The organism is Caballeronia sp. LZ028 (assembly GCF_031451415.1).
Lineage (GTDB): Bacteria > Pseudomonadota > Gammaproteobacteria > Burkholderiales > Burkholderiaceae > Caballeronia > Caballeronia zhejiangensis.
In genome coordinates, this window is the sequence record NZ_JARUXN010000003.1 from 1056177 (window position 1) to 1112503 (window position 56327).

Below are 56327 nucleotides of genomic sequence, written 5' to 3' on the forward strand. Positions count from 1 at the left end.
TCCCTAACGGTGGCGTGTGTCGACGGACTGCTTCCTTCGCCTTGTTTGTCGCTGCCTGTCATTGCGATTCCTCTTTGGTTCAAGAGCGTTTCTGCTCTTCGGTGAAACGAGTATGGGTTTCCGAGACATGCTTGAATATTGCTTTTTTTCGCGAAACCCTTTACCTTCAGGTAAAGGCTCGGAGCATTCGCAAAATGTCATATGTTGAAGTAAGTGGCTGTTTTTGATGCTCTTTTCCAAGCCCAATTTGAGTTGATGGCCAATGCCGTAGGCCAGTGTCCCTAGGGAACACCCCAACGAACTCATGAGCTACAACCTCCATCAATTGCATGCTTTTACGACCATCGTGTCGTCCGGCAGCCTCGGAAGGGCCGCAGCATCGCTCAATGTGACTCAGCCAGCACTCAGTCGAACGATCAAGCGTCTGGAGGAAGATGTGGGCGCGCCGCTCTTTGAGCGGCACGTCAAAGGCATGCAGTTGACGGATATTGGCGCTGCTTTGCTGCCGCATGCTCAACTTCTATTGCGCGAGGCAGAAAATGCGCGCGAAGAGATCGACGCGATGCGCGGACTCGCCAAAGGAACGATCAAGGTGGGAGCGGTTGGCAGTCTCGCTGCCCACTTCCTTCCTTTGGCGGTCGATCGTGTCTTGGAGAAATGGGGCAACTTGCACGTCGAAATCATCGAAGGCGTGTGGGACCGCCTTGCCGAGGGGCTCATCAACTACGAGATCGACCTCGCTCTAAGCACGGCCACTAATGACAGCGACGAGATCGTGGCCGTACCTGACTGCCGATGGGAGGACAACAGCTTCGTCGTAGCAGCTTTCAGCCATCCATTGCGCAAGAAACCCAAGCTCGCTCTCGCCGACACATTGACCGCGCGGTGGGCCATCCCGCCCAAAGGTACAGCCCCTTATGAACACATGCGAGAGACGTTTCTCTCTCGCAACCTCGACATGCCGGATATTGCCGTCCGGACGCGCTCGGTGACCGTGCTTAAAAGTCTGGTAGCCGAATGCTCGTTTCTGAGTTGGATGCCGGAACCGATGTACGACTCCGAAAGCAAGGCAGGGATCATGGGGACTCTGCCTATTCCGGGCGTTCGCGCCGCCAGAACATTGACAGCGTTTCAGCGCCGCGACGGGATACTGCCGCGTCCAGCCGCGCGTCTGCTCGACGAACTCAGAAGCCTGACCGAGGGCGGCATGGCGTTGCGGACCACCCGATAAGCCAAAGATTGCCATCGAGTTCGGAATCTCGGGAACTGCGTTAGGAAATAATCTAAATCCTCCGCCTGATTCGATTTAGTCTGCGCAAGCGCCCAGCGGCCGGGCCAAAATCAGTTTCAAATACCAAGTTAGAAATAGTTCTAAATGCGGCTTTAGAATTATTTCTAACTACTGCTTTAAGGCATTTATTAACGGATAATTATTTAGGATTTCCAGACTTTCTATTTTCATTTGGAACCCTTAATATCCGTTTCCAGCATTTGGCCTGGGATCGCAGGATTCGAGAAGGCACGTTATCCCCAGATAACCCACCTTTACGACTCTCGTCCAGTGCAAGTTCGTTGCATCAGTATGAATCCAACGTCTTTAACGATCCGGAATTCCGGAGGCCCCTCCACGGCCATATGCTGAAACCAAACATTCCTGGGAGCATTGCTTTATGAAGTCTTTCGCTATTTCCACTTTGATGGCCGCTATTTTGGGAGCTACTGCAGGTAGCGCTCTCGCAGCTGATGGAACGATCACGTTCAATGGAGCCTTGACGGCTTCGACATGTGAAATCAATGGTAATGACACGTCGTCCAAAGACTTTACGGTCAATCTTCCGACGCTGTCCACGAATGCCTTGACGAAATCGGGCGATACGGCAGGCGCCACTTCCTACCATATCGCGTTGTCCAAATGCACGCCGGTAACGTCGACCAGCAAGGCTTCGGTCTTCTATGAGGCGGGCGCCACCGTCGATCCGGTCGATGGACGTCTTATCGTCGCGCCAGGCGGCGCTCAAAACGTCAAGCTGCAAATCAACAACAGCGACGGTTCCCAGATCAAGGCCGGCTTTTCGACCGATCTGCAGAACTCCAAAGCGGCCGATATCTCGAGCGGCGCAGCGACGCTGTACTACCAGGCTGAATACTACGCAACGGGCGCCACGACTGCCGGCGCGGCCAATTCGTCTGTCGTGTACAGCATCGATTATCAATAAGTCGATAAGCACCAGGACCTCTCAGTTGTCAGGGAGGTCGGGAAGCGGGGCGGCTGCCCCGCTTTTCCAATCGAATGTGGCATTGAATTTCTTCGCGCAATGAAACTGATCCGCAAGACACTTACCTTCGCAACGATCTGCCTGTCGATCGCTGCATTCGCCCCGACCGCCATTGCATCCGTGGTGATTGCCGGTACGCGAATCGTTTATAACCAGAACGATTCCGAAGTTACCGTCAAATTAACAAACAACGGAAAGCTCCCGGGGTTGACGAAGGTATGGATCGACCGGGGCGATCCGAACGCGAAGCCCGACAGCATCGAGGTGCCTTTTACCATCATGCCGCCCATCATGCGGATCGATCCGGGTAAATCGCAAACCTTGCGGATCATGAGTACCGGTGAGGAGCTTCCTGCCGACAAGGAATCCCTCTTCTATCTGAATGTGCTCGAAGTGCCGCCGAAGCCAACCGGGGATGAAGCAAGCCCCAATCAACTGCAACTGGCTTTCCGTACGCGCATTAAGTTCTTCTTCCGGCCTAACGGGCTCAAAGGACAAGTCACGGATGCGCCTGCTCAGGTGATCTGGCATTTGAAACACGATGGCGATCAAAACATGATCGAGGCGACTAACCCTACGCCTTATCACATCTCATTCGATCGAATCCAGTTCGGTCGAGGCAGTAATGTGGCCGCCTTCGACCAAGGTGGAATGGTGGGGCCAGGCGAAACAAAGAAGTTTCCCTTGAAAGGGACGTTTCCCAGTCAGGGATCGAAGGTGAACTATACCGCCATCAATGACTATGGCGGGCCGCAAAACGGCGAAGCCGACGTTGCGCCCTGAGCCACTTAAGTTCGTATGGTTCTGCTTCAACAGATCAAGACGCATTCCTAAGTCTTTATACGTTTCATCCTGGAAAGTATCTCCGCGTGCGTAGTGCGATGACGTGTGTGAGACACGCTGTCATACGTTTGGCTGATCGAATCGAAAATGAAAGACCGCCGCAATTTCCCGTCGGTTCACAAGTTGAATCCGATGTACTTCGTCACTCTGCAAGCTCTCGCAGCCATGAGTGCCAGCTCGCATGCGTACGCCGACGCCGCAAAGAAGTATTCTGCCGTCGAATTCAACGAACAGTTTCTCGAATCGGGAAGCGGCGAAAAGGTGGATATATCCCGCTTCAACAAAGGGCAGGAAATCCTGCCCGGCACCTATCGTGCCGACACTTATGTGAACAACGAGTGGAAAGGCAAACTCGGCATCGAGATTCGTGGACCCCAAAACGGCGACGGCGTCGTGCGCCCCTGCATGACGTCCGATCTTTTGACGCAATTCGGCGTCGACATCCGGAAATTGACTCCCGAAGCATTGGCCGCACTCGATGACGCGGATAAAACGTGTCCGTCGCTCGCTGATCTGATACCTTCGCAAGCATTTTCGTTTTTGGCGCGTTGAGCGAATACGTGCAGAAGTACCTCACCGAATTGATCTTCAATCTGGTCCAAATCAACTCGACGGAAGGACTCATCGGGCATCTTCTGCGCAATCCGATGCCATGGTTCGAGAAGCGGCACGTCGGCGATGTATTCGCGCGCGTGAAGGCGCAGGACGAGATCACCGGCTACGCGACGCGCTCCATCGTCTCGTTGTGCATCGACGTGGCGGTAGGAACGCTCGCGCTCATACTCATGCTGATCCAAAGCCGGCAACTGACGCTCATTGCACTCGTGGTATTCGCCGCGTACGTGGCGCTGGCGTTGAGCATGTATCCCGCGATGCGCGACAATCACGCGCTGGTCACGGAAACGTCGGCCCGTTGCGATGACGCGCTGATCGAGACCATCCGCGCGGCGTCGCTGCTCAAGCTTGCACAGGGCGAGACTCGACGCACGTCGATCTACATGACGATCTTCAAGGCGTATGCCGTGGCAGCGCTCGCGAAGAGCCGATTGAACTGCACGCGCGACAGCCTGCTCAAACTCGTCAACTACGCGGACACGGTGGTTATCACATACATGGCGGCACGGCTCATGCTCGGCGGCGTCGTTTCGGTCGGCGTGTTCTATTCGTTCCTGATCTACAAGTCGTTGATGTCGGAGCGTTTTGCCAACGCCATCAACGCGATGTTTCAGTACTTCATGTTGAGCGTGCCGGTCGCGCGGGTCGACGATATCGTCGAAGCACAGACCGAAACTTACACGCCATTGAGCGCGAGCGAACGGGCGACGGAGATACGCGATTTCTCGAGTATCGAAATGCGTAACGTGACGTTCAGCTACGGCGTATCCGATAAACCCGTGCTGGCCGATCTCAATCTTTCGATTCGCAAAGGCGACAAGATCGTCATCACCGGTCCTTCGGGGAGCGGCAAGTCCACGGTATTCAAGCTCTTATCGGCGGCCGAGCCGCTGCGGGAAGGGCATATCGAACTCAACGGAATCGCGTGGCCGAATCTTGCCGTCGATGAAATTCGGCGCCACATGGCTCATATGCGCCAGGGCGACATCATCCTTCACGGCTCGATTGCCGACAATATCACCTTGTTTGCGGCGAATCCCGACGACGACCGTATACACAGGCTGCTTTCCGACGTGGGCCTTCTCGACGATGTCATGCGTCTGCCGATGCGCACGCGAACCGTCATCAGCGACACGATTGCCAACATCTCTGCGGGGCAGCGTCAACGTCTTTTGCTGGCGCGCGCGCTCTATCAACAACGCGAGATACTGATGCTCGATGAGCCTACTTCGAATCTTGATCCCGCATCCGTGAAGCACATTGCGCAACTGCTTCGCAGTCTGAAGCAAACGGTGGTGGTCATCACCCACGATATGGCTTTGGCATCGGCATTCGACATGCGCTATGCATTCGCCAATGGCGGGCTCGTGCCTGAACACGTCGTGCAAGCATCTGATCCGGTGCTGGTGGACGCATGAAGAAGCCGGGATTCTCAGCAGTCTTGGTTGCGGTCTGCATGACGCTGGCTAATCAGACATGCGCGAGCGATCTGCTCGATATGGTGAATGCGTCGCTCTCACAGGATGCCGATCTCGCGCAGGCACGCGCCGCCTATGAGGCGTCGAAGCAGGCCATTCCCATTGCGCGAGCTGCCTTGCTGCCGCAGATAAGCGGAGGATGGGGCCGTGCGTATAACGAAATCAAAACGGACGGTTTTCCGCGTCAGAGCTATTGGCAAAACGGATGGACTTTTCAGGCCGCGCAGCCCCTCTTCGACTGGGCCAAATGGACGACCTATCAGCAGGCCGATCTGGTCGTCGCTCAAGGCGCGGTGCAATTCGCGGCCGCGCAGCAAGCGGCGATGCTCAAGGCGGTTCGCGCCTATTTCGATGCGCTCGCGGCGGAGGACGAACTCGAACGTACGAGCGAATATCTCGCCGCCATCGATGAACAGCACAGGCAAACGCGCCGTAAGCGCGCCGCCGGCGAAGCGACTGTCATAGACGAGCGCGATATCGATGTCGCTCTCGCCCAGGCGCGGATTCAAAACGCCGACGCGCGTCAGGACATGGAGGTGAAGCGTCGCGTTCTACAGCAGATGAGCGGCAAGCCATTCTCGCCGCTTTCGGGTCTTGCAGCGGGCACGAAGCTGCCGCGTATCGAGCCGGAAGATCCGGATGTCTGGGCCGGTCAGGCGAGTTCGAGCGGCTACGATGTGCAATCGAAACAGCTCGAGCTCGAAATCGCGAAGATGGATTCGAAAAAGGCGCGTGCGGCGCACTATCCGGTCGTCTCGCTTACCGGCACCTACACGCCGGCTGGCGCAGCGTCGGGCTATGCGCGCCCGACCACCACGACCACAGCCATGCTCCAGGTGATGATGCCGCTCTTCTCCGGCGGAGAGATACAGGCGCGATTGAAGCAAAGCCTGGCGCAGCAGGACAAAGCGCAGGACGCGATCGAATCCGCGTCCTTCACGGCCGAGAAGGATGCGCGTGAAAACTACGCTGCATATCTAAAGGCGCGCGTTCGGAGTATCTCACTCGAACAGCTATTGCAGACATCAAAGGAAGCATTGGCCGCAACCGAAACGGGCTTCAAGGTCGGCAGCCGGACGCAGGTCGACGTTCTGCGTGCGCTCGACTCGTACTTTACGGTTCGCCGCGATCTCATGCGTTCTCGATACGAGGTTATCGTTTCCTCGTTGCAATTGAAGGCGAACGTTGCGTCCCTGACCATCGACGATATTTCCTACGCAAACACGCTGTTGTGCTGCGCGAAAACATCGGACAACGGACCATCCTTACGCTGACTGTGCAAGAGTGCATTGACGTGCCGAATACCTTGAGTTCGTTCACGTAACCCTTCTGGCTTTGCCAGAGCAGTTCGCTCTAATACGCTTGAAACGCGCATCGGGAATTTCCCATTGCGCGTTTTTTGTTGCCTAAAAGGATCGACATGAGTTATTTGCATGCCGTCTCGCAGGCATCTATCAAATCTCAAAAAAGATTTGCTCCAAAAATAGGATGAGTCTTATTATGTTCTTAAGCTGATTATGTTCCCGCAGCGCGCAGATAAGGAATCCCGAGCACAAGAAGTTTCATTACAGGGGCCGAGATGAGAAAAGCGAAGTGGTTGACTATTGCCCGGCACGCGCTGCGCTGCGCCGTCGTGAGTTCCCTTGCCGGGCTTTGCGTGCCGGCTTTCGCGACGCTCGTTCCGGGCGGCACGATCACGTTCAGAGGTGCATTGGTTGCGCCGCCGTTTGACATCGCTGCCAGATCTGCTTCCATGCTCGGAACCAGTGGATTCCAGAACGATTCCGCTGATGTGAAAGGCGTACGTTCCTCCGCCGTTGTCACCTATTACGCGCCACCGCACAATGCGCCGAGCGCGGAGGTTTCGTTGGTCGTAGTGGGCGATCGTGCCGCTGCGGTGAGCTCGCATTTCATCGACGGCGCGGGACAGCGCGTCGGGCCGTCCCTGGGCCGCTCATATCACGTAGGCCCGGCAGGCGGCGCGCTTCTGATACGGCGATCCGAAAACGCGCGCGCCGAATCGACGACGCTCGTGACCGTCGTCACCGAATACAACTAGCGCATTCAACGCGATGCATATCGCTGCAATCCCGCGATGCTTTCCCGCAGTTCGTCTTGCAGCCGCGCCATCAATTCGGCGGCGGGCAACTCGCGCGCGAGCGCGGCGGCTTGCCCTGCCCATTGCGCGCCGTAGCCGAATTCGCTCTTTGCTTTCGCCGCTGCGTGCAATGCCTTGCCTGCATCGTAGGTAATCGGATACGCGGGAATGGCAGGCGCTCCTTCGGCGCGCCCGAGTTCGGTGAACTTGTTGACGAGGCCGCGCGCCTTGCGCCCCGAAATCGCCGATGTGAACGTCGTGCGTTCGGCCGCATCGGTCAAGATCGCGCGACGGTAGCCCGCATCGATCGACGTCTCCGTGCAAGGCACGAACGCCGTGCCCAATTGCGCGGCCTGTGCGCCCAGCGCAAGCGCCGCCGCAATGCCCGCGCCGTCCATGATGCCGCCCGCCGCGATCACGGGCACATCGAACTTGCTGGCGAGAAGACGCGTCAGCGCCAACGTGCCGAGGTTGTCGTCGTCGGCTTGCGGATCGAAGATGCCGCGATGTCCGCCCGCTTCGATGCCCTGCGCGACGATCGCATCCATGCCCGCCGCGACGACCTGCTCCGCCTCACGCAAATTGGTTGCGGACGCAATCAGTTTGATGCCCGCGTTGCGCAACGCATCGATGTATTCCTTCGACGGCAAGCCGAAGTGAAAACTCACGATCGCGGGCTTCTCTTCGACGAAGACCCGGAGCATGGCATCATCGACGACGAAGCTCGTATAAATCTCGCTCAGCTTCGCGGGCGGCGTCGCGCCGTATTGCGCGAACACCGGCGCGAGCCAGTTCGTCCATGCCTGCTCGATAGCGGCGTCGGCGCGGGCCGGCTCATGACAGAACACGTTGATGTTGAACGGCTTGCTCGTCAGCTCGCGCGTCTCGCGAATCACCTTGCGCGCGCCTTCCGCGTTCATCGCGCCGACGCCGAGCGAGCCGAGCCCGCCCGCATTCGATACGGCCGCCGCGAGCGCGGGCGTGCTGACGCCGGCCATCGGCGCCTGAATGATCGGCACGTCGATGCCGAGTAGCGATGTCAATGCGTTCTTGCTCATGAATGTGCATCCTCTGAACGTTGATTCAACGCGTGCCGAGCTTCTCGACGACGAAGTCGACAAAAGCCCGCACGCGCGACGACAAATGTCTGCCGTGCGGATACAGCAGGATGAACGGCCTGCTGCATCCGCCGTAATCGCGCAGCACCTCGACAAGCGTGCCCGCGCGCAATTCTTCCTCGACGGTGAAGCGATAAATCTGGAACAGACCCGCGCCGTGACGCGCGAGCGGAATGCCCGCGAGCGCATCGCCGGACGTGCCGTAGCCGCCTTGCGTCGTGATTTCCACGAGTTCGCCGTTCTGCATGAAGAGCCACGGCACGGGCCGTCCGGTACTTGGCATCTCGAACTGGATGCATTCGTGCGCGAGCAGATCTTCGATTGTTTTCGGCACGCCCGCGCGCTTCAGATAAGCCGGCGACGCCACCGTGACCAACTCCGCATCTTCGAGCTTGCGCGCGATCAGACCGGAATCGCGGGGTGCGCGTCCGCGTATCGCGAGGTCGAAACCTTCATCGGCGAAGTCGATGTTGCGGTTGCTCAGATGCGCTTCGACCGTGACATCGGGATAACGCTCTCTGAACTCCGCAAGCAACGGCAGCATGCGGTAATGCCCGTAAGGCGTCGGCATGCTGATGCGCAACACGCCCTTCGGCGTCGTCTGCTGGCCGGTGGCTTCGCGCTCCGCTTCCGCGAGACGATTGAGCGCATCGCGACATTGCTCGAAGTAGCGACGTCCTGCATCGGTCAGTCGAATCTGGCGCGTCGTACGCACGAAAAGCCGCACGGCGAGGCGCTTTTCGAGTCGCGCGACCGAGCGGCTCACGGCCGCCGGCGTGACGCTCGCAGCGGTCGCCGCGAGCGTGAAGCTGCCGAGTTCGGCTGCAAGGCAGAAGAGTTCGATGCTGCCGAGAAGAAGGTCGTCGAATTGCCGCTGCATGTCGATTGGCTTCGCGTCGCTGTCGTTTTTGCTGCATCTTCGCCGCTTGCACATGAACGGTCAACCGACGGCGTTTCATACGGTTCGGCGCGCCGGGGCACAAAAACGAACGCCCGCTTCTTCCACACGGAAAAAGCGGGCGATTAGTTGCAAGCGTAACGATCGATTACTTCGCGGTCGGCATCACGAATTCCGCGCCCTTCTCCGTGCTCTCGGGCCAGCGCTGCATGATCGACTTCTGCTTCGTGTAGAAGCGCACGCCTTCTTCGCCATACGCGTGCATGTCGCCGAAAAGGCTGCGCTTCCAGCCGCCGAATCCGTGCCACGCCATCGGCACCGGAATCGGCACGTTGATGCCGACCATGCCCACTTCGATGCGACGGCCGAATTCGCGCGCGATATGACCATCGCTCGTATAGCAGGCGACGCCGTTGCCGAATTCGTGCTCGTTGACGAGATCGACCGCTTCGCTGAAGTCCTTCACGCGCACGCACGCGAGTACCGGGCCGAAGATTTCTTCCTTGTAGATGCGCATGTCCGGCGTGACATGATCGAACAGCGTGCCGCCCGTGAAGAAGCCGTCTTCGTGGCCCGGCACCTTGAAGCCGCGGCCATCGACGACGAGTTTCGCGCCTTCTTCCACGCCCAGCGCGATATAACCTTCGATGCGTTCGAGTGCCTGGCGGGTGACGATCGGACCCATTTCCGCGTCGTCTTCCATGCCGTTCTTGATCTTGAGTTGCTGCGCGCGCTCTGCGAGACGCGGCACGATCTTGTCGGCGACATCGCCCACGAGCACCGCGACCGAGATCGCCATGCAGCGCTCGCCGGCCGAGCCGTAGCCCGCGCCGATCAACGCATCGACGGCCTGATCGATGTTCGCATCGGGCATCACGACCATGTGATTCTTCGCGCCGCCGAGCGCCTGCACGCGCTTGCCGTGCTTCGCGCCGGTCTCGTAGATGTAGTTCGCGATCGGCGTGGAGCCGACGAAGCTGATCGCCTTCACTTGCGGATGCGCGAGCAGCGCATCGACGACGACCTTGTCGCCCTGCACGACGTTGAAGATGCCATCGGGCAAACCGGCTTCCTTGAGCAGATCGGCCATGAACAGCGACGCCGACGGATCGCGCTCGCTCGGCTTCAGAATGAACGCGTTGCCCGCCGCGATCGCGACCGGGAACATCCAGCACGGCACCATGCACGGAAAGTTGAACGGCGTGATGCCCGCGACGATGCCGAGCGGCTGGCGCGTCGTCCAGTTGTCCATGCCCGTCGAGACCTGTTCGGTGTAGTCGCCCTTCAGCAGTTGCGGAATGCCGCATGCGAATTCGATCACGTCGATGCCGCGCGACACTTCACCCTGCGCATCCGAGAAGACCTTGCCGTGCTCGGCGGTGATGATCGCGGCGAGTTCGTCGCGATGCTTGTTCATCAGTTCGAGGAACTTCAGCATGACGCGCGCGCGGCGGATCGGCGGCGTGTCGCGCCAGGCCGGGAACGCGGCTTTCGCGCTCGCGACGGCTGCATCGACATCGGCGGCTTCACCGAGCACGAGCTTGCGCGGACGCTCGCCCGTCGCGGGATTGAACACCGGCTGCGTGCGCGTGGCCGAGCCATGCGTGCGCTCGCCGTGAATGTAATGAACGACGTCGGCGGTATCGTTGAACGCTTGCATGCTGTCTCCTCTCACGGACTGGTTTGGCAATTGACACAGTGTAGGAAGCGATGCGCCCCTTGCAAAGACGCTATGATTGAACTCATTGTTTATATTGGCAAACAATCGGTTGATGGACGAGCAAAAGATCGAAGGTCTGTGGACCCATTTGCACTGGCTCACCGTGCTTGCGGAACAAGGCAGCTACACGGCCGCCGCCGCGCGGCTGAACGTATCGAAAGCGGCGATGAGCCAGCGCATCGCCGAACTGGAGCGCGCGGCGGGCGTGCCGCTCGTCACGCGCACGACGCGCAGCGTGCGTTTCACCGAAGCGGGCCGCAGGCTCGTCGACGATACGCGCGAGCAGTACGAGCGCATCGCATCGAGCTTCATGAGCGTCAAGGAGATGGCGGGCGTCGCGCGCGGGCTCATACGCGTAACCGCGCCGATGGCCTTTTCGCGGCAGCAGCTCGTGCCGCGCATGGCCGGATTTCTGCACGCGCACCCCGATGTGCGGGTGCAACTGGAGGCATCGGACCGGTTGAGTTCGATCGCGACCGAAGGCTTCGATCTCGCGCTGCGGCACAGCGCGCAGGTGCCGGATACGCACGTCGCGTGGAAGCTGTGCGATACCCGTTCGGTGATCGTCGCGACACGCGCCTATCTGAAGCGGCGCGGCACGCCGGCGACGCCCAACGATCTCGTCACGCACGATTGCCTTGTCTATCCGCGGCCGCAAGCATCGAGCATCTGGTCGTTCGAAAGGAAAGGCGGGCGCAAGACTTCGACCGGGCCTCATACGCTCGCGGTGAGCGGTCCTTTCGCGGCGAACAACAGCGAAGTGCTGCGCGATGCAGCGCTCGACGATCTCGGCATCGCGCTCTTGCCGGATTTCACCGCGCAGGCCGCCGTGCAAGCGGGAAAGCTCGTCGTGCTGTTGCCGGAGTGGCGTCCGGTCGGCGCGTTCGCGGATCAGCTATTCGTGGTGCGGCCTTATGCGCCGCATGTGCCACGCGCGGTCGCGCTTTTCATCGGATATTTGCGCGAGACTTTCGCAGGCGGCTTTCCGCTCTAGAACGAAAAAACGCGCCGGTCCGAGACCAGCGCGTTTCGTGATGCGGCTTGCGGCTTGCTGCTTGCTGCTCAGTGATGCGCGAACGTCGGGAAAACGTCGGCTTGAACCGCATTGACGCGAGCGCCCGATTGCGCTGAACCATCCGCCACACCGCCATATCCGTTTTGCGCGGCGACGCGCGCTTCGGCAGCTTGAACGTCGGCGGGATACTTCGAATCGCTGATGACGTTCGGGTTATATCCGGCCTTTTCCAATTGCACGATTTGCTCGCGGACTTCGGCGCGCGTCAAAGGCTGATTCGACTGCGCGAACGATGCGACCGGCGCGGCAAAAGCAAGAGCGACCGCTGCGGTACCGATGAACTTGTTCATGATGCTTTCCTCCATCCATAAGTTTTGAGTTGCCGCTCACGCTGCCTTGTTTGCTTCGTGCGCGACCGTTGAACAGAGTTTAGGTATCGCACGCCCTAGGGTAAATACCTAAACGGCGAAATCACTTTTGGCGAAAACCCGACTAATACGGGCACGCGCGATGAGAACCAACGCCTTGCGAATCGCCTATAACCAAGAACGGAGCGCCGTTCTACGCGACGCATAGCACGAACGATCGTTTAATCAGGGGAATGGCCTTGAAACGAATCCTTGTGATTGGCGCGGGTTTCGCCGGTCTGTGGAGCGCGCTGTCGGCGGCGCGCAAGCTGGACGAACTCGGGCACGCCGACGAAGCGGAAGTCGCCATCGTCAATCCGGTGCCTTTTCATAGCGTGCGGGTGCGCAACTACGAACAGCCGCTCGACCCGACGCTCGTGCAACTCGATACCGTGCTCGGGCCCGCGGGCGTGCACCTGATTCAGGCGAAGGCGACGAGCCTCGACAGCGCGAATCGCCGTGTGACGATCGAACGCGACGGAGCATCGGAGACGCTCGACTACGACCGGATGATCCTCGCGGCAGGCAGCGTGCTCGTGCGTCCGCCGATTCCGGGCCTCGATCGCTATTCATTCGATGTCGACACCTACGCGGGCGCGTGCAAGCTGCAGGCGCATCTGCTGACCTTGCCCGCGCTGCCCGACACGCCCGGCCGCTATACGGCGGTCGTGGTCGGCGCGGGACTGACGGGCATCGAGTTGGCGGCGGAATTGCCCGCGCGCCTGCGCGAGATCGTCGCGGAAAAGGATCGCGGCAAGGTGCGCGTCGTGCTCGCGGATCGTTCGGCGCGGATCGCGCAATCGATGGGCGGCGCGCAGCATGTCATCGAAGGCGCGTTGCAGACGCTCGAAGTCGAGATGCGGCCAGGCGTGACGCTCGAATCGGTCGATGGCCAAGGTCTCACGCTCCACGATGGCGCGGCGAGCGAGCGCATCGAAGCGGCGACGGTCGTCTGGTGCGGCGGCATGCACGCGAACGCGCTCGCGGCGCAATTGCCGGTCACGCTGGACCCGCTCGGACGCGTGCCCGTCGATACGTTTCTGCGCGCGGAAGGCGTGCCGGGCGTGTTCGCGGCGGGCGATTGCGCGCGCATATTGATCGACGGCACGCGGCCATCGGTGATGTCGTGCCAGCATGGCCGGCCGATGGGACGTTACGCGGGCAACAACGCCGTCTGCGATCTATTCGGGCTGGAGATGCTGCCGCTGTCGATCGACTGGTACACGACCATCTGCGATCTCGGGCCGTGGGGCGCGGTGTATACGGAAGGATGGGACAGAAAGCTCGTCTCGGAAGGAGAGACGGCGAAGGCGACGAAGCGCACGATCAACGGCGAGCGCATCTATCCGCCGAAAAGCGGCACGCGCGAGGACATTTTTCGGGCGGCGGCGCCCGTCGTGCAAACGCCGCCGCCTACCGAACGCGCCAACAAGTAACGAAGCGTCAGACCTTCTTCACGGACGCTTCGTAGATCTCGTCGATCGACTGCTCGAGCGTCTTGTCGAACTCGCTGTCGCTCATGTCCTTCTTCAGCTCGTTGATGAGCGCGCGCGAGAAGCTCGCGATCATGCCGTGGTTCTGCGCGAGCTTCTTGCACGCGTCGCTGCGCGTATAGCCGCCCGACAGCGCGACGACACGCACGACACGCGGATGCTCGATCAGCGGACGATAGAAATCCGCCTCGTCGGGGATGGTCAGCTTGATCATCACGTTGCTCGATTCCGGCAGCGCGTCGAGGCCCTTCAGCAATTCGTCGCGCAGAATCTTTTCCGCGCCTTTCTTGTCCGGGCTCTTGATCGAGACTTCGGGTTCGAGAATCGGCACGAGACCGTGCTTGATGATCTGCGCGCCCACTTCGAACTGCTGCTTCGCCACGGCGGCGATGCCCTTTTCGTCGGCTTGATGGATCACCGAGCGCATCTTCGTGCCGAAGATGCCGAGCTTCACGGCGCGCGCCAGAAGATCGTCGAGACCGGGGATCGGCTTCATGATCTGCACGCCGTCGGCTTCGGCTTCGAGACCCTTGTCGACCTTCAGGAACGGCACGACGCCGCGGTCTTCCCACAGGAACGTGGGAACGGGCTTGCCTTCCGCTTCGCCGTCCATCGTGCGCTCGAACAGAATCGCGCCGATCACCTTCTTGCCCGTGAACGAAGGCGCCGTGATGATACGCACGCGCATTTCATGCATCAGCTTGAACATTTCGGCGTCGCCGTTGTAGGCGTCGTCCGGAATTCCGTATTGCCGCAGCGCGCCGGGCGTCGATCCGCCGCTCTGATCCAGAGCAGCGATGAAACCATCCTTCTCAGCCATTTGCGCGAGCATCTTTTCGTTAGCCACGAACATTTCCTCCTCGAAGTTCAAACACCGGACTTGTGCGCGCACAGTCCGGGCTTATGGTTCAGCTTCTGCAAGTGTAAAGGTTTTGACGGGCGCTCAAGTCGTGCAAATCCGCCATTTGCGCGCAAATGGGGTGATGTCGTGCGCTGGCGCACGGCCCGCGACAAGAAAACTTCAGGAAGGAGCGGAATTGAGGCCGCCCGCGTTGCCGGATCGCCAGACGATGCCGAGGGCGCGCTTGAAGAGCGATGGCGCGCGCGTGAAGTCGCCGGCTTGTGGCAGTTGCGCATGATCGTTCGATGCTTCCGATGCAGCTTCGATCGCCTCCGGTTCGGGAACGGGCTCCGGAACCGGCGCGAGCTTTTCGCGCGCGTCGCCGCAACGCTGGTTCAGCACGCGGCGCATGTCGGGGTCGTCGATCAGCGCTTGCGCGGTCGCCATGCCGCGCTCGAATTGCAGCGCATAGGCGATATCGGTGAAATCTTCGTAGCGGCCGCTATCGGCCAGCTCGTACGCCAGTTCGAGCGTGCGCCGGCGTTTCCATGCATCGAGATCGTCGTGGGCCGTGCTCAAGGTGTCCTCTTCTTCGCGATGAGGTGCCGAAGATGTTAGCCCGCGCCAAACTTTTTTCCGTTGTCGCGTCACAACAAGCAGACGAAAAGCATTCGCGATTTCAAACAAAAAGCGCTTGCCTGAAGCACTGGATTCGCGATAGTCCTCGCTTGACAAGGCTCGTGTAAGGTATTTAATTCACTCACCCGCCTCGCTGCGAAATGATGGGCGGCCGCCGACATGTCCTGTCTGCGCTGTGAAGCAGTCCCGACGTATGGATGTTCGCTCCGGTGCGGAGCGCGATGTGCCTTTATCGGAGCCGCGTCATGAACCCGCTTTCAGGAAGTCCGGCACGCGTGGCCGCTCTCGCTCTCGGCTGCGCGCTCGTCACGTCCGTAACCGGATGCGGCGGCTCCGATTCCACCGATACGTCCGTCCCCGACGCCATCACGCAGATCATGAAAAAGCCCATGTATCAGGGCGCGACGTGGGCATTGCGCGTCGTCGATCTGAACTCGGGCGATCTCGTCTACGACATGAATTCGAACGCGCAGGTGTATGTGGCGTCGGTGCGCAAGGTGTTTTCGCTCGGCGCGGCGCTCGATCAATACGGCGCGCAGCATCAGTTTCAGACGCCGGTGTATCGCACGGGAACCGTCGATGCGGCCGGCACGCTCAACGGCAATCTCGTGCTCGTCGCGAGCGGCGATCTCTCGATGGGCGGCCGCACGAACGCCGACGGCACGCTCGCCTGGACCAACTTCGACCACAACGAAGCGAACAATCTCGGCAATGCGCAGATCACCGCGCCCGATCCGCTCGCGGGCTACGACGCGCTCGCGGCGCAGGTGGCGGCAGCGGGCATCAAGAATGTCAACGGCGAAGTCGTCATCGACGATCGGCTTTTCGAACCCTCCGACTTTCGCGGCGAATTTCAATTGCGGTCGATCTTCGTGAATGACGATGTCGTCGATACGATCATCTCGCAGGGCAGCGCCGGCTCGGCGACGCCGGTGGACTATCGGCCGAAATCATCGGCGTTCACGGTGCAATCCACGTTGATGACAGCGGCGGCGGGCACCGAGGCGAAAATCACCGTCACGCCGACGGACCCGACCTGCTTCGGCTCGCTTGCCTGCACCGGCACGATCGGCGGTTCGATTCCGGCGAATTACGTGCCGCCGATCGTGCCGAATTTCCCGGTCATCCGCACGTTCCGCATCACCGCGCCGCAGAACTATGCGCGCACGGTGCTCATCGAGGCGCTCGCGCGCGCCGGCGTGAGGGTCACGGCGCCGGTTGTCGAAAACAACCCGACGCAACTTCTGCCCGCGAAGAATTCATATTCCGCCGATACGCGCGTCGCGCAGCTCACATCGCAGCCGTACAGCGAATATTCGAAGTGGATTCTGAAGGTCAGCTACAACATCGGCGCGGACACGAGCCTCATGCTATTCGGCGTCGCGAACAACGGTTCGACCACGCTTCAGTCGGCGCTCGCGGCGGAGAACGCGAAGCTATCCGCCGCGCCGTTCAACGTGCCGATGAGCCAGACGCATTTCATCGACGGCAGCGGTGGCGGCGAAACGACGGCGACGCCGGTCGCGGTCATCGCGATGTTGCGCGCGATGAACGGCCGTCCGGCGTTCCCGGCGTATCTGGATTCGATGCCTTTTCTCGGCGTCGACGGCTCGCTCGCGAGCACGACCGACTTCGAAGCCGATCCGACGCTCGCGGGCGCGAAAGGCAAGGTGTACGCGAAGACGGGAACGTACGTGACCGGCACCGAAAATCCCGACGGCACCGCGACGACCACGCTCAAAGGTCAGGCGCTCGCGGGTTATATCGACGCGAAAAGCGGACGAAGGCTCGCGTTCGCGCTGATCGTGAACAACGTGCCGATCAGCGACGTGCCCGACATCATCAACGTGTTCAACGACGAAGGCACGATCGCGGCGAACATCTGGAAGCTGCAGTGAGCCGCTTTCGGCTCACCATGCGCCGGCGAACGCCAGCACCGCGCGATTGAACGCGCCGGGACTCGCGACGTTCATGCCGTGCGATGCGCGCGCGATCGTCTGACGCTCCGCGAACTCGATCCACTCTTCGAGCTTCTCGACGTTGTTGCGGAACATGCGCGGGCTTTTCTCGCCGTCGATCAGCAGCGTGCGGCACTTGATGTCGCGCGCCGCTTCGCGCGTGTATGCGGGCAGCGGATCGCGGAATTGCTTCGGCAGCGTGAGCGCGTTATCCAGCGCCATGCGACGGAAGCTCTCCGTGCTCCTCTTCCAAAAGCCCGGCATGCTGACCGAATCCACGAACATTTCGAGGCCGCGGTCGAATTCGCCCTGTTCGATCAGCTCGGCCACGCGCGTGCGCAGCGCGTTGGTCGCGGGCGGCAGCGTGGCGGGCGTGGCCTGCGGCGAGGTTTGCAGCGGACCGCCCGGATCGGCGAGCGTGAGCGTCTTCACGAGCCGTGGATACTCGCGCGCCAGATGAAACGCGACGCAGCCGCCGCGCGAATGCCCGACGAGATGCACAGGCGCGAGATCGAGCGCCTCGATGAACTCCGCCATTTCCGCGACATGCGCTTCCCAGCCGAATTCGCCTTGCACGAAAGCATCGACGGCGGGCCAGTAATGCGACAGGCTCGGCGCGATCACGCGGAAATGCTTCGCGAGCGGCAGAATCTGCGCGTCCCAGTAGCGGTAATCGCACAGCGAGCCATGCACGAGAACGAGCGGCTCGCCCTCGCCGCACTCGATATACGGCACGGAAATGCCCGATTTCGTCGTGGCAAACGACGGTTCAGGCAGACCTTGCACGGCAGTGAGGACGGAGAGATCGGTTCGCGCGTTCATGAGTTAGCTCCTTGGATGCGACTATGCGCCGCGGCGAAGCAAAAGAAAAACGCATAATTTTGATAGAATCGTTCAGAATTTCTGATAGCAACCGGTCGCTCACCATGAAAGCGCTCGATCTGGACGTCCTTTCGATGATCATCGCGGTCGCGGATACCGGCAACATCAGCCGCGCGGCGGAGCTCGTGCATCGCTCGCAGTCGGCGGTCAGCATGCAGATCAAGACGCTGGAAACCGCGCTGGGCAAGGCGCTGTTCGTGCGCAAGCCGCGCAGCGTGGTGCCGACGCAGGACGGCGAAGTGCTCCTCACCTACGCGCGGCGCATGATCGCGCTGCGCGACGAGGCATGGGCGGCGGTCGTGCGGCCGGACGTGACGGGACGCGTGGTGATCGGCGTGCCGGACGATTACGCGTCGTCGCTTTTTCCGCCGATCCTCAAGAAATTCTCGGCGACGTATCCGAAAGTCGAGATTCAGGTGGTCGGCCTGCCGAGCGTCGCGCTCGCGCCGATGGTGAAAGACGGCTCGGTCGATCTTGTCTGCGCGACGCGCGTGAAGGGTTTGTCGGGCGAATTTCTCCGCCACGAGCCGATGGTCTGGGCCGCCGCGCCCGGCACCGAGATCTGGAAGGAGCGGCCCTTGCCCATCGCCGTGTTTTTGCCGGGCAGCGTCGCGCGCGAAAACGCGATCCGCAGCCTGGAGCGCGCGCGCATCGGCTATCGCACGTCGTATGAAAGTCCGAGCCTGCTCGGTCTGCTGACGATGGCCGAAGCCGGTCTCGCCGTGACGCCGCTCGCGAAATGCGCGGTGCCGGCGCATTTCACGCTGCTCGGGCCGGCGCAAGGCCTGCCCGATATTGGCACGCTCGAAGTGGTTCTGGCGCGCAGCGCGGCGTCGAAACGGCCGCCGTGCGACTTTCTCGCCGAACGCATCATGGCCGAGTTGCGGCGCTGATTTCGGCTTCTATCGCCTGAACGCGGCGCGCGGTCCACGCGCGCAACATGCCGTTCGATACGACCATCGGCAACGACGCCGCCATGATCCGGTACACGTCGTTGCGGCGCACCTTCGAGACCTTCCGCGGATCGAGCCACGCTTCGTTGCGCGCGAGCAGGACGAGCGTATCGAGGCCGATCATGATCGGCCAGAGACACGCGAGACGCAGACGGATCGCGCTCGCCGGAATCGCGAGCGTGTAATCGACGGCGTCTTGAAACAGCGCGAGCGACGTGCGCAGCAATTCGAAAAGCACGGGCCGCGCGCGCGCCGACGTTTCGGGCCGCAACACATTTTGCGGCGTGAGGCCATGCCGCGCGAGCATCGATTCGGGCAGATAGCATCGGCCGATGCGCAAATCCTTCGCGCAGTCGCGCAGCACGTTGGTCATCTGCAGCGCCTTGCCGAAGCGCACGCCGAGCGCGAGCATCGTGTCGGGCGCGGCTTTCAGCGTGCCGGGCATATGCGCGTACGTCATCTTCGTCCAGAATTCGCCGACGCAACCCGCGACGAGATACGTATAGCGATCCAGTTCGCCGAATTCCCGCAACGCGACGATCTCGCCCGATGTTTCGTCGGGAAACGTGCGCAGATCGAACTCCATGCCGGTGGAAAGCGTCGTGACGATGTCGCGCACGGCGGCCCGGTCGTCGGCGTTCAATTGCGGCAGGATCGCGAGCGCCGCATCGAGCGATTCGAGCAGCGCGCGTTCGTCCGGCTGCGCCTGCTGCCCCGCGACCTCACCCGCGATGCGCGCGAGCGCGCCGTCGTCGGGCGCACCGTTGATTTGCGCGCGCAGCGAGAGCAGCAATTCCAGCCGACGCTGCGGCGAAATCAGCGATGTATCCGCGATCGTATCGGCGGCGCGCGCAAGCAGATACGCGAGCCCGATGGGATCGCGCATGCCCGCCGGCAAAATGCGCAGCGTGAGATAAAACGACCGCGACACGCTCTTGAGAAGCGGGCCCAGCAGGAAGGCCCGGGGCGAATTGTTCATGACTTGGATCGGATGACTCGGCCGGAAGCGCGTTGGAAAGCGCGCCGCGGCATTGTATCCGTCCTCGTCGATTTCCTCCGGCAGCGACCGGCTCAGTCACGCGGCCCGTAATCCAGCTTCGGATACCAGTTCGTCCCGCGTCCCTCGGGCGTCATGTCGAGCACGGTCCAGAGCGGCATCGGATCGGGCGCGCCGCGCGGATCCTCGCCCGGATCGGCGGTCGAAAAATCCATCTCGCCGCTCCAGAAATGACGGATCACGCCGTCACGCCGCGTGAAGACGTTGAGCGCGGGATCGTCGCCGCCTTCCTTCGATATCGCGTGATAGTCGCGGCTGAAGTTGCCGTTCGTATCGGAGAAAAGCCGCAGGTCGCGCCAGCCGCGCTCCTTCTTGAACGCGACGAGTTTCGCGAGCGGCGAACGCGCGATCACCGCGAGCGCCACGCGCTGCTCGATATCGCGCGCCTCGCCGTCCCACGCCGACAAGAGCGACGTGCACATCGGACACGGCCGCTCGCGCTGCGGCCCGAACATGTAGCTATACGTGACGAGCGTGTCCTTGTCGCCGAAGAGCCCGGCGAAATCAACCGCGCCACGCTCGCCGTCGAATCGATAATCGCCCGTCACTTCGCCGCCGGGCGGCAACGCGCGACGCATCTGCGCGACGCGCTCGATATGCCGGCGCAAGTCGATTTCCTCGGCCAGCAACGCGGTGCGCGCCCGGCGATATTCGGCGCTTTCGTTGGGAAATCTCATCGTCGCGCGCTGCGCGAGTTCATCGGCGGGAATGTAGTTCGTGGTCGTGCTCATATCCGATCTCCTTTCAGAATGGGCGATTCAGTCGCGATCCGGCGCGCCGAGCGGAAACAGCGACCGGTAAGGCCGCGCTTCGTCGACGGCGCGCGCGAACGACGGCCGCGCGAGCAGCCGCTTGCGATACGCGATCACGTTCGAATACCGCTCCGCGATGCGATGACACCAGTCCGCATAGAACAGGAACGGCGCGGCGCCGCAATCCGCGAGGCTGAACGCGTCGCCCGCCGCCCATTCGCGCGCGGACATCTTGCGATCGAGAAACGCGTACGACGTGTCGAGCATCGCGCGGGCATCGGCGACGCCGCGCGCGTCGCGCTCGTGCGGATCGCGCATCGCGTCGAAAACGATCTTCTGCTGCGGCGTGGACACGTAGTTGTCGAAGAAACGATCCATCCAGCGCGTTTCGAGCGCGGCGCGCGGATCGTCGGGAACGAGGCGCACCGGGCCGGCGTGATACAGCCCGAGATATTCGATGATGACCGTGGATTCGATCACCGGGCTGCCGTCGTCGACGAGCACGGGAAAGCGCTTCATCGGCCAGATTTCGGCGAGTTCGGCCATCGAATGCGGCGTTTCGGGTGTCAGCGCGCGCCATTCGAACGGCGTGCCGTTCTCGTACAGCGCCACCAGAACTTTCTGACAGTAAGACGAAAACGGATGTGCATAGAGTTGCAGGCTCATCGGGCTGTCTCCAGATAGTCGAGCGGATTGCGGACGCGGCGCAGCGATCGCGACATTTGCAGCGCCGGCTACTTCCACGACGAACGGCAGCGCTACGGATCGACCATGAATCGAGAAATTTTGTTGTGCGCCGCAGCGTGAACGCTGCCGATTTGCTAACGTGCGCGCTCGAAGAAATTCCAACCCGGACATCGTGTGCATTGTCCGTCGAGGCCGGTCTAAAAGAATGAAGCGCAAAAGCAAAATCGAGATCGTCTTTGCCGACGATCGCCCCGTCGTTTTATATGGGCTGCAAAGCTGGTTCGAGTCGAGTGACCGGTTTCGGGTGTCGGCGTGCGTCAGGAACGCCGATAAATTGCTCGCGAGGCTGAAGACGACGAGCTACGACGTAATCGTGCTGAGTTGCGGCATGGAAGGCTCGCCGGCTGACGACTTCGCGTTTTTGCGGGAGCTGCGCGCGGCGTGTCCGGATACGCCGGTCGTCGTTTTCACCGACGGAACCAACGCCCACGCGCTCGCCGAGACGCAGCGCGCAGGCGCGGCGGGCCTCGTGAGCATGCGCGAGGGCGCGGGCGAGTTCGAACGCGTATGCGAGCGCGTGCTTTCCGGCGCGACAGGGATCGTCTCGGCGCGCATCGCCGCTTATCGCGACGCCGCCGTTTCTTCCGATGCCGCGCCCGACTATTGCGGCGAAAGCATGAGCGTCACGCAGTTGACCGTGCGGGTCTGACTGCGGCGACGTTATCCGCCGGTACTTTGGCGATTTCGTGCGGATTCTTGCTCTTCGGGAATCCGACGTCTCGCCCGTCTTCGAATCCCTTTTCGTATGCGCGCTGATCGAGCGACTTGAATAGCGGCTCGATTTCGTCGACGTGCATGCGGATCAGTTCCATGAGCGGCTTGACGAGCGCGGCGCTGTCCTCGGTTTCTTTTGCATGGCTGACGACTTGCACCATTGCGCGCAGCGTTTTTGCTCGTTGAGCGCAGTGAAAGCCACACTTTAGACGCGTCCGCCCGATGCGGACACTAGAGAATTCGGATTCGTGCGGGAGCGCCGCTCTTTCTTATCGACCGGGTCTTTGATGGATCGGCTTATGCGCGTAGTGGCTTATGGTGAGACAGCAAAGCGGAAAAGAGCGCGAGCTCGATGCAGTGGTGCGGATCGCTCAAGTGCTGCAAACCAGCGTGGATTCGCTCGTCGGACTTGAGCCGCCCGCTGAACCGCGCATTCACAACCCGCGGCTGCATGAGCTTTACGAACAGATGGATTTACCTTCGGACGAGGATCAGCAAGCGCTGATCGTTTTGATGGACAGTCTCGTCAAACGCTCGCAGATGTCGAAACTTATGGCGAGATAGCAAGGCAGTAAAAGCGCGAGCCGCAAGGGCGGCAACCCATGCGGCTCGCTGACCACCACCAACTCAAGCAAGGAGTTGATCATGGCTAATGCCAATGTTAAAGCACGTCCACCTGTCACGGAACGCTTCGTGACTATTCAGCAGTCACGGCGCGAGAACCACAACACTAACTGGTGGGGCAAGCCCCATGTCAAACGCACCGAGCCGCCGCTTTATCCGTGGCTCAAACTCGCCGGGCGGTGAATCGAACACGCAGGCTTCGAAGCAGGCCAGCGCGTGAGAATTAACGTTGAACATGGGCGGCTGACCATCACTGCCGAATAACGTTCGGGTGGCCGCGTCAGCGGCCACCCGAACCAGCATCATGATCAGAACTGGCGTCTATCAGAAAAATATTATTCAAAGTCGACTGCATTGCATCTCGATCTTCTTTATCTATTTCAATCGAAACTTTCCTACTATTATTCCAGTGAAAGCAGTCCTCTGAGTCCGGCAGGAAATACAAATCCAATGCCGAGTCATAAAGCGAGTACTTTAGATTTTTAGTTTTTTTGCCATAAATTTGATCTTGCGCTTCTACATATACAAATTTTGGCTCCTCAAACGCATCACGAGAAATAGAAATATACCGTGGCGGCTCCGAATCAACCCAGAGCGTCACTGCATAAAGCCCGTCGTCTTCGAAATCCTTGTCAATCAGAACTTTTAAAGCCTTCATCTGAAATCCCTCCGTCAGCATGCCCCGCTATTGTTCTTGAAACCCTTTCCACCGTTACGAACTTTATTAAAATCGTCTCCCGAGAATTTATAAATTTTTCCCGTGGCTTTTTCATGAATAGTGAGTTCATCAAGTCCTAAGTGCTGCGCCATATTCTTTAGGCTTCGCTTGCGATTCGCGGAACACGCTCAGTTGGGTTCACCCCCGTAAAAACCCTTCCCGCCATTTCGAAAATGGCATCAACAGTCGCAAGCCCCCACGGATCAATCCACCCGATCGGGTTAGGCGCATACTGATAAACTTTTTACCCTGACATGCGCTCCTCCCGCGCGGGCCGCTCTCCCTTAGCCTGCAAGGCTTTCAGCCATTCAATCCCGCTGATCAGGGGAATTTTTCCCAGACGCGAGTTTAGCTGCCCATCAACCAGACGATCCACACGATTCATCCGATTCCTGTGCCTCATCAAGCCGCCGTGGCTGACGGCGGCCGCAGGCCGACGACCGAAGGAAGACGGCAGACGCGGCGGAACCCCGAGCACATGCAGTCCAGCCACGCCAAACCCGTCAAGGCCGCGCAGCGCCCGCCAGGGCTTGGCCTTGACGGCCAGCGGTTCTCCACGCTCGGACATGCGGTGCAAGACGGGTTTTCGGCTTGCACCGCATGCCAAACCGCGCCTTTTCGTTGCTGTTGATTTCGCCGCGCAGCGGCGCACATTGGGGAGCCCCTTGGGGGCGGACGGGAGGCGCGGCTGCGAGCACGGCGCGTAAGCCCGCAGGGCTGAAGCCCGAGCGCAGCAGACGCACCGGGCGGGCGGGGCCGTTCTCCACCGACACCATCGTGTAAATCTGCGTCGTCGCCAATGACGCGTGCCCGAGCATCGCCTGGATGAAGCGCGTACTGTTCCAGCACCTTCACCGTCAAGTGCTGCGGCCCGTCGATCGCCCGCAACGCACACCAGCGCACGAAGTCCACCAGCGCACGATGACCGGTTGTCACCGTGCTCTCCGAATACGCCATCATCCGCAACCATTCAGCATGCGCGTGCAAATACGCCAGCCAGTCCGGCAGCACATCGGCCTCCAGTTTCTGCGGCATCTTGCGGCGGCTGTACGCCGCCATCTTGCGGCCCTTGATCCGCTTGTTCGGGCGCACCGGCTGATAGGCCATTTACATGCACTCCTGCGGGTACGATACGACGCACTCAGGATTTTTTTCTCGATAGACGTGCATTTTTGCGCCGTTCACTTGTTCATTCGCGCTCGGCCTTATGCCATACGCCTCAGAGGAATTTTGCGCAGCGTGCGAACGGAGTGTTTTGACGGTGTTTTGGGGGTGCGTTGAGGGTGCGAACTCACCCTCCGAGGGGTGCGAACTTTGAATCGTAGCCGTATCAATTAGCCCCGCAAGGTGCAAGGCATCGCCGCCGTCACCGTCGAGCGCGCCACGCCCGCCGCCTTGATCATTCCTTTAGCCGCTAAAGCAGGCATCCCCTCGCGCAGCAACTCCACCGCGTGCCGAAACGAAACGCCCCTTGCTTTCATCACCCAGTCCACCGGACCGCCGCCCACGCCGCAGCCAAAGCAGTTCCACAGGTTCTTTGCAGGGCTCACCACCAGCGAGGGCGTCGAATCCTCATGGAACGGACACCGCCCCCGCCAATCCTTACCCGACTTCGACAACGCCACGCCCTGCGCGCGCACCAGTTGCTCCACCGATACCTCGGCCTTTATCCGAAGCGCCGCGTCACTGTGCCGGCACTATCCGTAACCGAATCCAGGTAACCGTTCGCATCGTAACCGTAGCGGACCAGCATCCTTGGCGCACTGCCTGCAACCAATTCCACACTACTCAAACGACCGCGCACGTCGTCGTGATGCAAGCGCAAACGATAGCCACCGTGAGCCGTAATCTGCTCCAGCTCTCCCGCCCGATTCCAATCCAGAGCGATATGCTCGCCTTCCGGCCCCTCCATGAGCACAAGTCGCGCGCACTCGTCCGTGTCGAACTCTCCGAAAACGAAGTAGTGCCGTGTCAGCGTATGGACGATGTAACGGCCATCAAGCGCACGCGAGAAATAGATCTGCTCCTCGGTGTCGAACAACTGCTGTCCAGCTTCGAGCAGTGGAAAGTGAATCGGTCGACCTTGCGGACCTCGATATATCAGCTCATCATTTGTACGGTGAAGCGATGTTTCCCAATCCAGCCGCCAGCCTAGACCCAACAACCCCGGTTCACTCAATGTGCTTGAATAAAACCGGGAACAGACCGCGGGGAAGCGACCCGGAAGCGCAAAATCGACTTCCGGCAGAATGACCTTTCGTCCAGAGGTCACATCGACTGGATGCCCCACCAAGCCATTAATCGCCGGGCCAATGACATACCTCCCAACGGCTTCGCTGGCAAGGACACCGACCACCTGTCCCGCAACGAATTTTCCGGCGCACTTCAGCCCGAACGGTGTGCCTGCTTTCAGCGCCTGCCGTGCAGCGCCCGCAAGACCTCCCACTATGCCCGCAACCACGAACGCTACGTTGACTGCGGTGCGCAGACTGTCAGGAATTTCAGGGGCGATTTCAAGGTACTGTTTGCGGTCGCCGCCGAAGAAGACATTGTTCGATCCATCATCGACCGTTGCGTCGCATTCGGTGCGATCATCCTTACGCGCCGCGGCCTGGTCATTAATGAAGATATTGGTCGAGCCCTCGGCAATGCGCTTGACCGGAGGATGTTTGTCGCAGGCGACCGAGCTGAACTCCACCCGTGCGGCCTGACGATCGTTCACGTACACATTGGTGGAACCTGTTGCAATCACAAACGCCGCCACCGCCAAGGCACACGCGCAACACAGCGACTTCGCGCAACTGCTCGAACAGGAATTCCGGCCCAAGACGGATCAGGCACGCGAATCCGTCGAACTCGCCGTGCAAACGCTCGCGGAACAGGCACTTCAACAGTCGATCGTCGTCAGTGACGACGCGTATAAGAGTATCGAGGCGATCATCGCGCAGATAGACCACAAGCTATCCGAGCAGATCAATCTGATACTGCATCACGCGGACTTTCAGAAGCTGGAATCGGCGTGGCGTGGTCTGCATCATCTGGTGTCGAACACGGAGACCGACGAGCGCCTGAAGATTCGCTTCATGGACGTCGCGAAGGACGAACTGCGGCGCACGATGAAGCGCTACAAGGGCATCGCGTGGGATCAAAGTCCGCTCTTCAAGCAGATCTATGAAGAAGAGTACGGTCAACTGGGCGGCGAACCGTATGGTTGTCTCGTGGCCGACTACTATTTTGACCACACGCCACCCGATGTCGATCTGCTCGGATCGATCGCTAAAGTTGCGGCGGCGGCGCACACACCGTTCATCTCTGGTGCGTCGCCGTCCGTGTTGCAGATGGAGTCGTGGCAAGAACTCGCCAATCCGCGCGACCTGACCAAGATCTTTGCGCAAAACCTGGAATATGCGCCGTGGAATTCACTGCGCAGCACCGAGGACGCGCGTTACATCGGCCTGGCGATGCCGCGTTTTCTCTCGCGCCTGCCTTATGGCGCGATCACCAATCCGGTCGATGAATTCGATTTCGAGGAAGAGACCGACGGCGCGGATCATCGCAATTATGCGTGGGCCAATGCTGCGTACGCGATGGGCGTCAACATCAACCGGTCGTTCAAGCAATACGGCTGGTGTTCGTTGATCCGCGGCGTGGAATCGGGCGGCACGGTAGAAAACCTGCCCTGCCATACCTTCCCAACCGACGACGGCGGCATCGACATGAAGTGCCCGACGGAGATCGCGATTTCCGATCGACGCGAAGCTGAACTGTCGAAAAACGGTTTCATTCCGCTGATTCATCGCAAGAACACGGATCACGCGACTTTCATCGGCGCGCAATCGTTGCAGCGGCCCGCGGAGTATTACGACGCGGACGCGACGGCCAATGCGAATCTCTCGGCACGTCTGCCGTACTTGTTCGCCTGCTCGCGCTTTGCGCACTACCTGAAGTGCATCGTGCGAGACAAGATCGGCAGCTTCCGTGAGCGCGAAGAGATGCAGCAGTGGTTGAACGGATGGATCATGAATTACGTCGATGCCGACCCCGCGAACTCGTCGCAGGACACCAAGGCGAGCCGGCCGCTGGCCGCGGCAGAGGTTGTGGTCGAGGAAATCGAAGGCAATCCCGGCTATTACTCGGCCAAGTTCTTCCTGCGTCCGCACTTCCAGCTCGAGGGCTTGACGGTGTCGCTGCGGCTGGTGGCGCGCCTGCCGTCCGTGAAGGACGTGGCCTGAAGACATGTGGCGATGGCTTGACTCTACGTGGTCTGGATTCCCTTGTTGGCTCGGTTTGAGCCAACAAGCCAACCTCTGCGTTTCCTGTAAGCAGGAGAGCAAAGAATGCATGACATGTTGTACGACGGACAAGTCCTCGAATGGAACGGAAGCTCGCCTGGAACCTATGAAAGGAACCGAGACCTTCGGCCGCAAAGGCTTTTATATTCACGATTCCACGAAAGGCTTCTCGCACGGCTGCATCGAGATTCAACCTTCGTTCTTCATCGCGTTAAAGAGCTTCGTTCAAACGACGCGACGCTCGTCGCTAGTGCTGAAAGTAGCGTATGTACCGGGGCGCGCGACCAACGGAGGAACGCTTGTTCTTTAACCGAGCAACCTTGTGGTGCGCGGCAACAGCCCTGCTTATGCCCGTGCTATGCAATGCGCAGCCCACGATCGACATCGAGAACTCGGTGTCTCAATGCATCGATGTAAAGCTCGAAACACCGGTGCAGAAGGAGGGAAACCTCGTGGCCAACGCGCACATCTCGATGAATCGCGAACTCTCCGAATGTGGGTGCACTTCGCGTCAGATCGCGTATCACGTCGAGGACGCAAAGGGCAATCGCCTGGCGCGCGAACGCTTCACGCTGCTCGGCGGCGCCCGGCGCCAACTGACTCTCGGTCGGAAAAATCGCGCGCAGGCCAATCCTCCGTTGAAGCTCTGGTTCGGATGCGCGGGCGCGTAACTAATTCTCGGAAAGCGGGAAGGCGCTGTGCAAACGGTCGCCTGCCCTGCCTTGTTTAAAACCGTAACGCAAGAAAAGGAGTGGAAAACATGAGTATGGATATCTTTCTGAAGATCAACGGCATCGACGGTGAATCGCAAGACGCATCTCACAAGGGTGAAATCGAGGTAACGCACTGGGGCTGGAGCATGTCACAGACTTCCTCAATGCATTCGGGCAGCGGTGGCGGTGCGGGTAAAGCCTCCGTCGACGACCTGACCTTCGAACATTTCATGGACCGCGCAAGCCCGAACCTGATGAAGTATTGCCTCACCGGCAAACACATCGACCAGGCCGTACTGACCGTTCGCAAGGCCGGCGGGAGTCCGCTCGAATACGTGAAAATCACGATGAGCGACGTGGTGGTCACGCGCGTGCAGCCATCGGGAAGCAATAGCGACACCGGATTGCGTGAGCAGGTGCAGCTTTCCTTCTCCAAGGTCAAGCAGGAGTACATCGTGCAAAACGCGCAAGGTGGCAGCGGCGGCGCGGTGACCGCGGCGTTTGACATCAAGGGCAACAAGGAAGCATAAGCCCCGGTCTTTCCTCTTTTGCCTTTTGAATGGCCGCACCTCGCGAATGTGTCGCCGGGTGCGGCGCTCCCTCAAATTCCATGCGCCTTCCGTCCGCTTACCTCTGCTATTGTGTCGTTGCATTGATGCTCGCGGCCTGCACGGGCAATGCCCCTCTCCCGCCGGTCGAACCGCTCAAACTCACGCTATCGATCAACGCTTCGTCGAGCGTCAATCTCGACGATCGAAAGCGTCCCGCACCCATCCTCGTGCGTGTGTACGAGTTGAAGAACGCGGACGCCTTCAATCAAGCCGACTTCTACTCCCTGCAGGACAAGGACAAGACCGTGCTCGCCGACGACCTCGCCGCACGCGATCAGTTCCTGTTGCGCCCCGGCGAAAGCAAGACCGTCGTGCGCAACGCCAACGACGCGAGCACGACCCTTGGCGTTATCGCCGGCTATCGCGACTTGCCCAATGCCGTCTGGCGCGCCACCTGGCCGCTGCCTGCCAGACCCTCAGCTGCGTGGTACCGGCGCGCGCCAAGACTGAAACTCACCGTCGATGTCGATTCGAATTCGATCAGCATCATCGATGCCGAGTCACGGAACAAGTAAAGGCTATCTCTATGAGTTGGCATAACAAAGTCACCTGGAGCGAAGGGCTCTTCCTGCGCCCGCAATTGTTCCAGCAGCAAGAGCGCTATCTCGAACATTTCGCGCACAAGCGCGCGGCGCCCCTGTCGCCGTTTTTCTTCGGCTTCTCGCACTATGAGATTGAAGAAGAGGCACTCTCGCTGGGCAAAGTCATCGTCAGATCGGCAAGCGGCGTCTTCGCCGATGGCACACCTTTCGACATGCCGGGCAGTACCCCGCCGCCAGCGCCGTTCACGGTGCGTCACGAGCATCTCGAACAAGTCATCTACCTTGCCGTACCGATTCGCGTCCCCAATGGCGAAGAAACCAGCTTTGAGAACGCTTCCGATTCCCTCGCGCGGTATGCCGTCTTCGATACCGACGTTCGCGATGCCAATTCCATCGGTCAGGGTTTCAAAACCGTGCAATTGTCGAATCTGCGGCTGCGTCTCTTACCCAAAAAGGAGTTGACCGATGCATGGATCGGCTTGCCGCTCACGAAGATCAATGCGTTACGTGCGGATGGCAGCATCGAACTCGACAAGACGCTTGTGCCGCCAGTATCGGGCTATGGAGCGAGCCAGTTGCTGACCACCTGGCTCGGCGATATTCACGATCTCGCCCGCATGCGCGCCAATCGGCTCGCGGAACGCCTTACAGGCAGCGATGGTCAAGCGGGTACGGTCGCCGAAGTGTCGGACTACATGCTGTTGCAGACGCTCAACCGCTATGAGCCGTTGCTGCAGCATTTGCGCCGCATACCGAGCACATCGCCTGCGGAACTCTATGCGCTGTTGTTGAGCATGGCGGGTGAACTGTCGACGTACGTGCGCCCCAGCACGCGCCGGCCGCTCGACTCACATCCGCCATATCAGCATAGCGAACCGCACGTCTGTCTTAGGCCATTGGTCGACGACACCCAATGGCTGCTGAATGCGGTGCTCGTACGCAGCGCGCAAAGCATCGCACTCAAGGACGCGGGTTATGGCATGCGCAACGCGTCGATCGAACCGGCGGAGATGCGCGGCTTCTCTGCACTCGTGCTGGCCGTGTCCGCTCAGATGCCGCCTGATGCGCTCGCACAGCAATTCGCAACGCAGGCCAAGATCGGTCCCTCCGAACGGTTGCCCGATCTGGTGCGCGCACATCTACCGGGCATCGGCATGCAATCCATGCCTGTTCCTCCTCGTCAGATTCCATTCAACGCAGGCTACGTGTACTACCAGATCGAGCAAAGCGGTCCGCTATGGGACATGGTCTCGAAGCACGGCGGCATCGCGTTGCACGTCGCAGGCGAATTTCCGGCGCTCCAGTTGCAACTCTGGGGTGTACGTGGTTGATCGCATTCAGAACCTGGCACGGAAGGCGTCGGTACCGTGCGCGCATCGCGCACGTCCATAAGGCATAGAAGAATGATGAGGAGCGGGACATGGATGACGCGTACCTGACATCGAAGCCAAACTGGCATGAGGAGCCGACGTTCGGCGGCGATCAGGCGCAATCAAAAGACGATGAGAGACTCGACGAAGCGCTAACTGCGGAATACATCAAGCGCATTCCGCCCGGCGAGCCGGCATCCGCCCGATTGTGCGCCATCGAACAGGCGACCAATCCGCTGCTCGAAGCGAGCCGCCCGCTCTTGCGCGCGCTCGCCGAGATACCGGATACGCTGACGAGCATCCAGATCACCACGCTACACGCGCTGCTCAAGGAAGAAGTGCGTGCCTTTCAGCGCCTGTGCGAACAAGCCAACGTTCGCCGCGAACACATGCTTGGTGCGCGCTATTGCCTTTGTACTGCGCTCGATGAAGCGGCCATGCAGACCACTTGGGGCAAGCGCGAATCGGGCGTGGCGTGGATCCGGGACGGCCTCGCCACCGAGTTTCACGAAGACCGTCAGGGCGGCGTCAAGATCTATTTGCTGATCGGCCGCCTGCTCAGTCAGCCGCACGAGCACCACGATTTGCTCGAGGTGATCTTCCGCGTTCTCAGTCTCGGCTTCATGGGCCGCTTTGCACATGAAGCAGACGGCGCACGCAAGCATGACGCGATTCGCCAGCGGCTCTATCACGAAATTCAGGCGCACAGAAAGCCGCTCGCTGTTGCGTTGTCGCCCCATGCATCATCCGATGCGCGCGGCGAGCGCCTATCGGTGTATGACTTTCCTGTCTGGATCAGCTTCACGCTGTTGGGCGTCGTTCTGCTCGGGCTCTTCGGCTGGTTCAAATATCAATTGCTCTCCGATGGCGCGTCGGTCGAAAAGCTGATCGTCGATATCGGGAAGATGACGCCGCCGCCCGCGCCACGTCTGCCTCGTCTGCGCGAACTGCTGAAAGAAGAAATTACCGCGGGCACGGTCAGCGTAGATGAAGACGCGAGTCACAGCGGCGTGACGTTCCGCGGCGACGCGATGTTCGCTCCGGGCGGCATCACGGTGCATAGCTCGATGGCCCCGTTGATCGCGAAGATCGCACGCGAAGTGGTCAAGGTGCCGGGCAAGGTCACCGTAACGGGCTATACCGATAGCGTGCCGGTAACGAGCCGCCAGTTTACTTCCAACGATGCGCTCTCGCTCGAGCGCGCCACGCAGGTCATGCAGATGTTGCAGGCATCGGGCATACCGGCGAACCGTCTGGAGGCCGTCGGCCGAGGCGCCGCCGATCCTGTCGGCGACAACGCCACCGCTCAAGGCCGAGCGCTGAACCGGCGCGTCTCCATCAACGTGACGCCCTAGCGCGCCCTCGCCGCATCACAACGGATACTGAAAGATGAAGAAGTTGCTATCGTTTCTGAGTTCGCGCGGGTTCCTGGCATCGCTTGTACTGGTATTGCTCGCGCTCGGCGTCTGGTTTCTTGGACCGTACATCGCATTCGGCGGATTGAAGCCGCTCGAAAGCATCGCACTGCGCGTCCTGATCGTTGCGTTGCTGTTTTGCGCCGTCGTGCTCTGGATCAAACGCTGGTCGATGGGCGCCGTCTTCGTTGCGCTGCTTTGCCTGCTCATCTGGTATGCCGCACCGCTCTTGAGCTTCGGCGAGACGACACCGTTCGCGCCGATCGAAGCGCGCGTAATCGCGATTGCAGTCGTGATCGCGCTTTTCGCGATGTCGGTCCTCTATCGGCTCTGGCAACGGATGCGCCGCGACCCGGACTTCCTGCGCATGACGCTTGCGGTCGATCGCGACAAAGGCCCGTCAGCGGCCAGCCCACGACTGCGGGAAATCGAGGCCCGCATGAATGTCGCGCTCGATCGGCTCAAGACGATGCATACAGGCGCACGAGGCGTCGCGCGGCTCTTCCAGGGAACACGCCATCTCTATCAGTTGCCTTGGTTCATCGCACTGGGTTCGGCCGAATCAGGCAAAACACGCGTGGTTTGCAACTCGGGGCTTGCGGTGCTCACAGGAAATGCACCGTTGCCCGCAAGTTTGAAGCGTTCGTCGTCGGACGCATTGGTGGACTGGTGGCTGACCAACGATGCAGTCTTCATCGATACTGCCGGGCACTTCGTGCATCCGGGCAGCTCCGGGTATTCGCTGCCACCCCCCACAGCGCCGACGCATAACTTCGACGACACTTTCAGCCAAAGACTGTCTGGCGTGCAACCATCGTCAGAGAAGCGCTCGGCCGAATTCGACCAGACCGGTTATCGCCGTCAGGCCGACACCGACGAATGGTTTGGCTTCTTGCGCTTGCTGCGCCGTTGCCGTCCGCGCACGCCGATCAATGGCGCATTGCTGACCGTCAAGCTCGATCTGCTCACCCATCCTGATGCATCCCTGCGCGAAGTCGAAGCCCAGGCATTGCGCGCACGTCTCACGGATCTGCGCGCAACGCTCGGTATTCGCTTTCCCGTGTATTTCATCGTCACGCAAATGGATCGATTGCCGGGTTTCGGCGAATATTTCTCCTCGCTAACCGAGGAAACCCGCGCCCAAATCTGGGGCTTCACTCTGCCGTTCGAAGATGCGTCGTTCGAAATGCGCTATGCGGATGAACTCACGGCATTGGCGGGGCGCCTGACCGCAGGTGTCAACACGCGCCTCGAAGACGAGTACGACATGAAGTGCCGCCGTCAGTTGGCCGCTTTGCCCGAAGCGTTTTCTGCGCTCATTGCGCCGCTCTCGGGCCTGCTCGCGCAAACGTTCCTCGACTCTCGCTACGACAACACTCAGCATCACACGATGTTGCGCGGCGTGTACTTCACGAGTGCGGCTCAGGGCGGAGTTCCTGCGGAGCCCGAGCGGTTGACCATCATGCAGCGTCTCGCCGCCGGATTCGATTTGCCGCCGCCAATCCGCAGCGCCACGTCAACGAGCACTCACAGCCACTTTTTGCGCGATGTCTTTTCGAAGGTGATTCTCCCCGAATCGCATCTGGTGCGGCCGAATCTGCGCTGGGAATATCGCTCACGGGCGCTGCGTTTGCTGGGGCACGCCGTTGTAGTGTCGCTCTTCGTGTGGCTGGCCCTTGCACTGCGGGTGAGTTTCGGCAACAACGGTGATTATCTGCAAGTCATCGCGCGAAAAGCGCAGGCGCTCACGGCCAAGGTCACGCAACTTTATCGCGAGCCCAAACCAGCGCTCATTCCCGACACGCTGACCGAAGCTCGCTATCTGCCCGCCTGGACCGGCCTCGATCTGGCCGATCCGGACACCGGATTCCGCTATGGTCTTTATGCCGCGCCCAGTGTCGTCAACGCGAGCGAGCAAACCTACCGCGCACTTCAGGACAATCTCCTGCTCCCCCAGATCGTGCGTCGTATGGAGGCGGTCATCACCGAGGCCATCGACGGCAAGGATGCACACACGACGTATGCGGCGCTACGCGTCTACCTGATGCTGCACGATCGCTCGAAATACAACGCCGAGGAGATCAAGACCTGGGTGTTCGACGACTGGTCGCGCACCGATAGCGCATCGATTTTCGGCGGACGTGCGTCGATGCTTGGCCATGTGGAGCAACTCTTCTCGGGCGAGCGCATCGTTCAGTCGCCGCTCATTCGCAACGATGCGCTTATCGAGCGCGCGCGCGCGTTTCTCGATACGAGCAACGGCACCCAGCGGCTTTACGAGCGCGCGAAAGCCGCGATGCGGCAGGACGCGCCCGACGATTTCACGCTCTTGCGCGCGGTCGGCCCGCAAGCCGGAACAGTGTTCACCCGCGCAAGCGGTGATCCGCTCTCGCGCGGCGTGCCCGGGCTTTTTACCTTCGACGGTTATCGCAACGTATTCGATAAGCGTCTGACGGAATTCGTACGCGCAGCGCGCGATGACGACGCATGGGTCATGGGCCGCGCCTATCTTTCGAGCTGGCCGGATGGCGGACTCGAAACAGCTCAAAAAAAAAACGCTTGAGATCGCGCGTGCCGCCGCAGACGTGGACGACGCTTTGACCGACGCCATCCGGCGGCTGTATCTGACCGAGTACGCGCTGCAGTGGGACGCCTTCCTTGCGGATATCCGGCCGATCACGGGGTCGACCCTTGCGTTCAATCTGCAGGTCCTGCGCGCGTTCGCGGCTCCCGATTCGCCGCTGGCGCGTCTCGCCCGCGCAGCGGCACGCGAAACCACGCTGACACAAAAGATCACTGGCACCAGCGGTACGCTCATCGACAAGGCGGCGAGCAAGCTCGACGAGAAAGCAAAGTTGCTCGGTATTCGCGCGCAAGAACGCGTCGAACGCGAACTGGTCGATAACCGCTTTTCTCCGCTGCGTGAAATCGTCACGGGCAACACGCAAGCGGCGCAGGAAGGACAAACGGCCGCTGCATCCGCCGGCAAGTTCGGCCTCGATAACGTGGCGACCCTGCTCAGCGAGACTTATACGGCGCTCACGATCGCCGACAATGCGCTAGTCAATAACGGCCTTCCGCCGCCGAGCGATGCCTCGGCCAAGCTGAAGATGGCCGCGGCGACGATGCCCGCGCCGTTTCGCGAGGTCTTGTTGAAGCTTGCTGCCCAAGGCTCGCGCGACGTGAATGGCGGTGTCGGTCAATTGCTGTCGCGTCAGACGCAAGCGGTGGTCGGCGATGCATGCCGCCTCGCTGTGGAAGGCAACTATCCATTTGCGCCCGATAGCAAACGCGACATCAGCATCGAGGATTTCACGCGCGTATTTGCGCAAGGCGGCCTGATCGACGATTTCTTCACGAAGAACCTCGCTCCCTTCGTCGACACATCTTCCCAGCCATGGCGCTACAGAACCTTGCCGGGTTCAACCGAGCCGGTGCAGGGACCGAGCCTTGAACCGTTCCAGCAGGCACAGGCCATCCGTCAGGTCTTTTTCGGCGATCAGGGCAAGCAGCTTGCGTGGAAGGCCGAATTGCGCGTCCCGGAACTGGATCCGACGATATTGGGCCTGCTCATCGACATCGACGGGCAAAGCACACAATATCAACACGGTCCGGTGACGCCGCTGAAGTTCTCCTGGCCGGGGCCGCGCGGCGGCGTGCATGTAGAACTGACGGCAAACCCGCGGGTCGGCGCGGACACATCGACGATTGCCGCAGACGGCCCTTGGGCCCTTATGCGTCTGATGCGCCGCGGGCAGATCGTGCAGACCGCCACGCTCGGCCGCACGCGCGCGGTGTTCGACTTCGACGGCCGTAAGGCCGCGCTCGATATCTCCAGCGCGGGGAGCGTCGCAAATCCGCTCACGAGCGACGTGCTCACCGGATTTCACTGCCCGAGCGCTCTGCCAACGTTCAACCTTGCAGATAGCGGGCCACCGCCGGGGCTGCCATCCGCGTTGACAGCTCCGGCAAATGCAACGCAAACAGGTCAAGCACGTCGAGAGGAGAACGCCACCAAAACTTTCTGACAGTAAGAGTAAAACGGATGTGCGTAGAGTTACAGGCTCATCGGGCTATCTCCAGATAGTCGAGCGGATTGTGGACGCGGCGCAGCGAGCGCGACGCTTGCGGCGCCGGTTACTTGCACGACGAAGGGCAACGCCACAGATCGACCTTTGCCGACGATCGCGGTCGTTTTACATGGGCTGCAAAGCTGGTTCGAGTCGAGTGACCGGTTTCAGGTGTCAGCGTGCGTCAGGAACGCCGATAGATTGCTCGCGAGGCTGAAGACGACGAGCTATGACGTAATCGTGCTGAGCTGCGGCATGGAAGGCTCACCCGCCGACGACTTCGCGTTTTTGCGGGAGGTGCGCCTGGCGTGTCCGGATACGCCGGTCGTCGTTTTCACCGACGCAACCCACGCTCACACGCTTGCCGAGACGCAGCGCGCGGGCGCGGCGGGCCTCGTGAGCATGCACGAGGGCGCGGGCGAGTTCGAACGCGTATGCAAGCGCGTGCTTTCCGGCGCGAGAGGGATCGTCTCGCCGCTTAGACGCCTCCCCCCGCCACGGACCACTAGACAATTCCGATCATGCGCGCAGATACGTGGCTACCACCGCGCTCTTGAGCCGATCGAGTGCTTGCTGCCGCCGTTTCAATACCAGAAGAAATTCGACCATCATCAGATCGTGTTTCAGGCGATCGTCCATTATCGAGGCGGCTTCGATCTGTTTAATCAGCGTGTAAATCCGAACCGCGCACTGTTTGTCGCTCAAAAGCGACGTGTCGAGCTCTTGTTGCAGACATTGAATGGCGCTGACGAGGTCATATTGATTCATGCGGCGGGCATAAGCGAAAGAGGTTTGCAAGCGCGTCTCTCGTAGTAAGCAATGCGTATGCCCTAACGCGGTGAAGCGTGAAAAGCAAAGCACAATAAAACGTTTGTTGCGTGCATTCCGAAGCTTTCTAATTACAGGCTCGAATTCACGACGAGCCGACAAGATGGCTGACCTGACATCCACGCGCGACACCTATCGCTCGGGACACGCGTCTCGCGCGCTGATTTCCAAAGACGTGCTCTACCGATGGCTCTCCTGGACCATCCCCGCAATCGTGGTGCTGCTATGGGAAATCGCGGCGCGCCTCGGACTGATCGCGCCGCAGGTCCTCCCGGCACCGAGCAGCGTCTTCGAAACGGCCGTCCACATGGCGCAAAACGGCGAACTCTTCGTGCACCTGGGCGTGTCGCTGCTGCGCGCCGCGGGAGGCTTCGTCATCGGCGGAACGATCGGGCTCGCGCTCGGCATCGCCGTCGGATTCTCGCCGCTCGGGCAAGCGCTCCTCGACCGCTCGATCCAGATGGTGCGCGCCATTCCTTTCCTGGCGATGCTGCCGCTCGTCATCGTCTGGTTCGGCGTTGGCGAAGTCGCCAAGATCTTTCTGGTCGCGCTCGCGGTGCTCTTCCCGATCTACATCAACACGATGCTCGGCATTCGCCAGATCGATTCGAAACTGATGGAACTCGCCCGCGTGATCGGCCTGAACCGAACGGCGATCGTGCGACGAATCATCCTTCCCGGCGCGATGCCGTCGATCCTCACCGGCGTGCGTTACGCGCTCGCCCACGCGTGGCTCGCGCTCGTCATCGCCGAGACGCTGGCCACGACGAAAGGCATCGGGTTCCTCGCGATGGACGCCCGCGAATTCCTGAACACCAACGTCATTCTGCTCACCATCATCATCTACGCGATCATCGGCGTCGTCGCGGATGCGCTCGTGCGCCTGCTCGAAGCCCGCTATCTCTCGTGGCACGCGAACTACGCGAAAGGGGCGCGCACATGACGGCCATCGTTACGCGCCGCGACGCGCGCGTCGGTTCGCCGGCGCTGGCGGTGTCCGTGCGCGGACTGCAAAGACGCTATGGCAGCCGCGTCGTCATCGATGCACTGGACCTCGATATTCGCAAAGGCGAATTCGTCGCGCTGCTCGGCGAAAGCGGATGCGGCAAGACAACGCTGCTACGCGCGCTCGCGGGGCTCGATTCCCCCGACGCCGGGTCGATCCGCGCGCCGGAACGTCCGTCCGTCGTGTTTCAGGAGCATCGCCTGCTGCCCTGGTCGACGTTATGGCAGAACGTCGCGCTCGGCTACGAGAATACGATCGGCCGGACGGGCGCGGCGCGCGCGCTGGCCGAAGTAGGACTCGCCGGCCGCGAGGACGACTGGCCGCGCAATCTGTCGGGCGGTCAGGCGCAGCGCGTGGCGCTGGCGCGGGCGCTCATCCACGATCCCGCGCTGCTGCTGCTCGACGAGCCGTTCGCCGCGCTCGATGCGCTCACGCGCATCCGCATGCACGGTCTCGTCAAGGAACTCGTCGCGCTGCATCGGCCAGGCGTGCTGATCGTCACGCATGACGTCGACGAAGCGCTCACGCTCGCCGACAGGATTCTCGTCATGCGCGCCGGACGCATCGCGGCGTCATTCGAACCCGGCGAACACGCGCCGCAGGCACTGCGCCCCGCCCTGCTCGCGGAACTCGGCGTCCGGTCTCACTGATCACTTTTCCATAAGACAAGAAGGACGAGCATGAACGACTCATCGCTGAGCCGCCGCCGGTTGCTGCGCGCGGCGGGAGGCCTCCTGGCCGGCGCCGCGACCGGCGGATTGTTCCCGGCACGCGCGGCCGAGCCGCGCAAGCTGACGCGCAACACCGATACGGTCCGCATCGGCTGGGGTTACGGCAGCCTGCCCGACATCGCGAAACAGCGCGGCGTGTTCGAGAAGACGCTCGCCGCGAAAGGCATCAAGGTCGAATGGGTCGGCCCTTTCCCGAACCATGCGCCTTCGATACAGGCCGTGGTCGGCGGCAGCGCCGACTTCGGATTCTGGGGATCGACGACTCCCGCACTCGCCGCGATGCTCGCCGGCTCGCCGATCGTCTTCACCGCGTTCGACATCTATTCGCCGCGCTCGACGGCCATCATCGCGAAGAAGTCGAGCGGCATCGAATCCGTCGCCGATCTCGCGGGCCGCAAGGTCGCCGTCAACCGGTCGGGGCTTGGCGAATTCCTGTTGATCGCCGCGCTGGAGAAGCATCGCGTCGATCGCGACAAGGTCCAGTTCGTCTATCTGAATCCGCCCGACGCGGCGCCCGCCTTCGCGCAAGGCAAAGTCGACGCTTGGTCGATGTGGTCGCCCGGCGTCGACATCTCGCGCTTCTCGAACGACGCGAAAGACATCTTCAACGAAGGCCGCGATCTGGATTTTCTGATCGATTACAGCTCGCTCGTCACGCGCCGCAAGTTCACCGAGGAGAATTCCGAGCTGATCCGCGCGGTGATCGATGCGTATTACGTCGAAGGCGCGTGGCAGTCGGCGCATTCCGCCGAAGCCGAATTGCTCGTGCAGCGCGAGGGCAAATATCCGGATCAGGTGCGCGACTATCTCGCAAGCCTCAAGCGCGTCAATCAGTTTCACGAGCCCGACGATGCCGCTTTCATCGCGCAATTTCAGCGCGCCGCCGACTGGCTGGCCGAGCGCAAGATCATCAACTCGCGCATCAAGGTCGCGGATTACAGCATCAAGGTGTGAATCGAGGAGCGCACGAATGTCTGACGTCAACTATCCGACGAGCGCCGGACCGACGCTCGTCTCCCCGCTGTCCGCCGCGCTCGGCTTTTCGGAGATCATCGGTGACATCGCCGCGACTGCCGCCGAGCGCGAACGCGGGCACCGGCTGCCGCACGAAGAGATTGCAAAGCTCAAGGCGCTCGGCTTCGGCGCGCTGCGTCTTCCCGTCGATGCAGGCGGAAGCGGCGTTTCGCTGAACGGGCTTTTCATCGTCGCACGCGATCTCGCCGCGGCGGATTCGAACATCGCCCACGCGTTTCGCAATCATCTGTGGCAAGTGGAAGCCGCGCTCCGGAGACGCGAGCAACCGTTCCATGCGCGCGTGCTGGAGCTGACCGCGCAGAAGAAGACCATCGGCCTGAGCTTCGTCGACAGCGACGTGGTCGCCGCCGGCGCGCGCCCGACCAGAGTCCTCAGTCGGCTCGAATGGGATGCGTCGCGCGACGTGTACGTCGGCTCCGGCGACAAGATCTACGCGACGGGCAATCTGTATAACGACGCGTTCACCGGCCTCGCCGTGGAAAGCCGCGCGGGCCGCACCGTGCAGTACGTGCTGGAACGCGGCGCGGGCGTCGACGACGACGATGACTGGCAAGGCTTCGGCCAGCGCCTCACAGGTTCGGGAACGGCGCGGTTTCGCGATGTGACGGTTCCAGCCGCGCAGCTTTATCCGCCCGATCCGCCGAAGTCCGATGAAGCCGCGCCCTGGGGCTTCACGTTTCATCAGGTTTATCTCACCAACTGCATCGCGGGCATCGTGCGGCGCGTGGCGCTGGACGCCGTCGACGTGCTGCGCGCGCGGGGACGCAACTTCTATCACGGTGAAGCCGCGCATCCCGTCGATGAACCCGTGCTGCAATCGCTGCTCGGCCGTATCCGCGCGTATGCGGCGAGCGTCGAAGCGATCGCGGATCGCGCGGCCGGCGCGTTGCAGCGCGCATGGGACCGACACGGCACACGCGACGAATACGAGGCGACGCTCGCGGCCACGCTCGCGGCATCGGAAGCCAAGGTCGTGATCGACGATCTCGCCCCGCAGATCGCAAGTTGGCTGATCGATCTCGGCTCGGGCTCCGTCGTGTCGCGCGTCGGCGCGCTGGACCGGCACTGGCGCAACATCAAGGTGATCGCGTCGCACAATCCGCGCGTCTACAAGGAACGCTTTCTCGGACAGAACCTGCTGACCGGGCAATTGCCGCCCACGGGCGCGTTCTTCTGATCGCGCGCGCCGTCCCTTGTCGAAAGCGGACGGGACGGCGCGCTTTCTTAGTCGAGCAGACGTCGCACGCGCGGCACGACTTCGTGCGCGAAGCGGGCCATGTCGGCCTCGAAGGGCTGGAATTGCAGCATGAAGAGTTCGATGCCCGCGCGATGAAAGTCGACGATGCGCCGCGCGACCGTGTCGTAATCGCCGACGAGTTCCGCGGCCGTGCCGCCGTTCGACCCGACGCGCGCCGATCGCGCGAAGGTCTGGTGCATCACCGCGTTCGGATCGGTATTGGCCTTTTGCCGTTCGCGCAGCGGCTTGTCGAGTTCCGCCAGCGCGAACAGATGTTCGAGATGAGCCTGCGCTTCGTCCTGCGTCTCGCGCGCGATCACGAACGCCGACAGGCCGAAGCGCAAAGGCTCGTGCCCCGCCGGGCGCGCGCGGGCGGAGACATCGGCGATCAGGGCCGCAACGTCGTCGTGCGGCTGGCCGTTGATGAACCACACATCGCCATGCGCCGCGACGAGCGAGCGCGCCGGCTCCGACTCGCCGCCGACATAGATGCGCGGACGCGCGCGAAACGGATCGGCGGGCCGTAACTGATAGTCGTCGATCCGGAAGTTGTCGCCGCGATGCTTCACGGCTTCTCCGCGCAGCAACGCATCGACGACCGAGATCCACTCGCGTCCGTACGCATAGCGCTCGTCATGCTCCGCGAAGCCGATGCCCGCGCGCTCCAGCTCCGGACGATTCCACGCATTGACGAGGTTGATCGCGAAGCGTCCGCCGCTGATGTGCTCGATCTGCTGCGCCATCTTCGCGAGCACGACCGGATGATAGAGATAAGGCTTGATCGCCGCGATGATCTCGATGCGCGACGTAAGCGCAGCCAATGCCGCCGATGCCGTCCACGCTTCGAGCTGATCGAGCGAAGGATCGTGCGGATTGATCGTGTGCTGGGCGACGAGCACGGAGTCGTAACCGAGGCGCTCGGCCTCTAGCACGAGCGCCTTGTTGCGCGCCCACGAGGCATCGTAGGGCTCGGCGGGATCCTGCAACGCCGCGCGACTGCCATGCACGAGCGCCCAGACCCCGAAGCGGGGAAGATTGGACATCGCTTGAATGAACCGAAGGACAGGTTGGAGAGGATGCTCATGCTAACGCCGGGCCCGCCCGCGGCGATCCAATTTCTATCGATAAGGAATTATTCATTTCGCATTTGAAGACTCGGGAAACTGTCTTCCTGAGCGCAGTTCTTCCGATAACCCTATGACGGCGCACGGCGAATATGCGAAGCACGCGCCGCGTCATTTGCTACGCACGATTGCTTCGTAGCCGCGGCACGCAAAGTGCCTATAGTCGAAGGCTTCACCACATCATTTCGTCCGTTCCATGAAACCTTCGATCCATCGCCGCGCGCTGATCGCCGGCATCGCATCCATCGTTCTCGCTGCTATGGCGCCCGTTCACGCAAACGCCGAAACGCGCGAAGTGGTCATCGGCTATCAGGACATGGTCGTGCCCTGGCGTTATGCGCAGGCGAGCGGCGCCGTCGAGAAAGCCACCGGATACAAGGTCACGTATCGCAAGCTCGGCAGCGGCGCGGATGTCATTCGCGCGCTCGCATCGGGCTCCATTCAGTTGGGCGAAGCCGGCTCCAGCCCGATCGCGGCGGGCTTGTCGCAAGGCGTCGACCTTTCGCTGTTCTGGATTCTCGACAACATCAACGACGCCGAGGCGCTCGTCGCGCGCAACGGCTCGGGCGTAAGCAAGCTCGCGGATCTGAAAGGCAAGACGCTCGGCGTGCCGTATGTGTCGACGTCGCATTTTCATGCGCTCGTCGCCTTGCAACAGGCAGGCGTCGATCCGTCGACGGTGAGGATCGTCAATCTGCGTCCGCCGGAGGTCGCGGCGGCGTGGGAACGCGGCAATATCGACGCGACGTATATCTGGGACCCGGTGCTCGCCAAAGCCAAGCAGAACGGCAAAGTGCTGATCACGTCGGGCGAAGTGGCGAAGGAATCGGGCAAGGCGACCTTCGACGGCTTCGTCGCGTCGCGCAAGTTCGCGCAGGACAATTCGGCGTTCCTGAACGGTTTCGTCAAAGTGCTCGCCGATACCGACGCGCAATACCGCGATCACAAAGCCGACTGGACCGCCGCGTCGAAACAGGTGCAGGCCGTCGCGCAGGAATCCGGCGCGAATCCCGCCGACGTGCCCGCGAGTCTCGCGCTCTACGCCTTCCCGAGCGCGGGCGAGCAGGCGTCGCCGACCTGGCTCGGCGGCGGAGCGCAATCCGGGGCGGCAAAGTCGCTCGCGGCAACCGCTCAGTTCCTCAAACAGCAGGGCACGATTCAGAACGTGCTCGCGGATTACTCCACGGGCGTCGATCCGCGCTTCGTGCAGCAGGCCGCGAAATGACATCGCTTTCCATCCGCAACCTCGGCGTCACGTATGAAGGCGCGAGCACGCCCGCGTTGCAAGGCGTCGACTTGCAGATCGGCAGCGGCGAGTTCGTCGTGGCGCTGGGTGCATCGGGATGCGGCAAGACCACGCTGCTGAATTGTCTCGCGGGTTTCCTGGAGCCGACCGAAGGCGAAGCGTCGCTGAATGGCGAACCGATCGACGGGCCCGGCGCCGAGCGTGGCGTCGTGTTCCAGAAGCATGCGCTGATGCCGTGGCTGAACGTCATCGACAACGTCGCGCTTGGCTTGCGTTTTCGCGGCGTGAAGCGCGACGAGCGCCGCGAGATCGCGCGTCGCACGCTCGCGCTCGTCGGCCTCGCGCAACATGAACACGCGAAGGTCTACGCGCTGTCGGGCGGGATGCAGCAGCGCGTCGGAATTGCGCGCGCGCTCGCGAGCGATCCCGAAGTATTGCTGATGGACGAACCGATGGGCGCGCTCGACGCCCTCACGCGCGAAACCGTGCAGGAACTCGTGCTCGACGTTTGGGCGCGCACCGGAAAGACGGTGTTCTTCATCACGCACAGCGTGGAAGAGGCACTCTTTCTGGCGACGCGCCTCGTGCTGATGACGCCAGGTCCGGGCCGCATCGAAGAGGTGCACGAACTGCCCTTCTCGCGGGACTACGTTCGCAGCCGCGATGCGCGCGCCGTCAAATCGTCGCCCGCGTTCATCGAATGGCGGGAGCGGCTGACGCGCCGCCTGCATCGCACCGAGACGGAGGCGGCGTGAACCGGCCCGCTCACGATGTCCCGCTGCCGAACGCCCCAAGCGCATCGCCAGCCACGCGACGCGTCACCCGCACGAAGCATCGCGCGCGCTATCGCGGAATGCCGGGCGCGGGGCCGACCGCGCTGCCCAGCGCGCTGTGCGTCGCGACGCTCGCGGCATTGTGGTGGGCGGCCACGCATTTCCACTGGCTGCCGCCGCTCTTTCTGCCTTCGCCCGAGGCGGTCTGGCAGGCGTTCATCGACGCGTTGCACGGACGGCTTCAGGGCGGATTGCCGCTCTCGGAGCATCTCTTGTGGAGCGCGATCCGCGTGTTCGGCGCGTTCGCGCTCGCGGTTGTCACGGCGGTGCCGGTCGGAATTCTGATGGGCGTGAGCCGCATCGCGCGCGGCGTGCTCGATCCGCCGCTCGAGTTCTATCGGCCGCTGCCGCCGCTCGCGTATCTACCGCTCGTCGTCATCTACTTTGGTATCGATGAAACCGCGAAGATCGTCGTCATCTGGCTCGCCTGCTTCGCGCCGATCGCGATGGCCGCGCGCGCCGGCGTCAGGAGCGCGACTGCCGAGCAGGTGAACGCCGCGTGGTCGCTCGGCGCGAACTTCGGGCAAGTCGTGCGGTTCGTCGTGCTGCCCGCCGCGCTGCCCGAAATACTGACGGGCCTGCGCATCGCCGTGGGCTTCGGCTGGACCACGCTCGTCGCCGCTGAAATGGTCGCCGCGACCGCCGGCCTGGGTCAGATGGTGCTCAACGCGTCGAGCTTTCTGCGCACCGACGTGGTGGTGATGGGCATCGTGCTGATCGGCGCGATCGCGTGGATTTTCGACTTCGGCATGCGCGCGCTGGAGCAGCGGCTCGTGCCGTGGAAAGGACGCTGAGCCGCAAGGGCCTGGCGTCGCGGCGAACTTGGAATCGGCTGGACTCCTGATCCAGTAAGGGTTCCCTATCCGGCAATAAGGAAAATTAATTATTGACGTACTGCTGCTGAAAGGCAGAATCTCTCGGAAACAATCCTAATAAGTATTTCAGCGACGCGACACGCTGAGAACAGATTTCCTTCCGCCATGCGTTGACGTGGTCTCTATACATGGAGAACAAAATGAGAAGGATACGAGGGATGGTCCTGGCTATTTCATCAGGAGTATTGATCAGTGCATGCGGCGGCGACGCCGGCTCCGATGTCTCAGGCCAGAGCACGAAAAGCATCGCAGGACAGCCGGCTTCACAGACCGAATCGACGACCAAGGGCTACGCGTTGTCGACCGTCATCTGGAGCCGCGTTCCCATCGGCGTGTGCTGGAACATGAACAACGCGGATTTCGCGCGCTTCGCGTCGGCACGAAACTGGAGCCGCCTCGCAGTTCAGGAAACCTGGGAACAGCATTCGGGCGTGCGTTTCACAGGCTGGCAGCAATGCACGAATGACCCCAATTACTTCGGGATCCGAATCAGCGTCGATGACAGCGCGCAGAGCGGGCCGCATACTTTCGGCCTCGGCGCGATGCTGAACAACGCGGTCGGCGGAATGGCGCTCAACTTCACGTTCAGGAACTGGAGTCAAAGTTGCCAGGGACGCGAAGAATACTGCATACGCCGCATCGCCGCGCACGAATTCGGTCACGCGCTGGGCTTCGCGCACGAGCAGAACCGGCCCGACACGCCTTCGACCTGCAACGAGCCCGCGCAGGGCACGAACGGCGACACGACGATCGGCGCGTGGGATGTCGCTTCGATCATGAATTACTGCAATCCCGAATGGAACGGTGACGGCAAGCTGAGCGCCACCGACATCGACATGGTGCAGAAATACTATGGGCCGCCGCCTTCCACTCAGACGGTGTACACGCTGACGCGTGCGCAGGCGCCGGCGCGGATTACCGCCTACGAGTTTCCTTCGCGCGCTGTGAAGGCGTCGATCGATCTTTCGCTGGGCGGCGACTATCAGCGCGTCGATCAGATGTTCGCAAGCGCCGACGGCAAGCGGCTGCACGTGCTGATGGAGCGAAATTCGACGTCCGTCGATCTCGCCACCATCGACACCGCGAGCAACAAGGTCGTGCGCATCACGCCCATCGGTCCGATGTTGACGACGTTCACCGGCTATGGTTTTCAGCCCGCGTTGACCGGAAATCAGGTCTATCTGTGGAACAAAAATATCATCCACGTCGTCGATACGGATTCGGGAACGCTCGTCAGAAAGCTCGTGCTGCCGAAAGAATTCAGCGTCATCAAGATCGCGACGGCCGCCAATGACAGCGAGCACATCTTCGCGCTCGCGAACGAGCGGGGAACGAGGCTGGAGGTGCTGCGCATCGAATCGGCGAGCGGCTTCATCAGGGGCGGCTATCCGGCCGGTTCGGCGCCGGCGGCGCCGCGCGATGAGTTCACCGTCACGCCGGATGCGAAGAAAGCGTATTTCGTCGGATTCGCGTCGCCGAATGCACAGGGCAATCTCACGGAGATGGACCTGGAGAGCGGCTTCACGCGCGTGCTGACCGATCTGCCGGAGAAGAATCCGAAGTTCATCGCGGCGATCAACAATCAGCAAATTCTCTTCGCCGATGACAATGCCAACAGCCCGAGCTCGGTCATCCTCTACGACGTGACGAGCAGAAGCAAGACGACCGCGCTGAGTTCGTCGAAGTCGATGGCGTATCTCCAGTACGAGCCGAAAACGAAATCCATTCTTCTGGAGCAAGACGGCGTCTGGTCCGTCAATCAGTTGAGGCAGCGCGCGGACGGAAAATACAGAGACGTCGATCTCGGCCTGCGATCGTTCAGCAGCGGTTCGGCGTATGGCGGCGTCGCTCCGTTCGTGCTCGTGACGCGTTGATGTTCAAGGCGGCGCGCCAGTGGCATGATTGTCGGGTCGACCCGATCGTGCAGCGCTGGCCCGGAGGTGGCACATGTCCGTCTTTCTCGAAGTCGAGCACGTCACGACCTATCGCTACAACACGCCGGTGGAATTCTCGCCGCATCGCGTGATGTTCCGGCCGCGCGCCGCGCACGATATCCGCGTGCTGTCGGCGACGCTCGCGGCCGCTCCGCACAGCACGCAGTACTGGATGCACGACGTGTTTTCCAATTCGGTCGCGGTCGTCGAGCCGCGCGTGCCCGCCGACACGCTCGAACTGCGCGCGCGTTTCGTCATCGAGCATTTCGGCATCAGGAATCTGGAGTTGCCGGTCGCGCCCGAAGCCGAGAATTATCCGTTTCAGTACGCCGACGAGGACCGGCTCGATCTGGCGTCTTTCCTGCCGCCGCAGTATCCCGACGATCAGCCGATGCTGCGCGACTGGGTCGCGCAGTTTCTGCCCCGGCGCGGCGTCACGCACACGCGCGACATTCTGGGGAACATCAACGCCGCCATTCGCAGCGACTTTCAGTATCAGTCGCGCGACGCGATGGGCACGCAGCGTCCGTCGGAGACACTGAACCGGCACAGCGGCACCTGTCGCGATTTCGCGCTGCTGATGATGGAAGTCGTGCGCGGACTCGGACTGGCCGCGCGCTTCGTGTCCGGGTATTTGTACGATCAGGCGCTCGACACGCCCGCTGCGCCGGCCGTCCGCAACACGGGGCTGCAGCAGGGCGCGCGACAGATCGAGAGCCGCGACGAGCCGCTCGTCGTCGGCGCGGGCGCGACGCACGCGTGGCTGCACGTCTTTTTGCCGGGCGCGGGCTGGGTGCCCTACGATCCGACGAACTCGCTCGTCGGCGGCACCGATCTGATCCGCGTCGCGTACACGCGCAAGCCCGAACAGGCGGCGCCGGTGTCCGGATCGTGGTTCGGCGCCGCGGAGGACTTCGCCGGGATGGACGTCAGCGTCAGCGTGCGGCGCATCGAGCCGCCGAGCGAGCCGTTGGCGTCGGCGGCGATCAAAACGGACTGATCCCCGACATGCCGCCATCGACGGCAAGATCGGCGCCGGTCATGTATTGCGATGCATCCGTCGCAAGGAAAAGGATCGCCGATGCGATCTCGGCGGGGTCGGCCGGGCGCTTCATCGGGATGACTTTCGCCCACTCCAGCAATTGCGCCTCCGACATGCCCAAGCTGTCGAAGATCGGCGTGTTCGCGACGCCCGGCGAAATACTGTTGACGCGTATGCCGAGCTCGACGAATTCGGCGGCGAAGCTTTTGGCCAGAGAAACGACAGCCGCCTTCGACGCGCAATATGCTGAGAAATTTTTCGTGCCCTGATTGGCCGCGAGCGATGCCACGAGAACGATCGATGCCGGCCGCGCGAGCGAAGGCAGCGCTTCGCGCACCGTCGCATACACGCCGCCGACGTTGATGTGCAAGACATCGGTGAATTGTTCCAGCGAGGTTTCGCGCACGGGCGTCTGCCGGGAAATGCCGGCGTTGGCGACCAGAACGTCGATCTCGCGCTGAAAATGCTCGACTGCGGTTTTGTAGAGACGCTGCATGTCGGCCGGACTGGCGGCGTCGGCCACGACGCACAGCGCATTCTCGCCGAGCGTTTGCGCGGCCTGACGCAGCTTCTCCTGGTTGCGTCCGCTGATCACGACGCGGGCGCCCTCCGACACGAACCGTTGCGCGGTGGCGAACCCGATGCCCGAGCTTGCGCCGGTCACGACCGCCAGTTTTTTATCGAGCAGCATCGTTTCATCCTTGCAGGTTGATGACGAGGGCGCGACCCGAGCGAAGCGCGCGCGTCGAATGCCCCGAACCTTTCAGATCGCCCGCGACGAACACCGAGCCTTCCGCGAAGCGCCGCGCGATGTCCCCGTCCTGCACCGCGATTTCAAGCTCGCCTTCGAGGACGACGACATACTGGCGCGACGGCGGATTATGACGATCGAGAAAATAGCCTTCGTCGAACTCATGCACCAGCACGCTCTCGCACGGCTGCGGCGGCGATAGCGTCACCGAAATGCCGTTGAACGGCACGGCGACGGTTTCGAACACGCGAATGGTCCTGAATGCCGAGTGCCCGTCGGCGTCGGTGTAGATCTCAGCGCAGTCCATGACGTCTCCTTGTCGACGATCCGCTTCGAAAATGTCACGCCACCGCTCCCTGGCCCATGCGTTCGCGCACCGCGCCGCAATGTTCGACGAGCTTGCCGCGCGTGGCGACGAATCGTTTGAGCGGCGTATCGATGTCGTAGAACCAGATGTTCGCGACGAACCCGTACAGCGCGGCATCGATGCTCGCGGGCGCGTCGCCGAACATGAACGGACCGTCGCCGAGCAGATTCGCTATTGCCTGGAGACTCGCGATGCCGCGCGCATACACGGCGTCCGGCTCGTATCTGCCGATGCCCTGATATCGATAGCGTTCGAAGTTGTATTTGCGCGCGCCTTCGAGCGCGTCGGCGCCGATGTCCGGATGCTGCGTCAAGAGCGCATCGCGAAACTGCGGCCAGTAGCGGTCGTCGCGCCAGCGCGAGTACGACATCACCCAGTAAAGATCGTCGAGCGTGCGGCGGACCAGCAGATCGAGATCGCGCTGCGCGGCGCCCAGCGCGTCGTCCAGTTCGATTGCGTGCTTGCTCTTCAGATGCGCGATGATCGCATCGCTGTCGCCGACGGTTTCATCGCCGTCGACGAGATACGGCAACTGCCCGCGCGGCGCGGCGCTCGTGTCCAGCACGTGACGATGCTCGAATGGCAGGGCCGCGAGCTTCAGGAACGCGAACACCTTCAGTCCGAACGGATTGTTGTCTTCGAGGCCGAACAACTGAGGATACGAATAGAGCGTGATCATCGACGTCTCCGTGCGTCCTCCAGCAAGGACGCGCCAAGTTCGTTACGATTCCCGGTTGGCCTTGCATCTTCCCGTCACGCGTCGCGCCGCTTCCGCGCGCCGCCACACACGAAAAATACTATGCCCACGCCGCCTCATGCCATCGGTTTTACACTCGATCCGCTCGATCGCGTATCGGAGAAGCGCGACGATGAAACCTACGTCGCCGGCCTGCGCGACGATCCCGCCACGCGCTTTCTGCTGTTCGTGAACAACGTGCCGCTGTTCAAGCGCGCGAACGGTCACGATCCGCTTTTCGTCGCCCAGGAAATCGCGGCGCTCGGCGCGCCCGCGCAGACGGTTCTTCTCGGCCGCGACGCCGACCGCCGCGCGCTGTTCGCCCATTCCTTCGATGCAGAAACGCCGAGCCTCGCCGATGTCGAAGCGGTCGAACTGCGCCCCATCGCGATGCAGGGTCTCGTGTCGCCGCCGCTCGTCAGCGCGCTCGGCGAAGCGCGATCGATGCTCGACTGGCATCGCCGGCATCGCTTCTGCGCGAACTGCGGCCATCCGACCGATTCGGCGGGCGCGGGCTGGCGGCGCATCTGTCCGAACTGCAAGGCGCAGCATTTTCCGCGTGTCGACCCCGTGGTCATCATGCTCGTCACGGATGGCGAACGCTGCCTGCTCGGCCGTCAGCCGCAATTTCTGCCGGGGATGTATTCGTCGCTTGCGGGCTTCGTCGAGCCGGGCGAGACTTTCGAGCACGCGGTGTATCGCGAAGTGCTGGAGGAAGCGGGCATCCGCTGCACGGACGTGCGCTATTTCGCGTCGCAGCCGTGGCCGTTTCCTTCATCGTTGATGATCGGATGCTTCGCGCGCGCCGTCACGACCGATATCACCATCGACAGGAACGAGCTCGAAGATGCGCGCTGGTTCACGCGCGAGGAGATCCGCGCGATGCTCGACGGCACGCACGAACAGGGACTTTCCGCGCCGAAGCCCTTCGCGATCGCGCATCATCTGCTGAAGGCGTTCGCGACGCGCGAGGTGGACTGAGTGGGCAGCTTCGCGGCGCGGCTTCGGCGATCGGTGCAGAATCCGAACCTGTGTTGCGCGGGGCGCGGCGAGAGCATTCATCAGACATCGGGTGAACGACATGAACATGAAAGGCGGCATGCATATTTGGCTGATCCGGCATGGTGAGACCGAGTGGAGCAAGTCGGGCCAGCACACCGGCACGACCGACATTCCGCTCACCGACGAAGGACGCAGACAGGCGCGGGCGCTCGCGCCGGTGCTCGCGTCGCAGTCTTTCGACTTAGTTTTGACGAGCCCGATGGGCCGCGCGATCGAAACCTGCCGGCTCGCGGGTCTGGGCGATCGCGCGACGGTGGAGTCCGAGCTTCACGAGTGGAATTACGGCATCTACGAAGGCCGCACCACGCCGGAAATCCGTGAAGAGGCGCCGGACTGGTCGGTGTGGTCATCGCCGATTCCGGAGGGCGAAAATCTCGCGGATGTCGGCAGGCGCGCGCAGGCGCTCATCGACAAGCTGCTCGCGACGAATGCGATGAACATCGCACTTTTTTCGCACGCGCATTTTTCGCGCGTGTTCGGGGCGCAGTGGGCGACGGGATCGCCGGCTCTTGGGGCGCATCTCGCGATGGATACCGCCGCGATGAGTGTGCTCGGGTTTGAGCGCGACGTCCGCGCTATTGTTAAGTGGAATCTCTTGCCTTTTTGATGTTTTTTGCGATAGGTCCCGTGATCGTGTCGGCCTTTTCTTTCGCCGGATCCCGTTTTCGTGTCGGTGCATTAGGACAGGGGCAACGCCAATAGACCGACACCAACACGGGATCCGGCGAAGAACCATAAAAACCATCATCAGCAAAAAGCCAATACCAACGGTGCCTGCGAAGTTCCTGCGATCCGCCATCAAACCCCCCGTCTCCCGCTCTACTTGACGTTGAGCTGAACCGATGCGATCAGTTCCGACAAACCGAGCCAGAGAATTTGCACGCCGATACAAAAGATGATGAACGCGAAAAGGCGCATGGCAATCTGCGTTCCGACGGCGCCAAGCAGGCGCTCCAAATGCCCCGCGAACCGCACGCACACATAGATGCTCGCGCACAGAACGACAAGCCCGACGCCCACGCCGGCGAGATGCACCGGCTGCAGCCCATGACGCGGCGAGCCCGTGCCGAGCGCGATGGCGACCGCTATCGCACCCGGCCCGACGGTGATCGGCAGCGTCAGCGGATAGAACGCCTTCGCACGCAGCGACGCGCCGCCGCGCGGCGTGGGCGCGGGTTCGGCGCCGTCGTCGTCATCGGGCGTCTGAAGCAGGCTCCAGCCCGCCATCGCGACGACGAAACCGCCCGCCACGCGCAACACCGGAATCGAGATCCCGAAAAACGTCAGCACATAAGCGCCGATCAAAAGCGACGCGAGCAAGATCACGAAACTGTTGATGCAGATGCGCCGCGCGAGCTCGGCGCGATCGGCGTCGCCGATATGCGGCAGCATGCTCAGCACGACGAGCGCCGTCGCGGGAGGATTGATGATCGGGAACAATCCGGCGACGATCACAAGGACCGTCTTGGCGAATTCGTTGAGCATGCGCGTCGTTGTCCGTCGTTCGTTGGCGTGCTGCAAGCCCGGACATTGTGCACGCTAAGCCGGCGCGCGTGCGCGCAATGACCGTCCGATCAGACGAACGGTGCGGTGAGAATCAGCGTGCATTCGGTGAGAAACGAGCCGATCCCGACGCCGATCAGCACGCGCGCGACGATCGTCCATACGCGCCGATCGACATTGCCCGCGCAGCGCCACGCGAGCGTGCACCACAGCAGATACAGCGCCGAGCACACGGCGAATACGCCGAGCATGCCGGGCCAGAACCAGACGGTGATCAGCAGAAATGTTTCGGGAGTGACGCCGCTCGTCCAGAGGTCGAGATAGACGAACCACCACGCGAGGTGGATCGGCACGCCCAACAGCCACCAGACTTTCCAGAAGCGTTCTTCTCCGCGCCAGGCCTTGCGCAACATGCGTCGTCGTGAGTGGAAAGAGGCACGCATTTTACTCCACGCGTTGCGCGCCCTTTCCGCGCCTTCAGGCCGACAGGCTGCGGCGTTTCGCTTCCATGCGCGTGATGAGCCGCTGCAGCACGTTCTCCGCGGCGGCCGAAAGCCGCACGAAGCGAAAGCCGACGACGTAACGCACATCGCCGCGCGGCGTCGTCACGGAGCGCGGCGACACGAGTTCGAGATCGACGGGCAAGGCCGCGCCCGGACCGAGATGAAGCACGACATCGCGGAACACGGTGCCGCGCTCCGTTTCCGCGAGACGCGGCGTGTCCATGCGCAGCGCGATGCCACCGAGCGACAGGTCGTGCACTTCGTGGCGGAACGCTTCGCCGTCGGCGAATGCGCCTTTCGCGTAGAAGGGTTCGAGAACCGGCGTCGGCACGCGGAAGTATTCGCGACGCTGGAACTGATAGAGCTTCTCGGGGAACGGCACTTCGAACGCCTGACGTCCTTCGTGGGTCACGGCGCGCGCGGCGAGCGTCGTGAATTCGACGCGCACGCCGTCCGGCGCACCCTTGAAATACAACTGCCGCGCTTCAAGCAGCACACGATTGTCCGCCTCGACGCCGCCCCAGTCGAACACGATGCACGCTTCGCGCGCGTCGGTTTTCAGCAGTTGCGTAACGATCTGTCCGCGCCCGCTCGTCACGGTGAGCATGTCGCCCCGCTGCACGAGCGTTCGCAGAACGATCGATATTTCGGATGGCGTGTGTCGCGCGAAGCGCTCATGATCTTCCGCGAATTTTTCGATGTCTGTCGTTTGCGGCAACGGTTCGGCGAGCATGATGGTCCAATCTAGTTATCAGTTTGGGACAGCGAGCGACGACTACCTGCTTTGCCTTATGTTGCCCGAAAAAAAACGGCTTCAGTACATCGGTAACGACTAGATTTTCACGGCAATTCAGCGTTTTGCAGAGCAGCAAACCATTTGTCTTACGGATAACGTTCTAAAAATGAGAAGGCCGGGCGCGAACACCCGGCCTTCTCGCGCTTCATGCGACACGCGTCACGCGTCACGCGAGCGTATCGAGTTCGCTTGCGAGCGCGCGGCGTCGGATAGGCGCGAGCGCAGCGCCCATGCGTTCGCCCTGCGCCTCGCTGATGAGGCTCATCAGGATTTCGCCGAAGCGCGGTTCGTCCACGCCCGAGATGATGTACTGCCACCGATACGCATCGACCAGTCCCGCATGCACGCGCGCCTCTTCGTCGGCGGAAAGCGCGCGGTCCAGTTGCGATACGAAGTAATGCGCGTCGGCGGCGGCTTGCGCCTGCATCATCCCGTCGATGGCCGCGACTAGCTCGATCAGATCGCCGATCGCGGTATCGCGCGCGTCGTCGTCGAGCCGCGCGTCTTCGCGCATCCACTCGAGTTCGTCGATGATCGCGTGCTGCGACTCCTCCTTCCAGTGGAACAGGAAGATGTCCTTGAATAGCGGCGACAAGCTCGCGTCGCTTTCCATGCTCTGCCGGTAATGCACCTGCGTGACGATTTCGACGCAACACGTCAGCGCGAGAATCGACCACGTCGATTTGCCGAGCACGAACGCGGCAACCTCGTCGGCCTGCGCGATGAAGCGATAGCCCGGCGGCAGCGTTTGCGCGGCGAGCGCTTCCACGCGGCGAAACAATTCCTGATGCTTCAGCTCTTCGTCGGTGAACCGCACGATCGCTTCGAGCGCGGTCTGATCGCCGAGCGCATGATCGCGGCCGACCTCCAGCATCTTCGCGCCGACGAAACGCTCGATCATGCCGAACATGTTGGCGTACGTGCGGCCCTGAACCTGAGACATCAGACGGCGTTCGCGCGCGTCGAGGAACGGCAGACGATGCACTTCGGATAGTCCGTCGGGCATGAACTTGTGCGCGGGATCGAAATGACGGCCGCGCAATACGTCGCGATCGATGTCCCAGCGGATGCGGCGGGACACTTCGATGCACTTCGCATAACGTTGCTGCGGGGTGATTTTCCTGGATTGAGACTCGTGCTGAACGGCTTCCATGTGCGAACTCCGGAACGACTCTGCGTCGATGACTCTGATGAATGCGCGCCCTGCAATCCGCGCGCTGCGTCGAACAGGTCTGCGTAGGGTCGTGCGCCGCGTCACCGTTCTGCGAATCATTCTCTGCAACGGCCCGCTCTCGCACATGAGGCGCATGTCCCGGCTGCGCACCGGGACACGGCATTTGGCGGCAATGAAGGGGGACGCAGGTCCCGAAGCGCTCAGGCGGCGGGCGCGTCGAAGCCCGCGCGGCGCGCGAGCACGATGGCCTGCGCGCGGTTTTCGACTTCGAGCTTCGCGAAAATGCTGGTGATGTGATTGCGCACGGTCTTCTCGCTCAACGCGAGTCGCGCGGCGATCTGCGCGTTGTCGCGCCCGCCCGCGAGCAATTCGACGATATCGCGCTCACGCGGCGTCAGCGCGGAGAACGCCGGATCGCTCACGTTCGATGACGGCAGAAACCCCCGCACTTCCTCGCGCCAGCGTTGCCACGCAGGCTCGGATTCGAGCGTGATGTGATTTTCGCTATCGAGCGGCACGAAGCGCGCGCCGGCAATCTGCCCGGCGAGCAGGCGGCTTTCGTCGAACGGCACGCGCGCATCGCCGCTCGCGTGCAGCACGAGCGTCGGACATTGCACGCGCGGCAGCAGCGCCACCACGTCGATCTCGTTGAACACGCGCATGATGCGCGCGGCGTTGCGCGGCG

58 protein-coding genes and 2 pseudogenes (2 of these 60 cut by a window edge) are annotated in these 56327 nt (G+C 61.7%); 34 read left to right on the top strand and 26 right to left on the bottom strand.

Features of this window, described 5'->3' with window-relative positions:
- Nucleotides 1-62, bottom strand: partial view of a benzoylformate decarboxylase gene (mdlC, locus tag QCE58_RS22000; protein WP_250522051.1) — the start only. Its footprint begins 1552 nt before the window's first position; only the first 62 of its 1614 coding nucleotides appear in the window; the start codon lies at nucleotides 60-62; the stop codon falls past the left edge of the window.
- A 242-nt stretch (nucleotides 63-304) separates the two neighbouring features.
- Between mdlC and QCE58_RS22005 the strand changes: the two genes are divergently transcribed.
- The 6 genes and pseudogenes from QCE58_RS22005 to QCE58_RS22030 all read left to right on the top strand — a co-directional run bounded on the left by QCE58_RS22005 (nucleotide 305) and on the right by QCE58_RS22030 (nucleotide 6486).
- On the top strand, nucleotides 305-1231 hold the full coding sequence (locus QCE58_RS22005; protein WP_008348956.1) for a LysR family transcriptional regulator: 927 nt from the start codon (nucleotides 305-307) through the stop codon (nucleotides 1229-1231).
- A gap of 439 nt (nucleotides 1232-1670) precedes the next feature.
- Nucleotides 1671-2216: a fimbrial protein gene (locus QCE58_RS22010; RefSeq protein ID WP_175982605.1), complete on the top strand. Its 546-nt coding sequence runs from the start codon at nucleotides 1671-1673 to the stop codon at nucleotides 2214-2216.
- 99 nt (nucleotides 2217-2315) lie between these two features.
- The gene (locus tag QCE58_RS22015; protein ID WP_175982606.1) at nucleotides 2316-3059 is read left to right on the top strand and encodes a fimbria/pilus periplasmic chaperone; all 744 of its coding nucleotides are present in this window, start codon (nucleotides 2316-2318) and stop codon (nucleotides 3057-3059) included.
- Nucleotides 3060-3284: 225 nt separating this feature from the next.
- Entirely contained in the window at nucleotides 3285-3671 is a 387-nt protein-coding gene (locus QCE58_RS22020) for a FimD/PapC N-terminal domain-containing protein (protein WP_250522098.1), read from the top strand.
- Nucleotides 3638-5152, top strand: a pseudogene (locus QCE58_RS22025) (peptidase domain-containing ABC transporter); the annotation flags it as partial. The gene QCE58_RS22020 and the pseudogene QCE58_RS22025, both read left to right, overlap by 34 nt.
- A gap of 38 nt (nucleotides 5153-5190) precedes the next feature.
- A complete protein-coding gene (locus QCE58_RS22030) occupies nucleotides 5191-6486 on the top strand; it encodes a TolC family outer membrane protein (protein WP_250522052.1) in 1296 nt (431 codons plus the stop codon).
- A gap of 241 nt (nucleotides 6487-6727) precedes the next feature.
- Here QCE58_RS22030 and QCE58_RS22035 read toward each other — a convergent pair whose 3' ends face one another.
- Nucleotides 6728-6967: a hypothetical protein gene (locus QCE58_RS22035; RefSeq protein ID WP_250436859.1), complete on the bottom strand. Its 240-nt coding sequence runs from the start codon at nucleotides 6965-6967 to the stop codon at nucleotides 6728-6730.
- A gap of 112 nt (nucleotides 6968-7079) precedes the next feature.
- On the opposite strand from QCE58_RS22035, the gene QCE58_RS22040 reads away from it, so the two are divergent.
- Nucleotides 7080-7271: a hypothetical protein gene (locus QCE58_RS22040; protein ID WP_175982610.1), complete on the top strand. Its 192-nt coding sequence runs from the start codon at nucleotides 7080-7082 to the stop codon at nucleotides 7269-7271.
- Nucleotides 7272-7276: 5 nt separating this feature from the next.
- On the opposite strand, the gene QCE58_RS22045 is transcribed toward QCE58_RS22040, so the two are convergent.
- The 3 genes from QCE58_RS22045 to QCE58_RS22055 form a co-directional block, all read right to left on the bottom strand.
- A complete protein-coding gene (locus QCE58_RS22045) occupies nucleotides 7277-8368 on the bottom strand; it encodes a nitronate monooxygenase family protein (RefSeq protein WP_250436860.1) in 1092 nt (363 codons plus the stop codon).
- 25 nt (nucleotides 8369-8393) lie between these two features.
- The gene (locus tag QCE58_RS22050; RefSeq protein WP_008348964.1) at nucleotides 8394-9308 is read right to left on the bottom strand and encodes a LysR family transcriptional regulator; all 915 of its coding nucleotides are present in this window, start codon (nucleotides 9306-9308) and stop codon (nucleotides 8394-8396) included.
- Nucleotides 9309-9474: 166 nt separating this feature from the next.
- Nucleotides 9475-10986 carry a CoA-acylating methylmalonate-semialdehyde dehydrogenase gene (locus QCE58_RS22055; RefSeq protein WP_008348966.1) on the bottom strand — a complete coding sequence of 504 codons (1512 nt, stop codon included), beginning with the start codon at nucleotides 10984-10986 and terminating at the stop codon, nucleotides 9475-9477.
- A gap of 112 nt (nucleotides 10987-11098) precedes the next feature.
- On the opposite strand from QCE58_RS22055, the gene QCE58_RS22060 reads away from it, so the two are divergent.
- A complete protein-coding gene (locus tag QCE58_RS22060) occupies nucleotides 11099-12040 on the top strand; it encodes a LysR family transcriptional regulator (RefSeq protein WP_175982612.1) in 942 nt (313 codons plus the stop codon).
- Nucleotides 12041-12108: 68 nt separating this feature from the next.
- On the opposite strand, the gene QCE58_RS22065 is transcribed toward QCE58_RS22060, so the two are convergent.
- Nucleotides 12109-12411: a DUF4148 domain-containing protein gene (locus QCE58_RS22065; protein ID WP_250522053.1), complete on the bottom strand. Its 303-nt coding sequence runs from the start codon at nucleotides 12409-12411 to the stop codon at nucleotides 12109-12111.
- 257 nt (nucleotides 12412-12668) lie between these two features.
- Here QCE58_RS22065 and QCE58_RS22070 point away from each other — a divergent pair, with 257 nt between their 5' ends.
- Entirely contained in the window at nucleotides 12669-13904 is a 1236-nt protein-coding gene (locus tag QCE58_RS22070) for an NAD(P)/FAD-dependent oxidoreductase (protein ID WP_250522054.1), read from the top strand.
- 7 nt (nucleotides 13905-13911) lie between these two features.
- Here QCE58_RS22070 and QCE58_RS22075 read toward each other — a convergent pair whose 3' ends face one another.
- Both QCE58_RS22075 and QCE58_RS22080 read right to left on the bottom strand, forming a co-directional pair.
- Nucleotides 13912-14814: a fructose bisphosphate aldolase gene (locus tag QCE58_RS22075; protein ID WP_235366260.1), complete on the bottom strand. Its 903-nt coding sequence runs from the start codon at nucleotides 14812-14814 to the stop codon at nucleotides 13912-13914.
- Between the two features lie 168 nt (nucleotides 14815-14982).
- A complete protein-coding gene (locus QCE58_RS22080) occupies nucleotides 14983-15381 on the bottom strand; it encodes a hypothetical protein (RefSeq protein WP_250436863.1) in 399 nt (132 codons plus the stop codon).
- Between the two features lie 305 nt (nucleotides 15382-15686).
- Between QCE58_RS22080 and dacB the strand changes: the two genes are divergently transcribed.
- Nucleotides 15687-17339, top strand: coding sequence for a D-alanyl-D-alanine carboxypeptidase/D-alanyl-D-alanine-endopeptidase (dacB, locus tag QCE58_RS22085; RefSeq protein WP_250522055.1), 1653 nt, complete (start codon nucleotides 15687-15689; stop codon nucleotides 17337-17339).
- A gap of 12 nt (nucleotides 17340-17351) precedes the next feature.
- Here dacB and QCE58_RS22090 read toward each other — a convergent pair whose 3' ends face one another.
- On the bottom strand, nucleotides 17352-18221 hold the full coding sequence (locus QCE58_RS22090) for an alpha/beta fold hydrolase (RefSeq protein ID WP_250522056.1): 870 nt from the start codon (nucleotides 18219-18221) through the stop codon (nucleotides 17352-17354).
- A gap of 104 nt (nucleotides 18222-18325) precedes the next feature.
- Here QCE58_RS22090 and QCE58_RS22095 point away from each other — a divergent pair, with 104 nt between their 5' ends.
- Nucleotides 18326-19174, top strand: coding sequence for a LysR substrate-binding domain-containing protein (locus QCE58_RS22095; protein ID WP_008348983.1), 849 nt, complete (start codon nucleotides 18326-18328; stop codon nucleotides 19172-19174).
- Here QCE58_RS22095 and QCE58_RS22100 read toward each other — a convergent pair.
- From QCE58_RS22100 to QCE58_RS22110, 3 genes are all read right to left on the bottom strand, one after another.
- On the bottom strand, nucleotides 19152-20213 hold the full coding sequence (locus QCE58_RS22100; protein ID WP_250522057.1) for a phytoene/squalene synthase family protein: 1062 nt from the start codon (nucleotides 20211-20213) through the stop codon (nucleotides 19152-19154). The two genes, QCE58_RS22095 and QCE58_RS22100, sit on opposite strands and share 23 nt — an antisense overlap.
- Before the next feature lie 92 nt (nucleotides 20214-20305).
- Nucleotides 20306-21022 carry a DUF899 family protein gene (locus tag QCE58_RS22105; protein ID WP_250522058.1) on the bottom strand — a complete coding sequence of 239 codons (717 nt, stop codon included), beginning with the start codon at nucleotides 21020-21022 and terminating at the stop codon, nucleotides 20306-20308.
- A gap of 27 nt (nucleotides 21023-21049) precedes the next feature.
- Complete coding sequence (locus QCE58_RS22110) at nucleotides 21050-21709, bottom strand: glutathione S-transferase family protein (RefSeq protein WP_008348990.1); 660 nt, start codon at nucleotides 21707-21709, stop codon at nucleotides 21050-21052.
- Between the two features lie 226 nt (nucleotides 21710-21935).
- Here QCE58_RS22110 and QCE58_RS22115 point away from each other — a divergent pair, with 226 nt between their 5' ends.
- Nucleotides 21936-22439: a response regulator gene (locus QCE58_RS22115; RefSeq protein ID WP_250522059.1), complete on the top strand. Its 504-nt coding sequence runs from the start codon at nucleotides 21936-21938 to the stop codon at nucleotides 22437-22439.
- Here the strand turns inward: QCE58_RS22115 and QCE58_RS22120 are convergent.
- Nucleotides 22414-22665 carry a hypothetical protein gene (locus QCE58_RS22120; protein ID WP_250522060.1) on the bottom strand — a complete coding sequence of 84 codons (252 nt, stop codon included), beginning with the start codon at nucleotides 22663-22665 and terminating at the stop codon, nucleotides 22414-22416. The genes QCE58_RS22115 and QCE58_RS22120 overlap by 26 nt on opposite strands.
- Nucleotides 22666-22879: 214 nt before the next feature.
- On the opposite strand from QCE58_RS22120, the gene QCE58_RS22125 reads away from it, so the two are divergent.
- The 3 genes from QCE58_RS22125 (at nucleotide 22880) to QCE58_RS22135 (ending at nucleotide 23392) form a co-directional block, all read left to right on the top strand.
- The gene (locus QCE58_RS22125; RefSeq protein WP_250522061.1) at nucleotides 22880-23068 is read left to right on the top strand and encodes a hypothetical protein; all 189 of its coding nucleotides are present in this window, start codon (nucleotides 22880-22882) and stop codon (nucleotides 23066-23068) included.
- Between the two features lie 81 nt (nucleotides 23069-23149).
- Nucleotides 23150-23311 (top strand): hypothetical protein, encoded by a 162-nt coding sequence (locus tag QCE58_RS22130; protein ID WP_309780325.1) that lies wholly within the window; start codon nucleotides 23150-23152, stop codon nucleotides 23309-23311.
- Nucleotides 23312-23392, top strand: coding sequence for a SymE family type I addiction module toxin (locus QCE58_RS22135; protein WP_309780386.1), 81 nt, complete (start codon nucleotides 23312-23314; stop codon nucleotides 23390-23392). It abuts the gene before it with no gap.
- Between the two features lie 16 nt (nucleotides 23393-23408).
- On the opposite strand, the gene QCE58_RS22140 is transcribed toward QCE58_RS22135, so the two are convergent.
- The 4 genes from QCE58_RS22140 to QCE58_RS22155 form a co-directional block, all read right to left on the bottom strand.
- Nucleotides 23409-23786: a hypothetical protein gene (locus QCE58_RS22140; RefSeq protein ID WP_250522062.1), complete on the bottom strand. Its 378-nt coding sequence runs from the start codon at nucleotides 23784-23786 to the stop codon at nucleotides 23409-23411.
- A 462-nt stretch (nucleotides 23787-24248) separates the two neighbouring features.
- A complete protein-coding gene (locus tag QCE58_RS22145) occupies nucleotides 24249-24953 on the bottom strand; it encodes a hypothetical protein (RefSeq protein WP_250522063.1) in 705 nt (234 codons plus the stop codon).
- A 227-nt stretch (nucleotides 24954-25180) separates the two neighbouring features.
- Entirely contained in the window at nucleotides 25181-25498 is a 318-nt protein-coding gene (locus tag QCE58_RS22150) for a CHC2 zinc finger domain-containing protein (RefSeq protein ID WP_250522064.1), read from the bottom strand.
- Nucleotides 25499-25512: 14 nt separating this feature from the next.
- The gene (locus QCE58_RS22155) at nucleotides 25513-26568 is read right to left on the bottom strand and encodes a DUF6531 domain-containing protein (RefSeq protein WP_250522065.1); all 1056 of its coding nucleotides are present in this window, start codon (nucleotides 26566-26568) and stop codon (nucleotides 25513-25515) included.
- Nucleotides 26569-26578: 10 nt separating this feature from the next.
- Between QCE58_RS22155 and tssC the strand changes: the two genes are divergently transcribed.
- From tssC to QCE58_RS22215, 12 genes and pseudogenes are all read left to right on the top strand, one after another.
- Nucleotides 26579-28078 carry a type VI secretion system contractile sheath large subunit gene (gene tssC / locus QCE58_RS22160; RefSeq protein WP_250522066.1) on the top strand — a complete coding sequence of 500 codons (1500 nt, stop codon included), beginning with the start codon at nucleotides 26579-26581 and terminating at the stop codon, nucleotides 28076-28078.
- A 326-nt stretch (nucleotides 28079-28404) separates the two neighbouring features.
- Nucleotides 28405-28809 carry a DUF2195 family protein gene (locus tag QCE58_RS22165; protein ID WP_250457585.1) on the top strand — a complete coding sequence of 135 codons (405 nt, stop codon included), beginning with the start codon at nucleotides 28405-28407 and terminating at the stop codon, nucleotides 28807-28809.
- Nucleotides 28810-28898: 89 nt separating this feature from the next.
- Nucleotides 28899-29381 (top strand): type VI secretion system tube protein Hcp, encoded by a 483-nt coding sequence (locus QCE58_RS22170; RefSeq protein ID WP_250457586.1) that lies wholly within the window; start codon nucleotides 28899-28901, stop codon nucleotides 29379-29381.
- 80 nt (nucleotides 29382-29461) lie between these two features.
- Nucleotides 29462-29977 (top strand): type VI secretion system lipoprotein TssJ, encoded by a 516-nt coding sequence (tssJ, locus tag QCE58_RS22175; protein WP_250522067.1) that lies wholly within the window; start codon nucleotides 29462-29464, stop codon nucleotides 29975-29977.
- An 11-nt stretch (nucleotides 29978-29988) separates the two neighbouring features.
- Nucleotides 29989-31335, top strand: coding sequence for a type VI secretion system baseplate subunit TssK (gene tssK, locus QCE58_RS22180; protein WP_250522099.1), 1347 nt, complete (start codon nucleotides 29989-29991; stop codon nucleotides 31333-31335).
- 89 nt (nucleotides 31336-31424) lie between these two features.
- Nucleotides 31425-32729, top strand: coding sequence for a type VI secretion system protein TssL, long form (tssL, locus tag QCE58_RS22185; RefSeq protein ID WP_250522068.1), 1305 nt, complete (start codon nucleotides 31425-31427; stop codon nucleotides 32727-32729).
- A 34-nt stretch (nucleotides 32730-32763) separates the two neighbouring features.
- Nucleotides 32764-36817 (top strand): annotated as a pseudogene (gene tssM, locus QCE58_RS22190) (type VI secretion system membrane subunit TssM).
- 147 nt (nucleotides 36818-36964) lie between these two features.
- Entirely contained in the window at nucleotides 36965-37672 is a 708-nt protein-coding gene (locus QCE58_RS22195) for a response regulator (RefSeq protein WP_250522069.1), read from the top strand.
- Between the two features lie 118 nt (nucleotides 37673-37790).
- On the top strand, nucleotides 37791-38630 hold the full coding sequence (locus QCE58_RS22200; RefSeq protein WP_250522070.1) for an ABC transporter permease subunit: 840 nt from the start codon (nucleotides 37791-37793) through the stop codon (nucleotides 38628-38630).
- Nucleotides 38627-39343: an ABC transporter ATP-binding protein gene (locus QCE58_RS22205; protein WP_008349001.1), complete on the top strand. Its 717-nt coding sequence runs from the start codon at nucleotides 38627-38629 to the stop codon at nucleotides 39341-39343. Before QCE58_RS22200 ends, QCE58_RS22205 begins: the two co-directional genes overlap by 4 nt.
- A gap of 30 nt (nucleotides 39344-39373) precedes the next feature.
- Nucleotides 39374-40378: an NrtA/SsuA/CpmA family ABC transporter substrate-binding protein gene (locus tag QCE58_RS22210; protein ID WP_033536495.1), complete on the top strand. Its 1005-nt coding sequence runs from the start codon at nucleotides 39374-39376 to the stop codon at nucleotides 40376-40378.
- A gap of 16 nt (nucleotides 40379-40394) precedes the next feature.
- Nucleotides 40395-41636 (top strand): acyl-CoA dehydrogenase family protein, encoded by a 1242-nt coding sequence (locus tag QCE58_RS22215; protein ID WP_250522071.1) that lies wholly within the window; start codon nucleotides 40395-40397, stop codon nucleotides 41634-41636.
- 47 nt (nucleotides 41637-41683) lie between these two features.
- Here the strand turns inward: QCE58_RS22215 and QCE58_RS22220 are convergent, their stop codons facing one another.
- Nucleotides 41684-42739 (bottom strand): LLM class flavin-dependent oxidoreductase, encoded by a 1056-nt coding sequence (locus QCE58_RS22220; protein ID WP_175982625.1) that lies wholly within the window; start codon nucleotides 42737-42739, stop codon nucleotides 41684-41686.
- Between the two features lie 340 nt (nucleotides 42740-43079).
- Here QCE58_RS22220 and tauA point away from each other — a divergent pair, with 340 nt between their 5' ends.
- The 5 genes from tauA (at nucleotide 43080) to QCE58_RS22245 (ending at nucleotide 48708) form a co-directional block, all read left to right on the top strand.
- Nucleotides 43080-44045: a taurine ABC transporter substrate-binding protein gene (tauA, locus tag QCE58_RS22225; protein ID WP_409014141.1), complete on the top strand. Its 966-nt coding sequence runs from the start codon at nucleotides 43080-43082 to the stop codon at nucleotides 44043-44045.
- Entirely contained in the window at nucleotides 44042-44821 is a 780-nt protein-coding gene (locus tag QCE58_RS22230; protein WP_008349010.1) for a taurine ABC transporter ATP-binding protein, read from the top strand. The genes tauA and QCE58_RS22230 overlap by 4 nt, the downstream gene beginning before the upstream one ends.
- Nucleotides 44818-45693 (top strand): ABC transporter permease subunit, encoded by an 876-nt coding sequence (locus tag QCE58_RS22235; protein WP_175982627.1) that lies wholly within the window; start codon nucleotides 44818-44820, stop codon nucleotides 45691-45693. Before QCE58_RS22230 ends, QCE58_RS22235 begins: the two co-directional genes overlap by 4 nt.
- 266 nt (nucleotides 45694-45959) lie before the next feature.
- Nucleotides 45960-47648, top strand: a complete 1689-nt coding sequence (locus QCE58_RS22240; protein ID WP_250522073.1) for an ATPase — start codon at nucleotides 45960-45962, stop codon at nucleotides 47646-47648.
- Between the two features lie 73 nt (nucleotides 47649-47721).
- On the top strand, nucleotides 47722-48708 hold the full coding sequence (locus tag QCE58_RS22245) for a transglutaminase family protein (RefSeq protein ID WP_250497406.1): 987 nt from the start codon (nucleotides 47722-47724) through the stop codon (nucleotides 48706-48708).
- Here QCE58_RS22245 and QCE58_RS22250 read toward each other — a convergent pair.
- From QCE58_RS22250 to QCE58_RS22260, 3 genes are read right to left on the bottom strand one after another with little or no spacing between them, the layout of a single operon-like run.
- On the bottom strand, nucleotides 48695-49441 hold the full coding sequence (locus tag QCE58_RS22250) for an SDR family NAD(P)-dependent oxidoreductase (RefSeq protein ID WP_250522074.1): 747 nt from the start codon (nucleotides 49439-49441) through the stop codon (nucleotides 48695-48697). The two genes, QCE58_RS22245 and QCE58_RS22250, sit on opposite strands and share 14 nt — an antisense overlap.
- 4 nt (nucleotides 49442-49445) lie before the next feature.
- Nucleotides 49446-49808, bottom strand: a complete 363-nt coding sequence (locus tag QCE58_RS22255; protein ID WP_008349017.1) for a hypothetical protein — start codon at nucleotides 49806-49808, stop codon at nucleotides 49446-49448.
- A gap of 34 nt (nucleotides 49809-49842) precedes the next feature.
- Nucleotides 49843-50547 carry a glutathione S-transferase family protein gene (locus QCE58_RS22260; protein ID WP_008349018.1) on the bottom strand — a complete coding sequence of 235 codons (705 nt, stop codon included), beginning with the start codon at nucleotides 50545-50547 and terminating at the stop codon, nucleotides 49843-49845.
- Nucleotides 50548-50667: 120 nt separating this feature from the next.
- On the opposite strand from QCE58_RS22260, the gene nudC reads away from it, so the two are divergent.
- Nucleotides 50668-51585 (top strand): NAD(+) diphosphatase, encoded by a 918-nt coding sequence (nudC, locus tag QCE58_RS22265; RefSeq protein ID WP_175982631.1) that lies wholly within the window; start codon nucleotides 50668-50670, stop codon nucleotides 51583-51585.
- A 100-nt stretch (nucleotides 51586-51685) separates the two neighbouring features.
- Nucleotides 51686-52273: a histidine phosphatase family protein gene (locus QCE58_RS22270; protein ID WP_033536518.1), complete on the top strand. Its 588-nt coding sequence runs from the start codon at nucleotides 51686-51688 to the stop codon at nucleotides 52271-52273.
- 212 nt (nucleotides 52274-52485) lie between these two features.
- Here QCE58_RS22270 and QCE58_RS22275 read toward each other — a convergent pair whose 3' ends face one another.
- The 5 genes from QCE58_RS22275 to QCE58_RS22295 form a co-directional block, all read right to left on the bottom strand.
- A complete protein-coding gene (locus tag QCE58_RS22275; RefSeq protein WP_008349021.1) occupies nucleotides 52486-53151 on the bottom strand; it encodes a MarC family protein in 666 nt (221 codons plus the stop codon).
- A gap of 89 nt (nucleotides 53152-53240) precedes the next feature.
- Nucleotides 53241-53582, bottom strand: a complete 342-nt coding sequence (locus QCE58_RS22280; RefSeq protein ID WP_008349022.1) for a hypothetical protein — start codon at nucleotides 53580-53582, stop codon at nucleotides 53241-53243.
- Between the two features lie 64 nt (nucleotides 53583-53646).
- Nucleotides 53647-54405, bottom strand: coding sequence for a flagellar brake protein (locus QCE58_RS22285; protein ID WP_250441250.1), 759 nt, complete (start codon nucleotides 54403-54405; stop codon nucleotides 53647-53649).
- A 229-nt stretch (nucleotides 54406-54634) separates the two neighbouring features.
- Nucleotides 54635-55621: a hypothetical protein gene (locus QCE58_RS22290; RefSeq protein WP_250522075.1), complete on the bottom strand. Its 987-nt coding sequence runs from the start codon at nucleotides 55619-55621 to the stop codon at nucleotides 54635-54637.
- Nucleotides 55622-55842: 221 nt separating this feature from the next.
- Nucleotides 55843-56327, bottom strand: the 3' end of a protein-coding gene (locus QCE58_RS22295; RefSeq protein WP_033536494.1) for an alpha/beta fold hydrolase. It continues 601 nt past the right edge of the window; the window shows 485 of its 1086 coding nt (coding positions 602-1086); its start codon lies off the right edge, out of view; it ends in the stop codon at nucleotides 55843-55845.

Coding starts and splice junctions, on each gene's coding strand:
- QCE58_RS22005 (WP_008348956.1), top strand. CDS start 305: ATGAGCTACAACCTCCATCAATTGCATGCTTTTACGACCATCGTGTCG.
- QCE58_RS22010 (WP_175982605.1), top strand. CDS start 1,671: ATGAAGTCTTTCGCTATTTCCACTTTGATGGCCGCTATTTTGGGAGCT.
- QCE58_RS22015 (WP_175982606.1), top strand. CDS start 2,316: ATGAAACTGATCCGCAAGACACTTACCTTCGCAACGATCTGCCTGTCG.
- QCE58_RS22020 (WP_250522098.1), top strand. CDS start 3,285: ATGAGTGCCAGCTCGCATGCGTACGCCGACGCCGCAAAGAAGTATTCT.
- QCE58_RS22030 (WP_250522052.1), top strand. CDS start 5,191: ATGACGCTGGCTAATCAGACATGCGCGAGCGATCTGCTCGATATGGTG.
- QCE58_RS22035 (WP_250436859.1), bottom strand. CDS start 6,967: ATGGAAGCAGATCTGGCAGCGATGTCAAACGGCGGCGCAACCAATGCA.
- QCE58_RS22045 (WP_250436860.1), bottom strand. CDS start 8,368: ATGAGCAAGAACGCATTGACATCGCTACTCGGCATCGACGTGCCGATC.
- QCE58_RS22050 (WP_008348964.1), bottom strand. CDS start 9,308: ATGCAGCGGCAATTCGACGACCTTCTTCTCGGCAGCATCGAACTCTTC.
- QCE58_RS22055 (WP_008348966.1), bottom strand. CDS start 10,986: ATGCAAGCGTTCAACGATACCGCCGACGTCGTTCATTACATTCACGGC.
- QCE58_RS22060 (WP_175982612.1), top strand. CDS start 11,099: ATGGACGAGCAAAAGATCGAAGGTCTGTGGACCCATTTGCACTGGCTC.
- QCE58_RS22065 (WP_250522053.1), bottom strand. CDS start 12,411: ATGAACAAGTTCATCGGTACCGCAGCGGTCGCTCTTGCTTTTGCCGCG.
- QCE58_RS22075 (WP_235366260.1), bottom strand. CDS start 14,814: ATGTTCGTGGCTAACGAAAAGATGCTCGCGCAAATGGCTGAGAAGGAT.
- dacB (WP_250522055.1), top strand. CDS start 15,687: ATGAACCCGCTTTCAGGAAGTCCGGCACGCGTGGCCGCTCTCGCTCTC.
- QCE58_RS22090 (WP_250522056.1), bottom strand. CDS start 18,221: ATGAACGCGCGAACCGATCTCTCCGTCCTCACTGCCGTGCAAGGTCTG.
- QCE58_RS22095 (WP_008348983.1), top strand. CDS start 18,326: ATGAAAGCGCTCGATCTGGACGTCCTTTCGATGATCATCGCGGTCGCG.
- QCE58_RS22100 (WP_250522057.1), bottom strand. CDS start 20,213: ATGAACAATTCGCCCCGGGCCTTCCTGCTGGGCCCGCTTCTCAAGAGC.
- QCE58_RS22105 (WP_250522058.1), bottom strand. CDS start 21,022: ATGAGCACGACCACGAACTACATTCCCGCCGATGAACTCGCGCAGCGC.
- QCE58_RS22110 (WP_008348990.1), bottom strand. CDS start 21,709: ATGAGCCTGCAACTCTATGCACATCCGTTTTCGTCTTACTGTCAGAAA.
- QCE58_RS22115 (WP_250522059.1), top strand. CDS start 21,936: ATGAAGCGCAAAAGCAAAATCGAGATCGTCTTTGCCGACGATCGCCCC.
- QCE58_RS22120 (WP_250522060.1), bottom strand. CDS start 22,665: ATGGTGCAAGTCGTCAGCCATGCAAAAGAAACCGAGGACAGCGCCGCG.
- QCE58_RS22130 (WP_309780325.1), top strand. CDS start 23,150: ATGGCTAATGCCAATGTTAAAGCACGTCCACCTGTCACGGAACGCTTC.
- QCE58_RS22140 (WP_250522062.1), bottom strand. CDS start 23,786: ATGAAGGCTTTAAAAGTTCTGATTGACAAGGATTTCGAAGACGACGGG.
- QCE58_RS22145 (WP_250522063.1), bottom strand. CDS start 24,953: ATGGCCTATCAGCCGGTGCGCCCGAACAAGCGGATCAAGGGCCGCAAG.
- QCE58_RS22165 (WP_250457585.1), top strand. CDS start 28,405: ATGTACCGGGGCGCGCGACCAACGGAGGAACGCTTGTTCTTTAACCGA.
- QCE58_RS22170 (WP_250457586.1), top strand. CDS start 28,899: ATGAGTATGGATATCTTTCTGAAGATCAACGGCATCGACGGTGAATCG.
- tssJ (WP_250522067.1), top strand. CDS start 29,462: ATGCGCCTTCCGTCCGCTTACCTCTGCTATTGTGTCGTTGCATTGATG.
- tssK (WP_250522099.1), top strand. CDS start 29,989: ATGAGTTGGCATAACAAAGTCACCTGGAGCGAAGGGCTCTTCCTGCGC.
- tssL (WP_250522068.1), top strand. CDS start 31,425: ATGGATGACGCGTACCTGACATCGAAGCCAAACTGGCATGAGGAGCCG.
- QCE58_RS22200 (WP_250522070.1), top strand. CDS start 37,791: ATGGCTGACCTGACATCCACGCGCGACACCTATCGCTCGGGACACGCG.
- QCE58_RS22205 (WP_008349001.1), top strand. CDS start 38,627: ATGACGGCCATCGTTACGCGCCGCGACGCGCGCGTCGGTTCGCCGGCG.
- QCE58_RS22210 (WP_033536495.1), top strand. CDS start 39,374: ATGAACGACTCATCGCTGAGCCGCCGCCGGTTGCTGCGCGCGGCGGGA.
- QCE58_RS22215 (WP_250522071.1), top strand. CDS start 40,395: ATGTCTGACGTCAACTATCCGACGAGCGCCGGACCGACGCTCGTCTCC.
- QCE58_RS22220 (WP_175982625.1), bottom strand. CDS start 42,739: ATGTCCAATCTTCCCCGCTTCGGGGTCTGGGCGCTCGTGCATGGCAGT.
- tauA (WP_409014141.1), top strand. CDS start 43,080: ATGGCGCCCGTTCACGCAAACGCCGAAACGCGCGAAGTGGTCATCGGC.
- QCE58_RS22230 (WP_008349010.1), top strand. CDS start 44,042: ATGACATCGCTTTCCATCCGCAACCTCGGCGTCACGTATGAAGGCGCG.
- QCE58_RS22245 (WP_250497406.1), top strand. CDS start 47,722: ATGTCCGTCTTTCTCGAAGTCGAGCACGTCACGACCTATCGCTACAAC.
- QCE58_RS22250 (WP_250522074.1), bottom strand. CDS start 49,441: ATGCTGCTCGATAAAAAACTGGCGGTCGTGACCGGCGCAAGCTCGGGC.
- QCE58_RS22255 (WP_008349017.1), bottom strand. CDS start 49,808: ATGGACTGCGCTGAGATCTACACCGACGCCGACGGGCACTCGGCATTC.
- QCE58_RS22260 (WP_008349018.1), bottom strand. CDS start 50,547: ATGATCACGCTCTATTCGTATCCTCAGTTGTTCGGCCTCGAAGACAAC.
- nudC (WP_175982631.1), top strand. CDS start 50,668: ATGCCCACGCCGCCTCATGCCATCGGTTTTACACTCGATCCGCTCGAT.
- QCE58_RS22270 (WP_033536518.1), top strand. CDS start 51,686: ATGAACATGAAAGGCGGCATGCATATTTGGCTGATCCGGCATGGTGAG.
- QCE58_RS22275 (WP_008349021.1), bottom strand. CDS start 53,151: ATGCTCAACGAATTCGCCAAGACGGTCCTTGTGATCGTCGCCGGATTG.
- QCE58_RS22280 (WP_008349022.1), bottom strand. CDS start 53,582: ATGTTGCGCAAGGCCTGGCGCGGAGAAGAACGCTTCTGGAAAGTCTGG.
- QCE58_RS22285 (WP_250441250.1), bottom strand. CDS start 54,405: ATGCTCGCCGAACCGTTGCCGCAAACGACAGACATCGAAAAATTCGCG.
- QCE58_RS22290 (WP_250522075.1), bottom strand. CDS start 55,621: ATGGAAGCCGTTCAGCACGAGTCTCAATCCAGGAAAATCACCCCGCAG.